Here is a 57,671-nt window from a genome sequence, read left to right as displayed (position 1 = left end):
GCTGAGTCTTGGTGTAACCAGTGCTGTTTCTGGTGTAGTTAGTACCGGAAGTAGTGGTCATGGACGCGTTGGTCTGATAGTTCGCAGCAGCACCGCTAACAACAGAAGTGGTAGCAGCAGTAGGGATCAGGAACGCGAGAGAACGGTATGCGATGCTTGTGTCACGGAAGTCTTTGTTTACATAACTTTCGTAGATACCAACTGCGAAGGTATCATCAGAAGATCTTTTACCGTAGAAGTGACCGATAACATTACCGTTAACATCTTTAAAGGTAGCGTTGGTCTGGGCAATTTTAAACTGAGAAGTAGAAGTTACATCAACGGAGTACTGATCAAGGTCAGTTTCATCTCTGTCGATGTTAACCAGAACACGACCAGCAGAGTCATCAACATACCAGTTATGAGCAGCACCTGTCAGCTCCATGTTACCATCAACACGGAACTGCATGAGACCAGCAGTTGCGTTACCTTTTTCATGGCCAGCTCTACCGGAACCAGTGTAAACAGCGGAATAACCTTTGTTCATAAGGTAAGAGTTAGAGAGGTCGGAACCACTCTTAACCATTACAGCAAAAAGCTTTTTACCAGCTGCATTTACGAAACCGGTAACCATGTTTTTATCTACATTGATAGTGGAGTTATCAAAAAGAGTGATGTAATCGGTATCATCTCTTTCAAGCTTAATGTTACCACCAGCAGCAGCCTTGTAGGTTGTTGCGTTGTAGTAAGCCCAGTCAGACTGATCTACAGTGTCAGTTCCGTTAACGAGGAAGTATCTAGCCTGAGCGTTACCGGTAGTGGATGCGGAATCGTAAGCGGAGTTGATCTGAACCTGACCGAAAACAACAACCGGGTCGTTCTTAGTAGTACCATATGCGTAGTAATCCCAAGTAGCACCGTCTGCGATATCTTTAACGGTACCGTTCTGGTAAAGCATGCTCATGGAAATACCGGAACCTGCTGCAGAAGAATCAACGTTAGATCCACCAGCAACAGCGTCAGTCATGTTGGAAGACGCGTTGGTAATACCAACCATCAGCTGGTAACCAGAAGCAGGAACAAAGTAAGTAGTTGCGTTCAAGGTAGAGTTACCTGCGCCCATGGAGACAAGACCACCGATCTGACTACCAGCAGTGGAACCAGCAGTTACATCATAGGTGAAGTAAGATGCACCTGCTGCTGCGGAACGAAGAGCAGTAGAAAAAGAGCTGAGCATGGTTTCAGCAGCACCTGTACCGTTAGTGTAAACGATGGTACCGTTCAAGTTACCACCATTATAGCTAGCGCGAGTACCGTTAACCAGCAGGAGGTCACTTTTAGCTGCTGCAGTCTGAATTTCAGACCTGAACATGTTCATTCTGCCATAAGATTTAACTGTAGCAGAATCACGAAGTCCAGAAGCATTAACACCGAAACCTGTAATGAACAGCTGAGTAGAGTTAGCTGTATCAGTGCCAGCAGCGTAGCCAGCAATGGTACCGTTGTAGTACGCAGGGAATTCAGCGGTCAGCGCGAATGCACTGGAAGCACTGAGTACGAGCAGTACTGTAAAAATACCGATAAGTTTTTTCATAATGAAAAACTCTCCATTTTTATTTGCGAACACCCGTAAACACTATGTTTACGGCATGCAGCGCATCTTTATAAAAAAGCATTACAAGAAATCACTAAGAAAAACAACCCTAAATGTCTATCAAAGGACTTCATATATTCTGACCATCGGGAATCCTTCATAGACCAACTTAAACCTGCTCTTAATTTCAGGAGCAGCTGGATCCATTAGTAGTAACCGAAATAAAAGACTGTTTTTGGCCAGATCGTCTACAAGATAGCCATAATTAAGATAACTATTATATACGAGAAAAGGACCTGCCGACTGGGGATAAACCTTACTTTCCCCTATACCCGGAGAAGCAATGGCATATCCGGAAAGAGGGAGAACATTACCATCATCAAAAGTGACGCTCCCAGACTCTTTATCCAGATTAAATGCAGACCTAACCGAAGAAATATTAGGATGAACGCCCTGTCCGTTCAATAAATTGCATGATCCATAGTATAAGATCCAATATGCCAGTCTTACATCCGCCCAACTGGTCACTATATATTGTTTGGGTGTATTCTTAAATCCATAATTTTTAAATCCAAAACTCCGTACAAGGCTCACAACATCTTCGACATTCATTTCATTCCAAGCTGTAGCGGGAACACCATTTTGTGATGCGGAAAATTTAATAAACTGATTAGCTTGCTGAAATGAAGGAGTCGTGTAAGCAAAAGCCAGAGGAAAAAGCGTTGAACCGCCATGATTACTACCATCGGCAAAAGATTTTTTACCGGTAAAATACATAGTTGCATATCCCCAGTCCCACCAGGTCCAGAAAGTGCTATCCGCAGGAGAAATTGTGGACATCGCTTTCAATGCCTGTGCATGCTCCTGATAAATAATCGGTGTAGGCATGGCCCTTTTATACTGAGGAAAAACGTTAAGCATTAACAAGACTATTAAAAAAATTGGCGCTATGGCTGCACAAGCCCTCTTCTTCTTGCCTAACGTTAAAAATCTAACCATGAGCCAATATAAAAAGTAACTCCCGCCAAGCCCAAGTACAACCCCACCAAACATGGCGAACCGACCACCCAACTTAACCGCAGCTGCGGTCATGAAGGCAAAAGGCAATAATAACAGAACATAGGGCCGCTTAGCCAATAGAAATAAAAAACCCAGCAGGGCGAAGCACGACAAATACATGTTGCCGGTCAAATCGCTTAGCAAGGCTACCAGCTTGACATTCTGGACCTCAATAACACTCTGCCCAATACTCGGATAATAGATTTGCGCCGTACTCTTTTCTACTACGTCCGAAACAGGCTTGAGATATGATTGAATTTTACTTAACAAATACCCTATCTTAACCCCTGCATCACTAAAAATCAGCACCAGCAAGATGACTAAGAGGTAAAGGTAGATACTCCCTAGGAAGCTTTGGCTTTTAATCTCTTTTTTCTCAGATATAATGATTAAAACAGCTGACAGAAGTAATCCAACCCACCCTAACATTGCTGCCAAACAAAAAGCTGTTAAGCCCTTCAACAAAACAGGTCTGCTCTCTTTATCCCCACAAAAAAGAACGAGAAAAATTGAAGCAAAAAGGACGAAGAGTCCAAACAAGAATACATCCCCATGCCACAGTCGTCCGTAGCTGACACAGCCTCCTGCAACAACAGGGATAAAATAATCCGGTATAGAAGGTTGGAACGAATCTTTTTTGCCAACACCGGGGAGCCAGCTATTTCTAATCCCTCTACTGACCCAGTAAGCCAACAAAACAGAGATCAACAACGGAAATAAAAGAGTTACCAAATCCGTGTCGTAATAGCTCAACCTTGTTCTGAAATAAAACAGAGGAATAGAAGTGGAAAATACACCGGCACACAGTCCTATCCACGGCCCGGCAACAAGCAGCCCCCAAGAAAAAGCAGCGATTGCTGTAAATCCGGCAAACACAGCAGGAAGCCAGAAAGCGATATTTCCATACTGCGCTCCAGTAACCTCACCTATTGTTTTAACAAGCCATGCCATTGGATTGTTTACCGCTCTGCCGACTCCCTTGGCACCAGCCAGCCATGCATATGCATCATGAGTTCCCAAAATGTATTCGCCATCAATCATAAATGCGGGATTATCCCATTTAGGCAAGTCAATACATCTCAGCCCAAAAGCAAAAACAAAGGACATCAATGCAAATAAAATATAAATCTTCCAGTCGGAAAACCATTCTAGCCTAGAGGATTCATCGTGAGTATTCATCACTAATACACCTATGAGTATTTGACGGAAAATTATGTAAATTAAAGCTTGGTAACCCTGACCACTTCTTCAAGGGTGGTAACCCCCTCTTTAACCAGACGAATACCGTGATCAACCATAGTTTCACGGCCCATTTCTTTGGCGTAGGCTTTAATCTGGTCTGAAGAAGCAACTTCCATGATCAGGCCGCGCATATCTTCTGTAACCGGGATCAGCTCGTAAACACCGCGACGTCCGCTGAATCCGGTGAAATTGCAGTGCTCACAACCGGCCCCGGCTGTCTGAGTTGAAGGCAGACCTTCTACTTCTTCAAAAAGCTTATAGGTATTTTCTGAAACTTCCACGGTCTGGGAGCAATGCGTGCAATTCACACGAACCAGACGCTGCCCAAGAACAAGAGAAAGGGACGAGGCCAGCAAGAACGGTTCAATGCCCATATCAAGCATTCTGGTCACTGCGGTAGCAGCATCGTTGGTATGCAAGGTGGAAAGCACAAGGTGACCGGTGAGTGATGCCTGAACAGCTGTGCTGGCGGTTTCTTGGTCTCGAATCTCACCCACAAGAATAATATCAGGATCCTGTCTAAGAAATGAACGAATGGTGGTGGCAAAAGTCATGCCCGCAGCCTTATTGACCTGCACCTGATTGATTCCGGAAAGCTGATATTCCACCGGATCTTCAACAGTGACTATATTCTTGTCATCACGAGGGAGCTCGCTTAATCCAGCATAAAGACTAGTGGTTTTACCGGAACCGGTGGGCCCGGTAACAAGTACAATGCCATGGGGCTGAGCAAGAACCTTCCTGAAAAGTTCAAGATCGGGGCCTTTAAGACCAAGATCTTCAAGGTTGAGAATATTCTTGGAACGGTCCAGAACACGCAAAACAGCCTTTTCTCCACTCATGGTAGGAATAGTTGAAACACGGACATCGACTTCTTTCTGTCCGAGCTTAAGAAAAATACGTCCATCCTGCGGCTTGCGGCTTTCAGCCACATCCATCTCACCCATAACCTTGATACGGGCGATGACCGTGGGGTGCAAACCTTTATCAAGTCGCTTGACCGCTTTCAGCACGCCATCCTGACGATAGCGGACAACGAAGCCGTTACCCTGTCCTTCAAAATGGATATCACTGGCCCCGGTGGAAATAGCCTGATGCAGGGTTTTGTTGACCAGTCTGACAATCGGAGCATCATCATGAGACCAGCCTAACAGATCCTGCCCGTCCTCACCTTCGGCATCATCAGAATCGGACTCAATAGCGCTTTCCTCTTCCCAGACAGTCAGTGCCTGTTCAAGCAGCGGAAAGAACTCTTCCTCGGATACAATTTCAGAAACAACATTTTTCCCCAGCCTCCATGCCAAAAAATCGGCCATAGGCAAAGATGATTCGTTCTGGAGAAGTACCTTAATTTGCTTATCCTGCACTTCAACTGGAATAAATTCATTCCGCTGTGGAAAGGTCAAAAAAAGGTCTACCACCTCTCGTGGAACTAAATTGAGATCGTATATATTACTCAATGGAACGCCCTATAAACCATCAGAAATGGAAGGAGTTTTAACACCGTTCTCTTTAGACCCGCTGCCTATGATGTTAAACTCTTCATCAATAAAATTGGTAATACGCTTGCGCTGCTTTCTGTACTTGTCCATCTTGGCTTTACTCAAAGCTTCAAGACCTTCAGTAGTCTGGATAATACGCGCCGAAAGGAAAACCATCAGCGTATTCTTATTCCCGCTATTGCTGGTTGTCTTGAAAAGCCAGCCCAGCAGGGGCAGATCAGAAAGATAAGGTACTCCAGCCTCAGTGCGGGTATGCTCAGCCCTGATCAATCCACCGATAACCATAGTCGAACCATCAGCCAAAAGAACAGTGGTATCGGTCTTACGGTCATTGGTAATGGGCAGCTCATTAGTGCTGGCCTCAGAGACAGTATTATAAGTCTGGTATACCTTAAGCTTGATCAAGCCATCTTCACGGTTGATTCTCGGAGTAATCTTAAGTTTAATACCTACATCTTTATATTCGTAAGTTGAAACAACCGCATCACCACTTGTAGTACTTTGCCCGGTTTTGTATGGTCTATTTTGACCGACAAAAATCTCAGCTTCGGCATTATCCAACGTCATAATCTGGGGAGCAGATATGAGATTAAAATCAGTGGCAGACTTGGTAAAATTGACTAAGGCACCAATAGTGGGAAAACTCTTACCCGCATAAGAAATGGTATCACCCAAAACACCCATGGAATAACCACCAGGGACATTCGAAGGATTAGATGCGTAAGCAGGCAACTTACTTTTTGACGTTTTGGTATACCCTAAAGTAGCGACACTCCCGCCCAAGTCAATTCCACCCTGCCATTCAACACCAAACTCCTTGGCATGATCCAAAGTAGTTTCAAGCACGAGGGCTTCAATGTAAACCTGATCCTGAGCCTGGTCCAGTTGGTCCACAAACGTATCAATCTGGGAAATTTGATCAGCCGGAGCCATGACAATAAGGGTGTTTGTAGCTTCATCTGCAGAGACCTGCACCTCCCCGGAATCTCCGGAAGAAGCAGAGTTTGCAGCCCCCCCAGAAGAACCTTTTGAGGAGGATGCTGCAGAGCCTGCCCCCTTAGAACTTCCCTCCGAGGGAATCCCTCCACCGGAGATAAGGCTTTTCAATACTTCACCGGCAACAACCGCTTCGATATTATGCAGCCTGTAAATCTTCATTTTAGAGTAAGAATCGCTGGACCGATCAAGTTTAGCGATAAGCCTTTTTATTGTATCAATCTGGTCACCGCTCCCAGACACAAGCAGACTATTCGCCCAGTCTAGAGACTCGACCACAGGAGGCGTTCCGCTCTTTCCAGAGGTAGAAAGTTTCTTATAGAATGATGTCAGCTTGGTTGCCACAGTTTTGGCACTGGTCTTTTCCAACTCAATAAATGCTGTCTCCTGCTGAGAACCTGCTCTTTTCAAAATCCCCAACAGCTTCTTCATTTTATTAACGTTATCCTGCAAATCCATAACCATTACCGCATCGGCCATGGGAACAGGAGTAACCTTCCCTATACGAGACTTCACCTGCATCAAAACTCCTTGAACCTTAGCCGGATCCATCTTGCCCTCAAGCTGAAATATTGAAGTAATAATCTCTTCGCCATTGCCTGGGGATGGAGAGGCTTTAATATCTGGAGTAAGAGTCTTAGCATCCCTAAGAGGTAAAACATAAGTAACATTATCTCTAGTAACGGCGTGGAAGCCTGCCCCACTCAAGACCTGCTGAAACACAGCCATAAGTTCCGGCTCGGTAAGGGATTGTCCCGCATAGATACTTACATATGTTCCGGGAAGGGATTCTTTGTTAAAAACAAGATTACGCCCGGTGTAGCGCCCGACAAACTTAACAAACTCGGCAAGGGAAATACTCTCAAGATTGGCATGAACACCATCACCACCTTCAGGCTGAGCCACAACAACAGAGACCATGAAAATCATGGACAAAAACAGAGCCACAACAAATCTATAAAAAATTTTCAGCATATTCAGCGCCATAAGCTCCACCGGAATTCCCGGCCAGAATCATTTTTTATCTGTATAAAATTATCCCCAGCAACCCGGACGACAATTCTTACGTTCCAACAATTAAAAAATCGCATCCCTGCAAACATCCTATACTTGCAAAGACCCGTCAAGCTTTCCCAATCGAGAGAAATCACATAAACTGATAAAACAAAAACGCATTGTAGGCAAAGTGGATAAGGGTTGCCGAAACCAAGCTACGGTATCTTTGCCAGATATACCCAAAAGCAAGCGACGGAAAAAAAGTAAGTAAAGCCCAATGCGGGGGCTGATGAATCAAATGCATACAAGCAAAAGTAAAAGAAGCCAAAAAGTTAGCCAGACTAAGCGGGCCTAACCGCCATTGATACTTCAATAGACGATCAACCCCTTCCTGCAACAGAAACCTGAAAAAGAACTCCTCAAATAAGGCCTTGAAAAATAATAGCTTCAAAGGAAGTTGAAGATCTGGTTCCGGAACATAGAGCCCTACAAATCCTAAAGAAAAGAATAAATAGAAAATAGGATCGGTGAGACTTACTGCTCCCAATTTGAACTGATACCAAATCCCTTTCAAGATTCGATTTACGAAAAAATCATAAACCATATGTTTCGCTATCTACTCAATAATTAATTAATACGGAGACTTGAAAAAGACAACACAACTGACTCACTCAAGGAATTACACCTTGTAGCAGGTTTACACCCTCTCTAAAACCCTTAAAAGCACATCTTCAGGCGTAACCTTAGTCAGGCAGCCCAGGTCGCCGCGATCACAACTTTCCCGACCGCAGGGCTCACAGTCGAGCCCGGCCACAACTTCCTCGTGATCAGGAGAAGGAAAAACCCAGCTTCCGGATGAACCGGGCATGACAATGCTCTGAGTTCCAACAGCCACGGCAAAATGCCGCGGAGCGGAACAATTCCCGATATGCAGCACTGCCCGTTCAATTAAAGCCGCCATCAACCTCAAAGAGCCGGGCTTCTCAAGCATGACACACTTATCAGCCACTCCAGATTCTTCCCTTACCTTGAGGGCAACATCTTTTTCTCCGGGACCATAAAGAAGAAAGAATTTAAATTGCGGTCGCTTTTCAGAAATCAAACGGATCAACTTCCCATAATATTCTTCAGGCCACTTACGGGTATGCCTTCTGTGAGAAGCGTCAATGGTGATTAACTGCTCGTCATCACCGACCCCCAGTGATTCCAGACAAGATTTAGCTTCAGCCCGTTCTTCATCTGAAACAAAAATTTTCGGCCGCTCAGAATTCCAATCAATACCCAGAGGCTTCAGCACTCCGGCTTTATACATTGCCGCATAACCGTCCGGGATAGATTCCGGCCAATTGGTATATAGCCAGCGGTTATACCACGGAGGCATCTCGGCAAGCTTGACCGGAGCATCACTGAAAAGCACCACCCAGCGGCAACGGGGAAGCTGCTGAAAATCGACAATCAAATCATATCCAGACCGGCCTACTTTCCAATAAAAAGATAAGGCCTTAATCGGATTACTTAATTCCTTTTTATTAATGGCCCAAATATGGCTGACAGCCGGATTGTTATCAAATACCTGTGTGCACTTATCCTCAGTCAGAACATGAATTTCAGCATGGGGATATTTTTTATGGAGCAGGGAAACAGAAGGAGTTGCCAAAACAACGTCGCCTATCTGACGCAACTGACAGACAAGTATCTTCTTTGGATTAATTGATGATATATCTTTCACTTTATAAAGCTCACAAATCTTGTTTCAAACAATCATGACAGTCGAAAGGCAGGAGAATAGAGCATACCCGACCAGCAAAGTCCAGACTTAGTAAACCCAAAATAACTACCGCAAAATAATCACGGCCAGCCTGCAAGTAAACCAGCCCGTGGCCCCGGTCAAGTTCACGACTCCAAGGAGCTAGCTCATTAATAAAAACAACTTTGACAAAAACAGCGCAGTTCAATTAAATTAAAACTAAGTACATTCCCTTATCCACAACACCAAAGAAACGGGAGAAATCATGAAAAGACTAACTTTGTGCTTCATTGTTTTACTCATCACGACCTTGGCTTTGCCCTGTAACGGATTTTCAGCAGAGACAAAAATGAAAGACACAACCCTACAGTTAAAATATTCTCCCATTGATATTGAACTGCCTCCGTGCCCGGTGAAAATCGCGGTAGTTAAATTCACGGAAAGCAAACCAATTAAAAAAATCGGGCAGAGCAAGCTTTTCAATTACTACCCCTCCGTAGACATCGGCACATGGATGGGACAAGCAGTATTCAAACAGCTCAAAGCCGAAGGCTTAAATGTTGAGTACTTTGAAACTATGGACGAAGCAGGTGATCGTTTTATCATCACCGGCATAGCTAACAAGGTATACATTAATCGCCCCGGCCAGTTTGAGATGGATTACAAGGTTCGGCTTGACGGCATGGTCACCGAAAACAACAAACTGCTTTTCGCCCAGAATTATACCTCCAAACAAAAAAAGGATATGTCCAACACTGGAGACAACGCTGGTAAACTCATGGCCGGACTGCACGACATTTTTACCCTCTTTCTCCCGCAAGCAATAAAAACGATCAACGAAAACCGATAATTATTTACACAATTAACATCACAACAAAATGTCCGGTGCATCTTTGATGTACCGGACATTTTATATACACTGAAGAAGGTATATTATTTTGCCAAGTAAGCTTGCTTAGAACATAAATTACCGCTATTAGAACCATCCCCGACCTGCATCTTATCTGACACTACTTTATCCTTAACAATCTTCTTTTGAAGGCGCCGAGCGTAATACAGTAACAAGAGCAATGAACAGCTTTATCAATAATATAGAATACTATCTTCCAGAACATACAATTGACTGCCATGAGCTGGATAGAATTAAACCACACTGGCATGTGCGCAACTCACTTCCCAAAACAGGAGTGCGCTACCTTCACCATTCTGAAAAAGACGAAACAACTTTGCAGATGGCCCATAAAGCCGCATCAAAAGTTCTGAAAGGTCTTCCCGAAGATGAACTGCCAGACACCTTGATCGTCTGTACTCAGACCCCTGACCAACTGCTACCTCATGTCTCCGCCTGCTTGCAGCATGAGCTCGGACTTCCGTCATCAACCAAATGTTTTGATGTAAGTCTCGGTTGCAGCGGATACTGCTACGGTCTCTCCATTGCTTACGGCTATATGGCAGCAGGAATTTCTGAGCGGGTACTTTTCGTCACCGTAGATAATTACTCCAAAGCCATTAACCCGGAGAATAAGACATCATTCCTTATTTTTTCTGACGGAGCAGCAGCGACAATTATCGATAAGCCCGCCGCAGCACCTACATTCCTTTTCGGAACTGACGGTAGCCGCAGTGAATCGATACGCTGCCTCAATTCCGGAATCAGCGTTGTCACCGGAAAAGAAGCCGACGCTCCCATCGCAAGACCGGACATGCAGATGGATGGATTCAAAGTCTTCCAGTTCACAGTAAAAACTATCCCCGCTGAAATCAAAAAACTTGCAGATCAAGCCGGAACCGGTATGGAAGGAATCGACCTCTTCTTTTTCCATCAAGCCAGCAATAAAGTCCTTGAATCACTCGCCGACAAGCTAGACATCCCGGAAGAGAAGATGATCATAGATCTGTACGAGGTAGGGAACACCACTTCCTCCACCATCCCCATCGCCCTTAAACGGGCAGAAGAGAACGGCAAGCTCCGCCGGGGAGACACAGTCATGCTCTTCGGCTTCGGAATCGGCCTGAGTTGGTCAGGAACTGTTATAACATACTAAAAAAGCTCCCCGAATCAATGATCCGGGGAGCTTTCCACTTCATGTCTCCGCAGAGCTAATTAAAGCTTCACTTTTCCCAGAATAAATTCTTTCACCCTTGCTACAGACTCTTCAAGACTTTCCTTATCTGTTTCCACAATCAGATCCGGATTTTCAGGGAGTTCATAGGGGGCAGAAATACCTGTGTAATTCTTAATTTTACCTTCCCGGGCAAGCTTGTAGAAGCCTTTCACGTCCCGCTGTTCGCAGAGCTCAAGCGGACAGGTGATAAATATCTCATAAAAATCAGCGTCACCGATTATTTCACGAGCCATCTCCCTATATATTTTTAAGGGAGAAATGAAAGCGCACATACATACGGTACCGTTCTCGATAAACAATTTTGCTACTTCAGCAATACGCCTGATGTTTTCCGTTCTGGCAGCCGGAGAAAAACTTAAATCACCACACAGCCCATGGCGCACATTATCTCCATCAAAAACGTAACCTCTCATACCTTCATCAAAAAGCTTTTTCTCAACTCCATGGGCAATGGTCGACTTGCCGGACCCTGAAAGTCCGGTGAACCAGAAAACTGCGGATCTGTGCCTGTTGAGCTTCTCCCTGTCCTCCCGGCAAACCTCTCCCCGAAACATCTGAATATTCTTTTCACTGCTCATGATTCTCAATCCTCCGCCTTATGCAAGTACACATTCCGCTGCGGGAAGGGGATAACTATACCCTCATCTTTAAATCGCTTATAGATATCCCGGCTGAGAGTATGGACCAGTCTGCCCCGGTCGTGAGGGCGGGCCGCCCAGCAGAGCAACTCAAACTCAAGTGCGGAATCCCCAAACCTGCGGAACCTAACCCGTGGCTCAGGCTCGGAAATGGCAAGTTCGTTGTCCTCTGCCAACTCCATAAGAATTGCTTCCACCTGATCCACATCCGAACCATAGGCTACGCCGAGCTTGATACGCACTCTGAAATGGGGATGGGGACGACTTTGATTAACGACCTTACCGTTGGTGATCACCGAGTTGGGGATGGTAATCATGATATCATCACGGGTCTGAATTTTAGTACTACGCATACCTACCGCCTTGACTTCACCACGATCTCCGCCATCAAGGACAATGTAATCACCGGCCCTGAACGGACGGTCCATAAAAATGGAAACACCACCGAAAAAATTAGCCAGCGTTTCCCGGGCAGCGAGAGCCACAGCCACACCGGCAATACCAGCCGAGGCAAAAATAGCTGTCACCGGAATACCGAAGGAACCACCAACATTGTAAAAAAGAATAAAAATTAAACCAAATGAAACCAAACGTGAAATCAATTTTATTACATCGGCATCAAGTGCCTCTTCTTTGATTTTGGAAGTAGCAATTATCCCGCGCATGATAATGTCACCAGCAATAAGAATGGCAAAACCTGCATAAATGGCAAAAACTAATTCCATCATCATGGTCACAAAGGAAAGCACGTCTCCGGTAATATTTATCTGCTCAGCTACAAAATAGCTCAAAAAAGAACAGACAAACATGGCATAGACAGGAAAAAGCAATCTCTCCATTCGCCAGCTCCAATTATGAGCCCTGTATTTCAGGGTTCGATGCCAGAGCCAAAAAATCCACATGCTAAATCCGCCCAAAGCAATAATCAGAACAAGTAATACCCATTGCCAAACAGCCTGTCCCAAATATCCTTTCTTCATCCATTCAGGCAGGTTATTTAATAATCCATCCGGGATCATCCATCCTGAAGAATAAATATACTGTTTATAAAATCCGTTATAGTCATCCCCTTTACTATTAATATAGGGAAGGTGGTCTACCTCTCTGTAAAACTCTTCCAGTCTTCTCACAGTCTCAGGTGTTATCAAAAACGAGCCCATACGAGGCCCGTCAGGACAACGCCCAATAGTAATCTCTGTATGCGGGATACGCCAAAGCTTAATTTTATGATCCTTGACCTCATATTTGTCCGGAATATCCAGTATGTCCGGCAATTCAATACGGTCCAGTATGTCCCGGAGCAGCAGTACTGATTCAATACTTACATCTGCAACCAACGTAGGGGGAACCTTGCTGAAATCAAAACATCTTTCAGCACGCTGCAAAAATTCCCTTTCCAGAAAAACATCTTCTTCAGCGGCAGTAGCTGCTTCATAAAGCTTATCTGTATAATGGATAAAACTGGAAAGAGTTGCTCTAGGACTGGATGTGTCCGGCGGTTCCAACGGAAAAATATTGGAAGCCAGCCCCTGCTGGGCCAGCAGCATTATAATTGTCAACGTGAACAAAAATCTACGCAGGCAGGATTTCATAAAAGTCCCCTTTTTCAATTTCTGCCGCACCTTAACACGATCTGAGCTGATCTTTCCATTGTTTAAATAACGAAAAAACCCGCTCCTGATTTTCAGGAACGGGTTATCTGCACTAAATTATAATCAATTCGATCAACCCAGAAAATCCACCAGAATTTTCCAGATACGCTCTGAGGCATGACCATCCCAACCGTCTATTTTCGGAGCCGGATTGCCGGTCTTTTTAAGGGCAGCCTCAGTTTCACGCAAAATATTTTCCCCGGAAATTCCGGCCAACACATTGGTACCCTGCTCAATAGTCACCGGACGTTCGGTATTTTTACGCACAGTCACGCAAGGAACACCCAGCGCGGTAGTCTCTTCCTGCAATCCGCCGCTGTCGGTAATTACCACCTGAGCGTCTTTCCATAGATACAGAGATTCCCTGAAAGAAAGGGGCGGGATGGTATGCACGTTTTCAGAAAATGAAATCCCGAACTGAGCCATCATCTTCTCGGTGCGCGGATGGATAGGGAAAAGCAAGGGCAGTTCTTCTGCAATTTTGTTCAAAGCCTCAACAATCTCTTCCAAAACCTCGCGCTTATCCACATTGGAAGGACGGTGCATAGTCATAAATCCGTAACGCCCGAACTTTTCCTTCAGTTCACGGCTCTGGTAATCAGCTACAACCTCCGGCCCCAAACGACCGACATTGTGAAAAAGGTTGTCAATCATCACATTGCCTACATGAAAAACATCATCCGCACTCTTGCCTTCACGAAGCAGGTTTTCGCGGCCATGGTCCTCGGTAGTAAAGAACAGATTGCTGATGGAATCGGTGACCATACGGTTGATTTCTTCGGGCATGTCCATATCACCACTACGCAATCCGGCCTCAACATGGGCTACCGGGATGTGCAGTTTCCTTGCAGTAACAGAGCAAGCCAGCGTGGAATTTACATCACCCACGACCACAACAAGGTCAGGCTTTTCTTCCATGCACATCTTTTCAAAAGCGATCATAATCGCTCCGGTCTGCTCAGCATGGGTGCCAGTGGATTTACCCATATTAAACTTGGGCTTGGGAATGTCCAAATCTTCAAAAAAGACCTGTGACATCTGACGGTCGTAATGTTGTCCGGTATAGACCATTTGGCATTCAACGCCCTCAAGCTCACGGGCTGCCCGAAAAATAGGTGCCACTTTCATAAGATTGGGACGTGCCCCAGCAACAAGAAATACTTTTTTCATGGAAGATGCCTCCGGCGGCTCTCCGAGGGCCAAAGAACCCTTTTGGAAAAGGGTTCTCTAGACTCTCCTAAAACTTTTAATAAGCTTCGCTCTTTTAAAACGAAGAGCGTCATATAATTAAATCATCAACAATCCTCCAAACTACCCCAAATAAAAACTATTAAAAGTTTTTGGGATTCTTAAACCCTTTTTTCAAAAAGGGTTTAAGCCGCCGGAGGCAAAATCAATTCATTCTTAACAGCGAATCCAAATTACTCAGGCCCAAATAACTTTGCCTGTAATTCATCCAGCGTGCGGCAAGTCTCGGACTGGAAAATTGGCCCATAACCAAGCCGCTGAGCCTGCTTGAGCCTTGTTTCCCCGCCTGATGCGGGCCTGATGCGTCCATTCAGGTCCACTTCGCCCCAGAAAACTGCTCCGGGCAGCAAAGGACGATCATAGAACGATGACAGCACTGCGGCAACTACGCCCAGATCAAGTCCGGGATCACGCATGGCCAAGCCGCCGCCGATCTTGGCATAAATATCGAGCTGACCCAAGTTCAAATTGAGTCGTTTTTCCAGCACGGCCAAAATCAGGTTCAGTCTGTTGGTATCAAACCCCAAAGCAGTACGGCGTGGAATGGACAAGACCGTGCGGCTGGCAAGGGCCTGCACCTCCACGGCAAAAGGCTTATGCCCGTCCATGGCCATGACCACTGCGGCCCCAGAACAGGAATCGTCCCGGTCACCAAGAAAAAGAGTTGAAGGGTCTTCCACAATCTCCATGCCTGCTTCACGCATGGAAAAAACCACAAGTTCATCACTGGGACCGAACCTGTTTTTGAGCACCCGCATAATACGCATCATGTGCTTGCGGTCACCCTCGAGATACAAAACCGTATCCACCATGTGTTCCAGTAATTTAGGTCCGGCAATCTGCCCGTCCTTGGTCACGTGCCCTACGATAACCAGCGTGGTGCTAGTCTTCTTAGCCGCTTCCACCAGCTCAGACGAAACCGCCCGCACCTGACTGACGCTGCCCGGAATACCATCCGCGCGAGGTGAAGTAAGAGTCTGCACCGAGTCGACAATCATCAAATCCGGCTTTTCCGGGGCTTCCAGAATGGACAGAGCTTCTTCTGCATTTGTAGCGGCCACCGCCAGCAACCCAGATTGCAACACGCCCAGACGATCCGCCCGGCCCCGAATCTGGGCCAATGATTCCTCGCCTGAAAAGTAAACAGCATTGTTGCCCATACGGCATTGTTCGGCCGCCAATTGCAGCAGCAAAGTAGACTTACCAATGCCCGGTTCTCCGCCCACAAGCACGGCTCCGCCCGGCACAAAGCCTTTACCCAGCACGGTATCAAGGGGCTTAAAACCGGTTGAACGGGCCTCAGTATGCTCAATAGGAATATCCGCCAGCGGTACAGCCAACGCATTGGCAGGAGCATGGCTCACCCCGCCTTTTCGACGGACCACAACCTTTTCCTGCAAAGTATTCCACTCGCCGCAGCGAGGGCACTGGCCCTGCCATTTCAAGGCCTGAGCACCGCAATTAGTACAAACAAAAACGTCTTTAGTTTTCATGGGTGGGCCTCCGGAGTCCAGAGGGGGAAACTTTTGGGAAAAGTTTCCCCCTCTGGACTCCCCCTTCCAAACTTTTTATCGGGCTTCGCTCTGTTTTCCGGTAGAAATATCTGTCGCTAAACAGAGTACTCTTCCGACAAAGTGCCCTAAATTAAATTCGTACAAAAAAAGGCGGGAGATTCAGCTAAAAGCCATATCTCCCGCCATTATTAACTTCTAATCAGCACAATCCATCCAAGCTATGCCCCAATAAAAACTATTAAAAGTTTTTGAAGAGTCCAGAGAAACTTTTTCCAAAAAGTTTCTTTGGCCCTCGGAGAGTCGCCGAAGGCATCTTATTTCTTAGGCGGATTCTTGGCGTCTACTACGTTGATGACATACTCCTTAACTGCGGGCGAGGGCTTGAAAAACACGACCATAAACGGCGTATCCATACCCGGCTTGAGCAGCGTGTTGTTGGAGAGTATGCCGACCTTGGAGCCAAGTCCGGCCTCAATTTCTTCTTTGGACTGCACTTCCAGCTGAAACAGGGAAAGGGTATTTCCGCAAAGCAGCCGTCTAGAATCGAGCACCTGCCCCTTGTCATCGAAAAGCTGTGCTTCAACTTCGATCAGCTCTTTGGGCTTACTGAAATTATTGACCACTTTACCTTCGATGATGAACAGCTGTCCGGCCTTGTCATTATTGACATAGAACTGGCGCAAATCCTTGAAGGAGAACTTACTGAACCGCTTGGAAGGCGGCTCATTGGAATCAGCAGTCCCGGCATCATCGGAAGAGATGAAGGGGATACTGAAAGGCAGACTTTCCCATACTTTGAAATACCATGCGGCCCCGGCGCCACCTCCGAAAAGAAGCAAAAGCACGAGGGTAATGATCAGCCCTTTTTTACCTTTCTTCTTGCCCTTTTTCTTGGACGGGGGAGTGTCGAGATCATCATCAAGGTCGAATCCGGCTATTTCACCATCATCAAGAGAGAGACCGTCTTCATCGAAATCCTCTTCTTCGAAGTCCTCATTCTCCTCAAAATCTTCCTCTTCAACCTCGCCGTCATCTTCCTCTATCTCTTCGTCATCATCGAAAAGATTATCTTCGGAAAGATCAGCACCGTCATCGTCATCAGCGAAAAGATCCTCATCGTCAAAGAGGTCATCACCTTCATCTGCTTCAGATGCAGGCGCGGCAGGCGCAGCGGCTTCTTCGGCTTCATCGTCTCCGCCGAAAAGCTCATCATCTATATCAAAATCATCTTCGGGTGCAGCAGCTTCCTCTGCGGCAGGCCCTGCAAGGGGATCATCATCGTCGTCAAAAAGGTCGGCCCCGAGTTCTGCATCAGCTGAATTATCGTCAGAACCGAAAAGATCATCTTCAAGGTCATCTGAATCATCCGCCGCAGGAGCTTCACCCGGTTCATCAGCACCAAGATCACCGAACGGGTCCTCATCAAGCTCATCACCCAATTCATCCGCGGCCTCATCAAAAAGGTCATCGTCAAAATCCGGTTCTGGCTCGGGTTCAGGCTCGGGCTTCGGCTCGGGCTTCGGCTTAGGTTCAGGCTTGGGTTCCGGCTTCGGTTCCGGCGCAGGCTTAGGCTGCTCCTCTTCAAGCATGGACTCAACTTCATCCTCCGGCTCGGGAGCGGGAGGAGTTACCTTAAAAATATTTCCGCATTTGGAGCATTTGACCTTAGCCCCGCCTGCCGGAATCTTACTTTCCGGTAAATTGAATTTGGTCTCGCAATTTGAACACGTAATAATCATGGACCACTATACCTGCCATTGAATAGGTTAACCGACTTGTATTTATTACAATTTTAAGAACAGAACCCCTAAAATCTAGGCATTCTCAAGTTCATACACTGCACTTAAATACCTGTATTTTTCAGCATAGTCCATTCCGTATCCCACAAGAAAGCCGTGATCGAGAATAAAACCGGGAAATTCAACTTCCAGATCGATTTCGCGACGCTCTCTTTTATCAATCAGGGAGCAGGTTTTCACGCTCAGCGGGTTACGTTTTTCAAACACATGCTTAAGAAACTCAACAGAATGCCCAGTGTCGACAATGTCTTCAATGATCAGCACATGCTTATCGGCAATGGAAACTTCAAGGTCCTTGGAGAAATTCATGTTTCCGGTACGGCTGGTTCCGGCCCCGTAGCTGGATAGACGCACGAAATCAATTTCAGGGTCAAGGCTCAAGGCGCGGGTAATGTCAGCAAAAAAGAGATAAGCTCCCTTAAGTACGCAAACGCAGACCAACGGTTCCTGACCGTAGGTTTCGGAAATATCCTTACCGAGTTTCTCAATTCTTTCAGCAATTATTTCTTTAGAAAAAACTTCTTTGAGACTATGGCCCATGACAGTTTTCCTTATTTATTTCAGTTTCATAATCATTGGAATTTCATCGCAATCCGGGAACTGGGGACAGTTAATGCAGTCGGCCCAGATCTTCTGGGGCAGCACATGTTTATCTGTCTCCACAAAGCCCAGCTTTGCAAAAAATTTCTCAATATTGGTCAAAACAAAAACGTCGCAAACACCCAGTTCACGCGCTTCCTGAATACAGGCTTCCACCATCTGTGCACCCAGATTGGACCCCTGTGCTTCAGGCACAACAACCAGAGACCGCACTTCTGCCAGACAATCCCAGCTTATGGCAAGTGCACAACAGCCGATAATTTTGCCGTCTTCAGCCTCGGCAACAAAAAAATCACGCAGATGTCCGTAGATAGAGTTCAAAGGCCGGGGCAGAACCATTGCGTCCCTTGTCCGATCCTTAATTATTGAGTGGATGTGCTTGGCATCCTCCATTGAGGCTTTTCTTATCTTTGCCATCCGCGTCTACCGATCCTTTAACATCTTATTGATATATCTTTCAAACATGGTTCCGGGATAGCTTCCTTCCTTATCGAAAACCCGCTGCCCCGAAGGATCATACAGCATGGTTCTGGGAATGGATTGAATCCTGAAGGCACCGCCCACATCTTCTGCGGCAAAATAAACCGGATAATTAAACTCCCCTTCCTTGAGCATAAATTCATCAACTAAATCGCTGCTTTCATCAACTGAAACACTGATCATCACCAGCTCGTCGTCAGAAAATTTCTTGCGCAGTTCAATGAGTTCCGGAATCTCCGCACGGCAGGGAGGACACCAAGTGGCCCAGAAATTAATCAGTACCACTTTACCTTTATTATTGGTGATAATGTCCTGAATCCCCTGAGCATTGATGGTATCAACGCCTTCAACGGTCTCAGCCTTGTTGCACCCGGCAACAAGGATCAGTGCCAAAATCACCAGCACACTTATTTTATTGAATATTTTCATATATTTCCTCAAAACAAACCCGAGATTCAGGAAGTTATAAATAGTCCACTAGCAGATTCCATGAAATAATTCAAAAATCCGCATACAGCCTTACTGCAACAGGTTTTTGGCAACCTTTACCGCAGCCACGGCATCGGTGGACCAACCGTCGGCACCGATGGATTCGCAGAAGCCTCCGGTAATTACCGCACCACCGATCATGACCTTGATGTCGAGGTTGCGTTCCTTGATCAGATTAATGGTATCTTCCATCTTGACCATAGTGGTCGTCATCAACGCGGAAAGACCGACAATCTTCGCCCCGTGTTCTTCAGCTGCATTGACAATGGCCTCAGCTGCTACGTCTTTACCGAGGTCTATTACATTGTATCCGTGGTTCTTGAGCATCAGGCAGACGATGTTTTTACCGATATCATGAATGTCCCCTTCAACGGTAGCCATGATAATAGTGGCTTTTACCTCGTTTTCCCCTGAAGCTTCGAGCAAAGGCTTAAGTTTATCAAACCCCTTCTGCAAGGTTTCAGCAGACTGCAAAAGCTGAGGCAGAAAATATTCCTTGCGCTCATAACGTTCCCCCACTTCCATGATAGCCGGAATGAGATCTTCGTTGACCATCTCAAAGGGCTTACGTCCGCCTTCAAGATCACGCTCCACAAGGGAAATGATGGAACCGCGGTCGCCTTTGACTACTGCATCAAAAAGGTTTTCCGCCCCGGATTTTTTTTCTTTCTTACCACCGCCAGCCGCACCGGACTGCCCGCCGTCACCGGAAGGAGTCCAATCGGCGTAATGCTCAATATACTGCTCGGCCTGCGGATCACGGCAGAACATGACTTCGTTTGCATAAAGTGCTTCACGCAGCCGCACCGAGTTGGGGTTGGAAATAAACGCGGCCATACCCTGTCCCTGGCAAAGAGTCAGAAAACTGGAGTTTAACAGCTCTCGGGCCGGAAGACCGAAAGAAATATTGGAAAGTCCCAGCACGGTGGGCAGATTCCATTCCTCGCGGCAATGCTTGATGAAATCAAGGCAGTGGCGGGCCGCCATAGGTTTGGAAGAAACAGTCAGAGCCAGAGCATCAACCATAATCAGTCTGCGCGGGATGCCCAGATCATCAGCCTGCTTGAGAAGTTCCGAAACAACCTCAACTTTTTCAGCACAGGTGATAGGCAACTTGCTTCCAACAATGGGCAGCAAAATAAAAGGAGCACCAAACTTCTTGCACAGAGGTCCGAGCCGCTCCATACGTCCGGGTTCCCCGCTGATGGAGTTGACCAGCGGTGAGCCGGGATATTCCCAAAGAGCCGCTTCAACCGCATCCGGGTTGGTGGAATCAATGGAAAGAGGGGCGGAATGCTGAGAGAAAATTTCTTTGACCAGAGCCGGCAGAATCTCCACTTCATCAACCATGGGAGCACCGACGTTAACGTCAAGCACAGGCGCGCCCACGGCCAGCTGCTCTTCAGCAAACTTCATGGCTTCAGTGAATTGCCCTTTCTGCAATTCCTCAATAAGCACCTTTTTTCCGGTGGGGTTGATACGCTCACCGATGATCACTCCGCGCTGCTCAAAACCGATCTTTACGGTCTGGGCGCGGGAGGTCAGCACCATCTGGCAATCTTCCTGTGGCACGGGACGCTTCCACGGGGCATCACCCACAGCATTGCGCAGGGCCCGGATGTGATCCGGCCCGGTTCCGCAACAACCGCCGATAAATTTTGCACCAACGTTTACAAACTTGGCAGACTGCTCGGCAAAAGGTTCGGGCTGGAGGCGGAATATGGTATTGCGGTTCTCGTCCAGTTCGGGCAGTCCGGCATTGGCTTCCACCAGTAAAGGAGAAGAAAGACGCGGCTGCATATTCTCCAGCACTTCCAGAATCTGCTCCGGTCCGGCGGAACAGTTGGTACCCATAAGTTCAACACCCATGTTCTGCATGGTATCGACAAAGGTGGCCGGAGAAGTCCCGGTCAGGCAGGCGGCCGGAGATTCAAAAGTCATGGACAGAGCCACGGGCAGATCGCAGACTTCACGGGTAGCGATAACCACGGCGCGAGCTTCGGCCAGATCGAAATGGGTTTCACCGAGAATCAGATCAACTCCGCCTTCCACAAGGCCCTGAATCTGTTCTTTATAAATCTCGACCATTTCCTTGAAAGTCATTTCACCAAGAGGCTGCACAAAATGCCCGGTGGGACCGACGCTACCGGCAACAAATACGTTATCCCCTGCAACGGAGCGGGCGAGAAGGGCCATTTCACGGTTAAGGCCGATTACATCCACATCCGCGCCCAGCTTGGGTCTGCTGCCGCCGAAGGTGTTGGAGGTCAGCACATTTGCCCCGGCATCAACATAATCCTTGTGCACGGATTTAATTACATCCGGGCTCTGAAGGCCGAAAAGCTCCGGTGACATGCCTGCGGGCAATCCTCTGCTCTGCAAAAAGGTCCCGTAACCACCATCAAAGAAATATATTTTCCCGTCATTGAGGGCTTTGCGAAAATCAGGCATGTCTAAGCTCCACTTTGTTATTAATTATTAATTTCAGCCAAAAAGCTGATCATCATTTTACTTTTTGATGAAATATTGTCTTATAGAATAATCCCGGACAACTGCGAGTCCGCTATAATCGGCATGAACGGCCTGCCTCTTGAATTTATTTTTTGAAAAAAGAAACAAAAACAGTTCCTGAGAACTCCAAAAGAAGGGTATAATGTGTTGAAAACGCTTCTACTTAAAAACATTGAAAAGGACAAATAAAAACTATACCCTTACAAGTTACAGATAAGAACTTATGTTTACAATAAAATATTCAAATAATTTCAGTCGAACAGGGAAATATTAACAGGACAATGCCATCTAAAAAAGAATCGGTAGAGCTTGAACCTGTTGAAAATGAAGAGGTTAAAAAACCGCCCAAGGGCGACTTCCTGCCCACGCCAAGAGCCAAGGGCGAAGTGGCAACCAAGGACCCTCTTCATTTATATCTTCAGGAAATCAGCCGCTTTCCCCTGCTGGAACCGGATGAAGAATTCCAGCTTGCCAAGCGGGTACAGGAAAACGGAGATCAGGAAGCAGCTTTCAGACTCGTCTCCTCTCATTTGAGACTGGTGGTCAAGATCGCCATGGACTTCCAGCGCCGCTGGATGCAAAATGTGCTCGACCTTATTCAAGAAGGTAACGTGGGCCTGATGAAGGCCGTAAATAAATTTGATCCTGACAAGGGCATCAAATTTTCTTACTATGCCGCCTTCTGGATCAAGGCTTACATCCTGAAATATATTATGGATAACTGGCGCATGGTCAAAATCGGCACCACCCAGACTCAGCGCAAACTTTTTTACAATCTGAATAAAGAACGCCAGAGATTACAGACTCTCGGCTTTGACCCGAGCACCTCCGAGCTTTCAAAGAAATTGAATGTCAGCGAAGAGGAAATAACTGAAATGGACCAGCGACTGGCCAAAAACGACCTCTCCCTGAACCTCAAGTTCGGTGAGGATTCCGAAGCCACACGCATGGATTTTCTACCTGATCTTGGTCCCGGAGTTGAAGAAACCCTTGCCAACAAGGAGATTTCCACATTACTGCTTGACCAACTCAGGGCAATTGTTCCAAATCTCAATGAAAAGGAACAAGTGATCCTGAACGACCGCCTTCTGTCCGACTCTCCCAGAACACTCAGGGAAATCGGTGAAGAGTTCGGGGTAACAAGGGAAAGAGTTCGCCAGATTGAAGCAAGACTGCTTAAAAAATTGAGGGAACATCTGGCTGAATCAGTTAAAGACTTTTCACAGGACTGGATACCTGAAAATGAATAAGCTGCTTACCGACCTTAAGAAAGAAGCAAAAGCAATGGCCTCGGCCTTGCCCGTGCCGGTTTTTTACCGTGATCTGGAAACCCAGATCGAGTTTGCAAGGGATATGTTTTTTGACCACCCGCTAATCATCAGATTGCAGGAAGACGTACTGCCTTTTCTTTATGATGAATACGCCCACGGGATCTACCACTCCAAAAAGGTAGCCATCGAGGCCGGAGCCATCATCCTCAAAGAAGGAGATGATATGGACGGAGACCGCGTTCGTGAGCTGGTCCTGCTGGCTCAATTCTCCGGTCTGCTCCACGACTGCTGCCGTCTGGATGAAAACCACGCTCTCCGCGGATCTGAAACATCCAGAGTGATTCTTAACAACTATCCCCTTTCCGAACGCAGCAAGGAACTCATTGCCGAGTCCATCGCCCGGCACGAAGCCTTCAAACCGGAAAAGCCCATTGAAAACGATCGGGAACTGACTCTCCTTAGCGGCGCACTCTACGATGCGGATAAATTCCGCTGGGGACCGGATAACTTCTCCACCACTCTCTGGGAAATCTGCGATTACGAAGACTGGACTGTGGAAGAAATTATCGAAAAATTTCCCAAAGGCCTTGAAATCATCAAGTCCATTGAGTCCACCTTCAGAACTGAAACCGGAAGGGAATACGGCCCGGAAATGATCTCTCAGGGCATCAACATCGGCTCTGCAATCTACGAAAAATTGGTCGAATTATCCCAAGATCCCAAATATCTCCCGCAGGAAGAACCTGAAAGGCTTGTATGATACAAACTACCGGCTCCTCACGCTGTCCGCTGAAGGCTGTTGCTGTAACCGCCCTTCTGGTCCTACTCATGTTACAGGGCTGTGCAACTAAAAACACTGCCCGACCTGAGTTCCAGCTCCCGCTAAGCCCGGAAGCGCAGTTGACATACGATTATCTGGTCTACATGGACTACCGCTCAAGGCTTGGACAGGCTATGAGCGGTTTGAAGACGCCCCAGAAAATCAATGAGGTTGCCCGGCTGCAAAAAGACGCCTTGACCGTTTTAAACCGGATCATCGCCGTAGAGCCGCAGGAAAAACTGTATCTGGATAAGTTTGCCCTTTACTGGACCTCACAGCAGATAGACGAAGCACGGGCTGTCCTTAAGGAAGCCCTTGCCAGATATCCCATGAGCCGGGACCTGACCATCAGCCTTGCCAACACCTATCTTGTGGATAACCGCAATGCGGACGCTGAGGGAGTACTCAAGGAATACCTGCTCAAAAAACCGGACGATCTGGCGGTAACCGGACATTTGGCCCGCATCTACCTTGAACAAAATAAATTTGCGCAGGCCCTTGATATCCTCAAGGTAATTCCCAAAAAGAAAAGAACCGCGCAAATTCACTACCTGCACGCCAAAGCAAGTGCCGGTCTGGGCTTGACCCGGCAGGCTATCCGCAGCCTGAACAAGGCTGTTGAAGTCAAACCTGATTTCATTGAAGCATGGGGTGAACTGGCCTACATGCACGAAATAGAAAAAGACTACGACGCCGCGGAAAAAATTTACACCAGAATGCTTGAATTTCCGGATGTGTCCAACCATATCCGGTTACGGCTCATGGAACTCTGCCTCAAACTCAACAACCCTGAACGGGCACTGAAGCTGGCCATGGAAGGACCGCGCAGCAAAGCCTTTATGCTGGAAGCAGCGCAATTATTCATCAGCGGAAAATTCTACGGACAGGCCTCCATCCTGCTGGACCTTTTCGCCCAGCAGAAAACCGTGCCTGACTCATACTACTTCTTCAAAGCATCCATTGCTTACGAGGGCGAAGACGATCCGGCCAAGGCGCTGAGTTATCTTAATAAAATATCTCCTCAAAGCGAACACTATGACCGCAGCCTGCAATTCAGGGCGCATCTGCTCATGGAGCTTAAACATGACAAGGAAGCACTTGAAGCCATCAAACAAGGGGAGAATAAATTCCCTGAAGCGGTAAATTTTTATTTGCTGGAAGCAGGTCTGCATTCAGCGGCAGGTGACAACAAATCCGCCAAGGACGCCCTGCTGCGTGGAAATGCACATGTTCCCAACCATCCGCAAATTCTCTTCCAGCTCGGCGTAATGGAAGAACAGGAAGGCAATCTGGACCAGACCCTGAAGTACATGGAACAGATCATTTCCAGCTACCCGGACCATGCCGACGCCCTCAATTTCGTGGGCTATATCCTTGCCGACCGCAACGAGCAGCTTGACCGGGCCATGGTACTCATCAGCAGGGCCAACAGACTTGAGCCGGACAACGGCTACATTCTGGACTCACTGGCCTGGGTCAACTACCGTATGGGTGATTTTGAGGAAGCATGGAAACAGATTAAAAGAGCTGTCTCCCTGAGACCCAAGCAGCCTGAACTCTGGGACCATTACGGAGACATTGCCGCCGCACTGGGCAAGAAAAAATCAGCTGCCAAGGGTTATCGCAAGGCTTTAGGCTTTAAACCGCAAAACGCTGAGCAGATCCGCAGGAAACTGGAAGAGTTATGATTTCCCGCTCCGGTAGCACGGCACTGATACTGCTGATGCTCATTTTTGCACTCGGCGGATGCGCGCCCCGTACCGCGATCAAGCTTGATCCCGACAATATTTACAATGAATTCCGCAATGAATACGGCAACTGTAATGCAACGGGCATCCGGGCCAAGGCCAGTCTCTATTATACTTCAAAAGGAAGCGGGCACCGCACCACCATGACCCTCTGGGGAGAATACGCATCCCCCCTGCGGCTGGACGTTCGCGCGGGCATCGGGGCTTACATCGCCCATATACGGGAGGACGAAAGCGGACTGACCGCCTTTTACCCGGAGCAGAAAACAGCCTATTCACATTCTTCTCCGGCCCGCGCGGTTCATTTACTGGGACTGCCCTTTCCATTCTCTCTGAAAGACCTTGCAGGACTTATCTCCGGCTGTTATCCCAACCTGATACCAGAATCATACGATACCGCAGTCCCTGTTGCTGAAAACGGGAACCTGCGTTTTACCTTTGACAACGGCCCCGTCAGCTCCATCGTGCTGACGGAACAGGGACTCCCGATGGAAATATCGGGACGGGGCGAAATTCCATGGCGCATGGAATTATCTTCTTACGAGGAAGATAATTCAGGCAAACTGCTGCCGGATAAAATCGCCGTTTACACAGAATTGGGTGACAAAGCCCTGCTGCGTATAAAATCCCGGACCTTCACAGGCAAACCGTGGCAGGCAAAAGCTCTTCAGCTCAAGCTGCCCGAGGGTTCCGAGGAAATCCGTCTCGACCAAAACGGGTACGTGAAGATTGATTAAAATGTTAAGCTTTTCATAACGGAGGGAAGTATGAGCGGGCAGGATTTTAATTCTAATGAAAAAAGTAGTGGACTTCTTGAAAACTTTAAACTAGGTCTCGATGTCTGGCTGGCGGAGATGAAAGGAATCGTTTCAAGACTGCTTGGAAATTTCGAAGTCTCACAGCTTGAAAAACGTCTCGAAAAAGAATACGCGCTTCTTGGAAAACTCACTACAGGTGATGTTGACGGTGACGCGGAACTGTGTAAAAAGCAGATCGAATTTTTCAAAGATGAAATCAGTAGGCTCCGCAAAGAGCAGGCTGCTAAGCGCGACGTAAAATATCGCGACAATGAACGTAAAATGGATATTTAACCGGTAACGGTTTCATAATAGAGTGGTGGGGTTCCCGAGTGGCCAAAGGGAACAGACTGTAAATCTGTCGGCAACGCCTTCGGAGGTTCGAATCCTCCCCCCACCACCACTTTGATTCTTCGGTTGAATCCATAAAAACAAAAAGTACAGGGTGTTACAAACACAGTGAGCACAGCCTGAAATCCATAGTTCTGCGGGAATGCTTCTCGACAGAACTGTTTTTTTGTGTGCCTGTTGCTGTTTCAAGCGTCCTGCGCGGGAGATCTGGATATGGCCGGTAAAGTTGTAATCGGTTCGGACCACGGGGGCTTCACCCTCAAGACATTTGCCATCAAACTGCTCACTGATATGGGCTACGATGTGGTAGACGCCGGACCTGAAGAAGCTGTCAGCTGCGACTATCCTGTTTACGCCGAAAAAGTAGCCGATATGGTTACCGGGGAAAACATTCCCGGAATCCTGATCTGCGGAACCGGACTCGGCATGTCCATGGCTGCAAACAAGCACAAGGGCATCCGCGCCGCCATGTGTACCAATGAGTACATGGCTAAAATGGCACGCGCACACAACAACGCCAATATCCTCTGCCTCGGTGAACGAGTGATCGGGCCTGGATTAGCGGAAGAAATCATCCGCGCCTTCATGACCTCCGAGTTTGAAGGTGATCGGCACATGCGTAGAATCAATCTTTTCGATAAATAGTAGAAATCCCGTCAGCATAATTGCAGGCGGGATTCTTTAATTTATAACATTAGACAGCATTCTCCAGGAAAGTGAGACAGTTAACCGTCAGACTTGAATGCTGAATAAAATATCATCCATTAATAGGGGACTCAAAATGAGTAACAACCAGTTGGACCAGAAAGCGGTCAACGTTGTCAAAGGTTTGATCATGGACTCCATCCGCAAGGCCAATTCCGGCCATCCCGGCGGTTCCATGTCTTCCGCAGACTTTGCCTACGTCCTGTACAAGGACTTCCTTAAATTCGACCCCAGCAATCCTGAATGGGCTGATCGCGACCGTTTCGTTATGGCTGCCGGTCACGAATCTCCGCTTCTCTACTCCATACTGCACCTCTGCGGACTGCTGACCATTGAAGATCTCAAACAGTTCCGCCAGCTGGACTCCATCACCCCCGGTCACCCCGAACACGACATGACCCCCGGCGTTGAAGCCACTTCCGGCCCTCTGGGTCAGGGTTTCTGTGTCGGTGTCGGTATGGCTACCGCTGAGGCTTTCCTCAATGCCAACACCAGCGACGACGTTGTAGACCACTACACCTACGTACTCTCCTCCGACGGCGACTTTCAGGAGCCTGTATCTCTTGGCGCTGCAACCCTCGCCGGACTCTGGGGACTCGGTAAGCTTGTTGTTTACTACGATTCCAACGACATCCAGCTCGCAGGCCCCACCAGCAAGTGCGACTGCACCGATTTCAAAAAGGTTTTCGAAGCCATGTGCTGGCACGTTGTGGAAATCGACGGTCACGACCACGATGCCATCCGCGAAGCAGTGAAAGCAGGTCAGGCTGAAACTTCCAAGCCTACCCTGATCATCGGTAAAACCGTAATGGCTAAAGGCGCAGCAACCTGCGAAGGCAGCCACTCCACTCACGGTTCCCCGCTTTCCCACGAAGAAATCGAATCCACCAAAAAATGCTTCGGTCTTCCTGAAAAAGAAACTTTCTACGTTCCCGAAGATGTTGTTGAACATTTTCAGGCCCGTTTCCCCGATCTCAAAGCACTGGCAGCTCAGTGGAAAGAAAAATCCGACGCAGCACTGGCCGCAGACGAAAAAATCGCCGCTTTCTGGGCTAATGCCAACACTCCCCGCAACGAGATCAAACTTGAGCTGCCCGAATTTGAAGCTGGTCAGTCTATTGCAACCCGTAAGGCATGGGGCGCATGCCTCGACGCCATCACCGACGCTCTACCCACTCTCGTGGGTGGTTCCGCGGACCTCGATCCCTCCAACCAGACTGCGAACTTCCGCAAAAAGGTTGGCGACTTCGCCATTGACGGCAAGACCGCACGCAACCTAGCTTTCGGTGTCCGTGAATTCCCCATGTCCGTTATCCTTAACGGTATGGCCCTGCACGGCGGCGTAATCCCCTTCGGCGCAACTTTCCTGACCTTCTCCGACTATTGCAGAAACGGCATGCGAATGTCCGCATTGCAGCACCTGCCGGTCCTCTACATCTACACTCACGATTCATTCTATGTAGGTGAAGACGGCCCCACCCACCAGCCCATTGAGCACGTATCTTCTCTGCGTCTCATCCCCAACTTGCTGGTGCTCCGCCCCGCAGATGCACGTGAAACCGCAGCCTGCCTAGAAATCGCCATGGCCCAGACCAAGCGCCCTTCCTCCCTCATGCTCACCCGTCAGGGACTGCCCGTCCTCGGCAAAGATGAGTACCCGCAGGTTGAAGAAGGCGTTAAGCGCGGTGGTTACATTGTGAAGGATTGCGAAGGCACCCCGGATATGATCGCCATTGCCGCCGGTTCCGAAGTATCCCTCGCCATTGAGGCTGCTTCCATGATCGAAGGCAAAAAGATCCGTGTGGTCTCCATGCCCTCCGTGGAACTCTTCGAAGAGCAGGATCAGCAGTACAAAGATTCCGTACTCGATCCCAATGTCCGCACCCGCGTAGCAGCAGAAGCAGGCCGCCCCGAAGGCTGGTACAAGTACGTAGGCCTCGACGGCGCAGTACTCGGCATCGACCACTTCGGCGCATCCGCACCCGCAACCCAGCTTGCAGAGAAATACGGCTTCACCGCCGCCAACCTCGCCGAGCTGATGAAGAAACAGTTCTAGTAGCTGGTTCGATACATAAAAATTGAAAATCCCTCCGGAACGGTTGTTCCGGGGGGATTTTTTGTAACAGTAAGCTTGCCCTCTTCGCCCCAGAAGAACTTGCAACAAAAGTTCAAAATTGCTAGTTACAGATAACTTTTTACATATCTAGAACATACTTATTTTCTTTTTGAAATTAAAATGCTTCAACTCGTCATTCAAGCACAAAAGAATAAAAACATCCTGAGCTAAACCTATGAATACAGAACAAAAGTTTCTTGATTTTGACATCGAAAACTACATTAAAGAAAAACACTCTAACATATCTAAGAGTGACCTTAACGCCTTCTTAATAACTCTGTTCCTCGGTTTTTGTATCCATGGCGCCGCAATGGTGAATTTTTTTATTAATGAAGATTTCCAGTTAAGCGGATACATCAACCTATTGATCTCTGGAAGGTTTTTATATGGCCCTCTCTACAATATAACTGACAGTTACCCGCTGCAATTTCTACATACATTCATATTTATTTTTTTAGCATCACTCTCAGGGACAATCATTGCTAAGCTTCTCTCTGCAAAGACAACATTCATTAAAGTTTTAATTGCTGTAATTTTTATATCCTACCCTGCTTTTGCAATAGCGATGACATATAACTTAGCCATACTTGTCTATGCTGTATCTTGCTTCACTTCTGTTTTAGCAGTATATTTCGCTAACAAAGAAGGAAAAGTAAATTTCTTTTGTGGAGCACTAATCCTCTCACTATCATTGGGTATATACCAAACCTATCTTTGCGTAAGCGCGAGTCTTTGCACCGCAATCCTCTTAAAATTTGCTATCGATAATAATCTCGGCGATAAACCTATGCTTAAGCTTTTTTTTAAAAAAGCAGTCAGATTTATCGCGTTTGGAATCAGCGCAGGTCTCATATATATAGTACTTGTAAAAACAATCACTTACTTAGACGGAACTCCTTTATCCAGCTATCAGGGTGCAGACCAGATGGGTACTCTTTCTCTTTCAATTCTTTCTTTGCAGAAAATCATCTCATGCTATTTCGGGCTGCTGAATAATTCTTTCTTTAAATTTCAGTCCTTCTTACAGCCATCTATTTGGATCATCTCTTTAATTGCATGCGCTACAGTTCTATACAAGCAAAGGTTATACAAATCCATTAAGGACATCACAGTCAATTTATCCATTATTGCTATCGTTTTTTTAACAACTCTCATTGCAGCAATAATTATTCCTATTGTTGCTCCCTTCTCAGAGATTACATATATGCAGACCTATGGGGCCGTAATAGTCTTATGCACAACCATAGCTATTGCAGCTGATGATTTTAAATTGTCAAAAAACATTACTATTTTAATATGCGTATTTATTATCATCAGCTTCACAACCAGAACAAATGCCCAGTACTACAGGGCCCATCTAATAACCCAAGCATCCACTCAAACAGTCAGCAGAATATTTTCCAGAATTGAAGAAACTCCAGGCTTTTCATGCGATAAGAAGCTGGCTATAATAGGCAACCTTCCCAACCAATACCTCAAAACTGAAACAACCCCTCCCTTCTCCAACGAAGGCAACTCCGGGTACTCAGGTAATTTCGTTGGACTAAGTAGAGCGAACCAAAGTCATAAGTTTACAACAATCCTCTCCGTTCTAGGTTACAAAATTGCACCTATTATGGACCAAAAGGACGTGCTTGAGGCATCAAGAATAGCTCTCGGAATGCCTACTTATCCTCAAAAAGGATCTATTATAACCACCGACAAGTTAATCGTGGTTAAAATGAACGAACCTCTTTTAGTTATCTCTCCTACTTCACTGGGCAAGGGCAAATATAAATTTATGTTCACACCTTTTGACCAAAGTGGAAACTTAGAAATTATCTGGCAAGTAATTGCTAGAGGATCTCAAGGAAAAACAATTCAAACCCTAACTCCAGAACTAAATATAACACTGGACAAGTCAGGCGAGACCTACTGCGTAATTGCACACTATCGCAAGAGAGGGATAAAAGAGTTTACTCACTCCAAACCGCATTGGTTTATTGCCAACTAAAACACGATCTGACCAATACTAGCTTTATATATCTAAACAGCCTTCACAAACAGGGACAACCAATCATTTAACATGCAAGAAAACACTTTTGACATCAAAACAAAAAAAATCAGTGTAGTAGTACCCGTTCTCAATGAAGAACAAAATGTCCCTCTAATATGTGATAAAATAACTGAAGTCCTTAAAAATTATAACTTTGAAATCATCTTCGTTGACGATGGGAGCACAGATAGAACTCTCTTACAATTACAGAGCTTAAGTTCAAAACACGAGAATATTAATTTCATATCCCTCTCAAGAAACTGGGGACATCAATGTGCGCTTAAGGCAGGTCTTGACCACGCAACCGGAGACTGCGTTATCTCTATGGATGGAGATTTACAACACCCACCTGAATTAATGATTACCTTCATCGACAGGTGGTCTCAAGGTGCAGATATTGTCCACTCAGTTAGAAAGGAAGATCCAAACCTTCCTTTTCTCAAAAAATTTACATCAAGCACATTCTATAAAATAATCAACAAAATTTCTAATTTGAATATCAAACCGGGAACTGCTGATTTCAGACTTTTAGATCGCAAGGTAGTAGAAGCGTGTCGAAATTTAAATGAGGATGTATATTTTTGGCGTGGAATAATTCCATGGCTGGGATTTACACAAGAATACATTGAATATGAACCTAACAGTAGGCAATACGGAAAGAGCAAATACAATTTGAAAAAAATGCTAGGCTTAGCAATTAATGGAGTAGCCTCTTTCAGCCTTATTCCACTACGGGCAGCATCATTAATTGGGTCTGGAGTTCTACTTATTGCCCTCGCGTACTTAGCATATATCATTATCCAATTCTTAATTGGAAACACTGTCCCCGGATGGTCTTCCATTATGGCTGCGATACTCATCTTGGGCGCGATACAGCTTATTTTCCTAGGTACTATTGGAGAATATGTTGGCAAAACATACTTAGGGAGCAAAAAACGCCCAACTTACTTTATCAAAGAGATGAATGCCCAACTGCTAGACAAAAATCGCCATAAGCAAATGTAATAACGACATTTACTTAATAAAACCTTGAATATAATTCAATAAAGGATAGCAATTCCAATGAGTAATATTTTACATAAATTCCCCAAGAAAAGGCCGCCTCTCTCTGATGAGCTTCAAAAGATATATCACGAGCATTACAAAGCAAATAGGGAAGGAGAGACTACAGCCTCATTCGTTGCCACAACTTTAGAGAAATGGATGCATATAAAAATAGCTGAATCGAAGGCTGAAGGGAGCATTCTTGAAATTGGGGCAGGAACACTCAATCACATCCCATACGAAAATAATTTTACATCATATGATATAGTTGAACCATATGAAGGACTCTACAAAGGAAGTCGCAACCTCAGGCATGTAAGATATATATACAACAATATTATTGATCTACCAAAGGCTCAATATGACCGTATTTTAAGCATTGCTGCATTTGAGCATATATGTGACTTACCAGATCTCGTTAACCAATGTCGCAACCTTCTTAAACCTGATGGAGTATTGCAAGTAGCCATTCCCAGTGAAGGGACTCCGCTTTGGTACTTAGCTCAATTAATAGGTACAGGTCTCGAATTTAGACTTAAATATCAACTCGACTACTTTGAACTAATCCGCCACGAGCATGTCAACACAGCAGAAGAAGTAACAGAAATTTTAAAGCTGTATTTTAATGACATTAAAATCAAAACTTTTGGTATATGCCCATACCTATCCCTCTATCAATATCTGGAATGTCGTAATATTCCATAGAACTAATGAGTAATCACAAACTTTAATCTTGTGAGGGGAGTAATGTCTTGAACACCTTCCCCCTCTCCTACCCCACAATCGCATCCGCCACAGCAACACAAACCGCCAATGCCGCATGATCGCTCTGCCCGGAGAATTTTTTGTCATCCTTGCTCAGGGTGGCGCGCCAGTCGGTTTCAGTCATGCTGCCCCGGCTTAGGTCTGCCAGCTTGAACTTCCAGCCCTCTTCTTCCATCTTCTCGGTTATCTTCAGGGCCTCGTGGATATCTTCCATGGCCCATTCGGGCATGTTGTCACCGAGCTTTTCCTTGAGCAATGCTTCCAGACTTTCATATGTATATTCAGCCATTTTATTTCCTCCAAATGGTACGGGTATTCTCAACCTGCCCAATGAACCACTGAACCGGAAACAAGTCAATTTATCCATTCCCGCACACGAAAAAACCGCCGGACCATTAAGTCCGGCGGTTTTAAATAGTTCCTGATAAAATTAAAAAAAGATACTAATTATCCAAAGCTTCCTTAGCCTTATCCTTGGCATCCTCGTATGCATCTTTGGCCTGATCGCTCATCTCATCAGCTTTGTCTTTGGCCTGTTCCATGGCCTGATCGAACTGCTTGCCGAGCTTTTCGCCAGCACCGTTGTTATCTTCGCAACCGGAAACAACAGCCATCATGGCAACCAGACAAAGAACATAAACTACTTTTTTCAACCAACTCATAAAATACCTCCAAAATTGTTCCACTCCAATAGGGGGATACGGGTTGTTAACTATAGCAAATTACCCCGACCCCAGCGGCAAAGCCCTAATGGGGAATGCAGAGGGCCCTCGGCCTTCTGCCCGCCGGAGGCGAAATCATTTCATCTCAAAAGCGCGTAGCGCATCTTAACTTCTTACTGCAACCCCAACTCAACACGCGGTCCGGTTCCTTTTCCGGTAGCAGACATTCCCTTGAGGAAAACACGTCCCGGCTCAATACCGGATTCTTCCACAAGCTTGGTGCGGACTTTCTCAGCCCTGCTCCGCGCTAAGTCCGCCAACTGAGTATCGCTGATCTTGATATGATCCCGCAAGGCTTTTTCCATATCCGGCACGGGCTGAGCCACCACTATACCTAAGAAGTTAGTCGGCCTTTCAAAGGTTGCATCCTTGTAGGCCGCTTCCAGATACTCGGGATACTCTTCCGCGCTGACCACCACTTCGTCAACTGAAGTAGGCGCATTCTCATCGCCTTCAAGATCGAGAAACTTGGGCATGGCCACCTGCCTGCGAAACTCGGCCTCTTCCATGGCCGGAATATCCTCGGGAGCGGTAAATCCGCTGATCTCAAGCTTAAGGCCCGGACGATCAGCCATGGCCTTGGCAACAGACTCAACCTTGGACAACTCCCCTTCCTTAAAACCAGCCTTACCTGGTTCAAAAGCCATCACATCCATATCCTCCCCCCCGCCCACCAGCGCGCCTATCAAGGCGAAGGGCGAAGTAACGGCCTTAACCAGCAGGTTGACGATGGCCCGGCCGATAACCTTGCCCAGCTTGAATTGGGGATCTGAAAGATCTCCCTCCACCGGAATATCAAGCCGAATATTACCACTGCTGTCCCGGAGCAAAGCCAAGCCGAGACCGATAGGGATGCTGGGGGCATCCGGGTTATCCACCTTCTCGCCCACCTCAAACTGGTAGATATCAAAAACATTATCCACGGCTACGATCTTGCCGCGCAACTTAACCCCCACATCAGAGCTGAGCATGCCGGTACTGACCGGATAAGCAATGAATTTCTCAGTGTAAGGTGAAAGCTGAGTCATATCCAGATTGGCAAGGGAAACAGTGATATCGGTATCCGCACCTTCGGATGTGGGTTGTAGGAAACCTTCAGCCACCAATGGAGATTGACGATCAAGGGTGGCATTGAATGAAATATCGGTGCGCTCTCCATGAGGCAGCTCAAGACCACGCACCGCAGAACGCATCTTGGTAATATCCAGTTCAAAGGCCGGAGAGACAGCGTAATCTTTAAAGGTAACCGTGCCGTTGCTCATGAAAATCTTGCTCACGGAAACAAAATTTTCCTTTTTCTCCGCTTCGCTAGGTGCTTTTAGTTCGGCTACTCCGTCTGCCGGGGCAACACCTTTCACCCGAGCCACTTCAGCTTTCTCCGCCGCCTGCTCGGCCTGCTCTTCAACGGCATCTTCATCCACAGGCTCGGCCCGCTTGCCGGTCAGCATGCGAGCAATATTGAAAGTGCCGTCAGCTTCGCGCTCAAGATTTGCTTGCGGAGCCAGCACGGCAATAGACCCTACTTTGACTTTAAGCGGTGCGGACCGGAAATCGATCTCACGCACAGCCAAATCATCCAGATGGAAAAACTGCTTGTTACCCTGATTGTCACGGATGAGCAGATCCTTAAGCTGAACCTTGCCTGTATATCCAGCCACAGGCTCATTTGCCGCTGAAAAATTCCAATTGCCGTGTACGTCTACATGCCCGCGGGCGATATTCATCTGCATCTGCGGGGGCAGGTAGCCGTTAAAATCGCGTAAGCGTAATTTTCGAACCAGCACACTGCCCTTGCCCGTAAGAGACTGCGGCCCGGCCTGCCCGTTAATATCGATAGAACCGCGCTTGTTAACCACGGCTGAAAGAGCCAGCTTAAGAGGTTGTTTTTCAGGAAAGGTCAGCCCGCTAACCCCGACTTTAATATTGCTGATACTGGTGACCGTCTTTTTCGTGGCTGCCCGGTCAGTAAATTCAAAGGCTGAATCAACAAGATTGAATCTGTTCAGGACCACTTGCCATGGATCACCCTCCGCATCGGCTGCTTCTGTTGATTCTTCGGATTGTTTGACTGGAATCCCAACGCCCTTGGATTTGACCTGCTTCTGGTGCTTTTTAATCTGCTTGAGCAGGTCAATACCCTTTTTATCACGCATGAGCCGGATCAGAAGTTTATTGAGATCGATAGAATCTATGACCACTGATTTTTTGTTTACGTCCACCGTACCGTTGCTCATGACAAATCCGTCCAGCCCGATCAAGGTCTTACCGCCGCCCTTGGGTTGCAGATCAAGAGAATCCACATTGACCCGGATATTATCCAACCGCACTGAACCATTCTGCGCTGCGAACTGGAAATCACTGCCCAGCCCAACCTTGCCGCGGGCAACATCAAGAGGCAGGGGATCATCAAGGTAAACGTGGTAATCGGGAATATCCAGATCTTCCACAGCAACTGAACCATTTACCGAAAGGGGGATGACAGTCATACCGCCCTGCCCGCTGAGAATTTCAGTAGAGTTGGAACCGATACGAAAATCCCATGTTCCGGCTCCGTTTTCGGCAGTGCTTACGTTACTGGCATGAACCATGATCGGCCCGATTTTCTTGTTGAATCCCTTACCAAACGCATTGTCGGTAAAATCCACCAACCCGTTATCAAGCTTGAAATCCTTAACCAACGCAGCTAATGCAGGTCGGCTTTCTGTTTCAGTTCCAGCTTTCTTGGATTTCTCTCCGGCCTCAATTGAAGGGGTAAGATAGTCAAGCAAATCCGGGCTGCCATCTTCTTTAAGGCCGACTTTTAGATAAGGATCGCTCAAACGGATGGAAGAGATCTTCACCACACGTCTAAGAATTCGTACCTCTTCAATATCCACATCCAATTTTTTAAATTTGAGCAGGGAAGGACCTTTTCTAGCTGCAAGATCGAAATTTGAAATGTTGGCCTTACCACCGATCAACACCCTCGGCAGCAGCGAATCACTGCGCTCAAAGGAAAGCACCAGATCTGAACTCAAGCTACCGCTTTTAAGCTCAGTGGTTTCGTAAATAGGCAGGTATGGCCAGTACTCAGCCAGCTGCGCATTTTTAAGAGAGAAATCGAACTCGGTCTTCAGACTTTCATTAAAAGGCAGGGAATGTCCCTTCATAGCAAAGGGAGTACCATTGATGACCATATTAAGAGTAGGCTGTACCTGTTTATCATTATCCCGGCTTAGGGAAGAGGTAAAAGGCACGAACAAATCCAGACCGGAAATTTCATGACGCACATCACGAACTTTATCATAAACTCTGCATGTTCCGTTCGTTACGTCTAAATCACGGACAATAAACGGGAAAAAAGACTTTTCTTCGTCTGCTCCCTCGGGCTGTTCTTCAACATCACCTTCCGGGATAAGATCGGAAATACTGCTCCCGCCGCGGAAAATGGATAAATCAACTTGCGGGTCCAAAATTCTGATCTGGTCCAAAATCAAGGAAAAACGGAACAGAGAAAATGAATCAAGGTTGAGATCAAATGTTTTGAACGCAAACAGATTCCCTTCCCCCTCCTTCTTGCCGATCTCTAAACCATGAATCGAAAAATTCAGGGTGTAAGGGTTCAACTCAACCTGCTCAATACGCACCGGCCTGTTCAGCAGTGAGGGCAGCTTGGAAAGGGCAACTTTCTTGATGGTGAAAGGAACAAGAAAAAAACCGACAAGCGTATAAAAAATAAGCACCCCGGCTATTATCACCCCGGCCTTACCCGGACGATTAAGCCTGCTCCATTGTTCGCGTATTTTATTTAACATAGGATTCTAGGACCTCCGATCTCTTATTAATACATCATTACGGTATGAAAAGACAGTTTCATATCAATTGTAACACACTGCAATCATGGAGTTGAACAAATGATTGGCGGCTGATACGTTAAGCTCGGAAACGGGAGGAAAAGATTTCTAATGAAAGCAGAAAGATCAATGATAAACATGACTCAGCAAGCATACCCAACCTTCAATGCATGGAAAGGGCTAATCTTATGGCTGAGCTTTTTCATTCTATTCCTTCCCGGAACAGCTCAAGCCAGCTCATTGCAACTCAAGAATATGGTGCTGGACAATCAGGCCGGTTCCATCATGGCCCGCTTCGGTATTGAACTTACCGCCGACACTCAGGTGGAAGAAGCCCTGCAAAACGGCATAAAACTCAAGCTTGAATGCAAAGCCTCGCTTTTTGAAAACAAAAGCGTCTGGCTGGACTCAAAGGTTGCAAGCAAGACATACAATAGCAAACTATACTTCGACTCCCTCTCCAATCAATTTGTGCTGGAAAAACCGGGAGGCAAGATATTCAAAAACAAAAGCTTATCCATACTCCTGCGCGAAGAATGGAAGAGCTTTGTCCTTGATCTGGGTCCATGGTCCACCCTTAAGCGTGGGGAAAGATACAATCTACGGTTAAAAGTCCGTCTTGACCGCACCGAAGTTCCCGCATGGCTGAAGAACACCCTCTTTTTCTGGTCATGGGATATAATCCCGGCCGCAACTTACCAATTAGATTTCACATACTGATTTCAGGACCACCATGACCGAGCAGAACATTAAAATAAGTGTACCCGACACCAAAGAACGAAAACGCAGACAGCGAGAATACTATCTAGCCTTCTTCTGTCTGCTGATTTTTGTGGGGCTTGGTTTTGTGCAGCTTAAGTACATCGGGGTCAACTCTTACCTTTTCGTAGGATTATTCAACCTGAACTTCATCCTGCTGCTCATTGTTCTGTTCATCGTGGTCCGCAACGGGGTCAAACTGCTCCTTGAGCGAAGGCGTAGGGTTCTCGGCTCCAAACTGCGAACGCGTATGGTCCTCTCTTTCATGACTCTTTCATTGGTGCCTACCCTGCTCATGTTCTTCATGGCTATGCAATTTGTGCAGGTTTCCGTGGATTACTGGTTCAAAAATCAGGTTGAGGAATCCATGGTCCAATCCCTTGAACTGGGAAGAGCCTTTTATGCTTCGGCGCAGGAAGGTCTTGAGCGGCGCGGAGACAATATTCTTGAGACCATCAAGGAGAACCGCTATGCATGGGGCGGTAAATCCATGAAACAATTCCTCGGTAAAAAACTGGGGGAATATGACCTCGGTCTGCTCGGGGTTATCCGGCCCGACCGCAAGAAGATCAACTGGTATTCACAAGGATCATGGGACAAAGCCTGGTCAGAGATCAACGCCAAGGTAGACTGGGAGGACATGAAAAAGAATCCGCGATTCTGGTCCACCATTCATCCCATGCCCGGTAACGACATGGTCATCGGTATTCTCCCGGTTGACGACGGTAAAACCGGATTCCTGATCATCGGGGAAAACATCGGACAGGGGCTGCTTTACAAGCTTGATCAGGTTGTACGCGGCCTTGATGAATACAAGCAGCTCAAAACCCTCAAATATCCGCTCAAGATGAGTCTTTATCTGACCCTTGGCGTTACTACCCTGCTGATCATTCTCGGTTCCATCTGGTTCGGATTCCGACTTTCCAAAGAACTTTCCGCACCTATTCAGGCCTTGGCCGCAGGTTCGCAGCGCATTGCCAGAGGCGACCTGACCGTACGTCTTGAAGATCGCTCCGACGATGAACTGGGCTTCATGGTCCAGTCCTTCAACCGCATGGCTGAAGACCTTGAAGACAGCCAGAAAAGCCTAAAAACCGCCAACGAAAGACTGGCCCAGCAGAATCAGGAACTGGAACGCAGAGGCCGCTACATGGAAGCGGTGCTCAACAACATTACTGCCGGGGTCATTTCCCTTAACGAAGAAGGGAAGATCAGCACCGTCAACTCAGCCATTGAAGAAATGCTGGGCATTGAAGCCCGCTTTGTACACGGCAGAGATCCGTTGGCCCTGCTCCCAGAAGGGGATCTGGCCTCGCTAATTGCCGAAGCACGCTCCCACATGGCCACCAGCCCATTCTCCCAGTGGCAGAGACAGCTTTCCCTCACAGTGGAAGGAAGGCACAGAAAATTTCTGGTCAACGTAGTGGCCCTCAAAGCTGGAGAATCAAGTACCGGTATCGTGGCAGTGTTTGAAGATATTACCGAGCTGGAAAAAATGCAGCGCATTGCGGCATGGCGTGAAGTGGCCAGACGCATCGCCCACGAAATCAAGAATCCCCTCACTCCTATCAAACTTTCAGCCCAGCGGTTGCAACGCAAGTTCGGCTCCGAAATAGAAGATAATGTTTTCAGGGAAAGTACGGATCTGATCATCTCCCAAGTGGAACACCTGCAACAGATGGTTCAGGAATTTTCCGCCTATGCCAAACTGCCTGAAGTGCGGCTCAAGCCGGACAACATCACCCCCCTGCTTGAAGAAGTGGTCAGCCTCTACCGCAACAGCCACAGCAATATTGAATGGTCCCTAAGCTTTGATGGTGAACTGCCGCAATTGGAACTGGACCGTGAAGCTATGCGCCGCACCCTGATCAATCTGCTCACCAATGCTGCGGAAGCATTGGATGAATGCGAATCCCCTACTGTCACCATTACCGCCATGCATGATGCCACCCTTGGCTGGCTGAGAGTCGAGGTACAGGACAACGGCCCCGGACTTTCTGCCGACGAGCGCTCCAGAATGTTTGAACCATATTTCTCCAGCAAAAAAAGCGGAACCGGACTTGGCCTGACCATTGTCAAATCAATCGTAACCGACCATCGCGGCTTCATCAGGGTCAAACCGGCCGACCCCCACGGAACGACTTTCGTGCTGGAGCTTCCCACCTGATATATTCTTCCTTATGCTTGCCTGATACTTATGATATCGTTTAGTGTAGTACCGTATCTCAAAATAATCATTCACTCTTGTGACCAATAACAAATGGAATTCACATGATTTCTTACTCTGAAAAAAATGCAGGTCAAAATGCCCCGCCCCGCATTATGATTGTGGAGGATGAAGCAATCGTTTCTTTGGATATACAGGGACGACTTAAGGCACTCGGCTACCATGTGGCCGCAGTGGCTACATCCGGAGAGCAGGCCGTGCAGATTATCGGGAAAGATCATCCGGATCTAATCCTCATGGATATTATGCTGGAAGGGGACATGGATGGTATAGATACTGCGGCTGTAATCAACAAAGAATACCATATTCCCATCATTTACCTTACTGCCTATGCTGACAATGACACCCTGAAAAGAGCCAAGATAACCGAGCCATTCGGCTACATCATCAAACCCTTTGAGGATCGGGAACTGAACCTGACTATTGAAATGGCCCTCTACAAACACCGTGCGGAAAGCACTCTTAACGAAAACCGACGTTGGCTGAAGACTACCTTTGACAGCATTGATGATGCGGTCATCACCACCGACAGCAATGGCCGCATCAAATCTATGAATAAAGCGGCATGTTCACTCATGGACAACGAGATAGACAGCTTTTTCGGCCGAAATTTTCAGGAAACAATAGATATTCTGGAAATTGAGACAATGAAATCCATTGAGTTTTTTTCTGAAAACGATTCAATTCACGGTGACGCCGTCCTCCGAGGACCGCAGGGAATAATCCCGGTATCAGTAAATGTTTCCGGTATTGAAGAAAAAAACGAAATCGTGGGCAAGGTAGTTGTACTGCGTGATATTTCAGAGCTGAAAAAAAGTGAAGATGCCCTAAAGGAAAGTCTGGCTCAACTGAGGCGAACTTTTGATGAGACAGTTGCTTCCCTGACCGCCATGTCTGAAAAACGCGACCCTTACACCTCCGGGCACCAGCAGCGAGTGGCGGAGCTGGCCTGCCGCATCGCTGTAAAAATGAAGCTTTCCGCCGAGGAAATCAACAGTATCAGGATCGCCGGAATCCTGCACGATGTGGGTAAAATATCCATCCCGGCTGAAATTTTGTCCAAACCGACCCGCTTGACCGATCTGGAAATGAATCTGATGAAAACCCATAGTGAAGCCGGTTACGAGATTCTTAAGGGCATTTCCTTCCCATGGCCGGTGGCCAAGATAGTACTCCAGCATCATGAACGTATAGACGGAACCGGCTATCCTAATGGATTAAGCGGTGACAGCATCCTACGGGAAGCCCGGATTATTTCTGTAGCTGACGTGGTGGAAGCCATGAGTTCCCACCGCCCTTACCGTGCGGCACTGGGATTGCCCAAGGCCATGGCAGAAATTGCACGCGGACGAGGAACATCGTATGATCCCGAAGTTGTTGACGCCTGCACCCAACTGATCGAAGAAGATAATTTTTCCTTTGAAACATAAACGGAAGCACTGATGAGCAAAAATATACTGATTGTTGATGATGAAGACGGCATCAGGTACTCCCTGCGCGGAATCCTTGAAGACGAAGGGTTTACAGTCAGCGATGCCGAATCCGGCGAAATAGCTTTGAAACATCTTGCCGAAGAACAGCCGGACCTTGTCTTTCTGGATATCTGGCTTCCGGGCATGGATGGTCTAAAGGTCCTCGACCATATAAAAAAAGAATGGGACTGGCTGCCCGTGGTCATGATCTCCGGCCACGGCAGCATTGAAACCGCTGTTTCTGCCATCAAAAAGGGAGCTTTCGACTTCATTGAAAAGCCGCTCTCTCTTGAAAAGGTGGTCATCACTGCTGAAAAAGCCGTGGAATTTTCCCGGTTACAATCAGAAAACAAGGCCCTGCGCACCCGAATCGCCACTGAACAGCCCGCCAAACTAACCGGACAATCCGAATCCATTGATTCCATGCGCGAAGTAATCGGGCAAGTCGCCCCCACCGACGCATGGGTGCTCATTACCGGGGAAAACGGGACCGGCAAAGAAATCGTAGCCCGCTCCATCCACTCCCAGAGTCAGCGTTCAGACAACCCTCTTGTGGCGGTAAACTGCGCAGCCATTCCCGAGGAACTGATTGAATCGGAACTATTCGGTCATGAAAAAGGAGCATTCACCGGGGCGGAAAAAGCGCAGGAAGGCAAATTTGAATTAGCCGACAACGGGACTCTCTTCCTTGATGAAATAGGCGACATGAGCTTGAAAACACAGGCTAAGATACTGCGTATATTGCAGGAACAGAGATTTGAGCGAGTCGGCGGCAGGAAAACCATTAATGTGGATGTGCGCGTAATCGCCGCTACAAACAAAGACCTTTTTCAGGAAATCAAAAACGGCAACTTCCGTGAGGATCTTTATTACCGTCTGAAGGTTTTCCCGCTGGAAGTGCCGCCCCTGCGTGACCGGGCAAAGGACATCCCCTTACTGATCAATGAGTTCCTCTCCAGCCTTAACCGCCAGCACGGCTTTAAACCACTGGTCTTTACCGACTCAGCCCTCAAAGTGCTGACCCAGTATTCATGGCCCGGAAATGTCAGGGAATTGAAAAATTTTGTGGAAAGAATGCTGATCATGTTCGGCGGCAAGGAAGTGGGGCCGGACAAACTACCCCCGGAAATCGCCAACGGTCCGCGCACTGAAAAAGCGGACACTGATCAGGAACAACTGCCATTGCCTCTTCCCGAAGGCGAAGTTGATTTCAAAAAGGCTCGTGCGGACTTTGAAGCCCAGTTCCTTGAAGCAAAACTCCGTGAGTACAAAGGTAGCGTTTCAAAGCTGGCTGAAGCCGTGGGACTGGAAAGAAGCTCCCTTTACCGTAAACTCAAAGCTTACGAAATTCAGGTGGACTGATTTGGCTCTTCGCCATTGGCAATTTTTACTTCGTCACACTTATATAGCGCGAGATTGCCCTAAATTAACACTAAAAAATATGACCTAGGGCCCCAACCAGCGCACAACTCCGGTATCGGTATCATAAACAGCACCCATAACCTGAGCCTTACCGGACCGAACCTTTTCAAGAATAGCCGGACATTGGCCCAGAATGTCACGCATGACCTGACGGACATTGGTCTCCGCCACTTTATCCGCCAACTCTCCGCCCTTGAGCGAAGGATAGAGTACCCGAGTCATTTTAATGGCCGGTTCGAGCTTACCCATGAGCTGCACCAGGTGCCCCTTTAATTCCACCTTATCAATGGCAGCCTTGATCAAGGTTGAACGGGTGTGCCCCATGACCACCAGCAGCGGAGTTTCAAGGGCCAGCATGGAATATTCCACCGAAGCCAGAGTATCGGACCCAGCCACATTCCCCGCAAGACGCACAGTGAAAAGATCACCTAGCCCACGATCAAAAATCAGCACCGGGTCCACCCGCGAGTCAGAAGCTGCAACCACGGTAGCAAACGGATTCTGCCCTCTCAAAGCCAAAATTTTACGCTGATGGGAGGTTTGGTTAGGATAGACGCTGCTCCCTTTTACAAAGCGCAGGTTCCCTTCCATGAGCAATACCAATGACTGGTCGGCCCCCCTCTGTTGCTGGTCTGAGCCGGAAGCGAAAGTTCCGTTGTTAGCCAGAGCGTCGGCACATTGGGAATTCAACAGGAATGCAATTATGAAAAATAAAAATAATTTCCTCAATTAGAGACTCCGCCGGTTGCGATTGGTTGAATTCAATAAAGGGACCATACATACCCTGACCATGTTTATGCAAGAGGCGGCGGGAAAATTACTTTTATAGGAGCATGTAAAGTTTTTCTTCCCCATACCGATCAGATAGGCAAGACATCAATCGGGAGGGTGTCAGGAACTGCCTGCATAGGCGCAAGTTCCTTAAAACCATGTCCGGTCCTTCACCCGGGTAAGGCCTTCGCAAGAACGCCCAACCTCGCTGAACGGCCCGACATGGTTTTTATTTTTTGGAGCGTGTGAGAAAAAACACCCCACTCAAACTGAACAGGGTGGTCCAGATACGGAACATAAGAAATAAAGAGGCCCCGGCAGTAACGACGCCACTTGAAGCCAAACGAAGCAGAGTTTCAAAGGCCGCCTCATTAACTCCCAGCCCTGCGGCTGGAGCAGGAATTATCCCGGCCAGAAAAGCAAGGGGAGCGGAAACGAATATTTCATTAAAATCAGGAAGCTGTGGAAGATTCTGAATCTGTGAAAACAAATAAAGAACATAAATGAATGAAAGATGCTGTACCATGGTCAAGGTTGCAATCTTTAATAGCGAAGATGCTGAATTCCGGTAAATAAGTATAGCCGAGACCACTTCACCCAGTTTCTCACCCAGTTTTGAGCCCTTAAAAAATTTCCTGTAAATAAATCCTGTTTCCATAAACTCAGGGGCAATAAGGGGACCGCAAAGGGAAAAGACAGAAGCATAAAACAATACCGGACCTACTTCTGCGGACAAATATCCATTTCCAGAAAACCAAACGATTGCGGACAGAGCAGGAAAAATAAGTCCTGCAAGAAGGCCAAACCTGCGCCCCTTAGCCAAAGCCAAAAAGCCAAGAAAGACCCCCAGCCAAAGCAAACAGAATGCAGCCAGTACCGGTGGCGCCAGATGCCGCAGTTCAGGAGATTGCTCCACCAGAGACCAATTTAAAGCCAGCCCCAAACCGCCAAGTAAAAACAACCCCATAATCCCGACAATGCGGTCCACAATGATGGCTGCGCCAACCTTGGTGCCCTGCCCGGTAATACGGGTGGTATAAAAAAAACGGGCCACGTCACCGCTGGCCGACCCCAGTACGCATTGGGTGAAAAAATACATAACCGCGGAAATTCTGAAACTGTCCCACATAGAAACGGAAAGCCCTGCGCCCTTAAGCAACTCCACATAACGAGGGACAGAAAGGAACATCCCTGCAGCAATCACGAAACAGACCATAATCAGTGTTGGGATCTGGACAGCTTCCACCAATAAGTATTCCGGGCGAATGCCCCCTGATTTTACCAGCCAGAAAAGAAGTCCCCCGGCAAGGAGGACTTTAAATACGTTACCGACAAGAGCCTTGCGGCGGCTTGCAGCGGGGTCAGGATAATTCAAATTTACTCCGTTTAGTCATCCAGTTTGGTGCAGTCCAGCCGCATTTCCACAAGGTCCTCTTCGTAGTTCTCGCTGATCTCAAACCCGAACTTGCGGGAAAGCCCCTGCATGGCCTTGTTTTCAAAAAGGGTCTGCCCCACCAGCCAATGGGTGCCCCGCTCTTTTGTATAGCTGATTATCTTGTGAAAAAGCATGGACCCCAGCCCGGATCCCTTGAGATCGGAACGGATCACAATGGCGAACTCAGCTTCGGAATTATCCGGCTTCGTGGAAGTACGCACAACGCCGAGAGTTTCCGGCTTGCCGTTTTCACCCATGGCTGTGGCGATAAAAGCCATCTCACGGTCATAGTTTATCTGGGTAAAGCGAGACATATCCTTGTGATCGAAATCCCTGCGCACAACGCCGAAAAAGCGCATGCGCATATCTTCATCCGAAACCTGCTCCAAAAATTTATAATGAGCCGGCTCATCTTCAGGCCGGATAGGGCGCAGGGTGACCTGCCTGCTGTCCCGGAGTACCACACACTCCTCCAGCTCACGGGGATAGGGCCGGATAGCCAGCTGCGGACAATCCTCCCGGCATTCAGCCACCAGAATCTTGGCACCAAGTGCTAACACTCCAGTATCATCCCCGTAAAGGGGATTGATATCCAAATGCACAATCTGGGGAATGTCAATAAACAACTGCGAAACCTGAATCAGGGTCAAACAAAGATCTTCAATATCCGCAGGTGGCTGGGTTGGCGTGCCGGAAAGTAACCTTGAAATTCGGGTTCTGCTGATGAGTTCACGGGCAAGACTCATATTCAGAGGAACCATGGCCACGGCCTGATCCCGGACAACCTCGCGGGTCATGCCCCCGTGACCGAAATGGATAATCGGTCCGAAAGTGGAATCCGCGGCGGCAGAAATAAAAAGTTCGTGCGCTCCCAGCCTGCGGCCCATTTTCTGGACCGTGAAGCCTTCGATATAAGCATCCGGTCGCTGACGATTGACGCGGGTGAGCATTGTTGCTGCTGCTTCCCATACCTTTTCCGGGCTTTCAAGATCAAGAACAACTCCGCCCACATCATAAGGCTGATTTATCTGCGGAGACCGAATCTTAAGGGCCACCGGACAACCTATCTCGTCAGCGGCAATAACTGCTTCACGAGCGGAAAGAGCTACCTTTGTTTCAACCACGGGCAGACCGTAAGCCGCTAGAACCTTGCGCGCTTCCGGTTCGTTGAGTTCCTCCCGCCCCTCGGAAAGAGCCTTGTGCACTGTCTCACGCGCAGTGGTGGTGTCCGGGAAAAAATCCGTAGGCAAGGAGTCCGGTGTTTCTGTGAGCAATTCCTGGTTACGCTGATACTCAGCCATGTACATAAAGGCACGCACAGCCTGATCCGCACTTTCATAAGTAGGAATGTTATGAACAGAAAAAATTTTCCTCGATTTGCGGGACATATCCGACCCCAGCCATGAGGTCAGCACCATACGCCGGACCTTCTTAAGTCCCTTGGCAAGTATTTCCGCTACTTCGGCACTAGCTACCCCGGCAAAAGGCACATGGACCACCAACACGGCATCCACGCCTTTGTCCTTGATCAACACCTTTAGGGCATCAAGATATTTCTGACCGGGAGTATCAAATTTAATGGTGACCGGGTTGCCCCCGCTCCATTCCCTGTCAAATATGACATTCAACTTTTCAACAGTTTCATCAGAAAGCTTGGCAAGTTTCCCGCCCCTGCGGATCAAGCCATCGGCAGCGGTAAGCCCGGCACTGGTCCCGTTGACGATGATAGCCAGCCTGTCACCACGCACGGGCTGACGCAAACTGGCAAGGGTTTGAGCTGCGTCAAACATACCGTCAATGGTCTGCACCCGCAGCATACCGGCCCTGCGGAAGGCCACATCATAGACCTCTTCTGCACGGGCGACCATGGCATTATCCAGACGAGCCAGTTCCTGAGTAACGTGCTGCAAAGCCTGGCCCGGACGAATAGCCAGAACCGGCTTGTTACGTGAAGCAGCTCGGGCCGCGGACATGAAGTCACGTGCATCGTTGATGGATTCGACATAAAGCAAAATAGACCGGGTCTGGGCGTCGGAACCGAGGTAATCAAGCACGTCCCCGAAAGTAAGGTCGATACGGCTACCCAGCGAAACCACATGGGAGAATCCGATATCATTGGTAGCCGCCCAATCCAAAACCGTGGGGATAAAGCTATCTGACTGGGAAACAAAAGCGATCTTGCCCGCTTTGGCTGGCAATGGCGCAAGGCTGGCATTGAGATTCATAGTCGGAACAATGAAGCCGAGACTCTTGGGACCAAGTATGCGCATATGCGGGGAATTGGCCGCCCGCAAAAGTTCCGCCCGCAACCTAACCCTTTCTTTCTTGGGAATGGCACTGAATCCTGAACCGATCAGAGCACAAGCCTTAACCCCGATCGCGCTCAGCCTTTCCAGAAGCGGAGGGCATTCATGAAGTGGCAAACAAATCACCGCAAGGTCCGGGACCTTGGGCAGGTCAGCCACATCCTTATAGGTCAGAACCCCGGAAATAGCCTCGGCAGCAGTACTGACCGGCATCACAGGACCGAGAAATCCCCCGCCCATCAAGTTGCGCATGAGGATATTGCCCGCATTTGCAGGGTCATTGGTTGCGCCGATTACGGCAACTGATCCGGGCTGAAAAAGATATTCCAGATTGATAACACTCATGAAGGCCTCTTGTTAGGGTTCCGCCGCTTAGCCGTCAACAACCTCATACATACCTGTTGATCAAGCTCCATATCAAGCATAAAGCGGTCAACACGGAGCTAAATATGGAATTGCCGCTTATGGTTATGGTCCACAGCCCTGTTCAACCCGGCTGAAACAGCGTATATGATCAATATAAGTGCACACAAACCAGCATAAATTTTCATGAGCCGGAGCCGGAAATATGAGTGACAATAGAATTGAAAACCTGATGAGCGAAGAACGCACATTTGATCCCCCGCAGAATATGCCGCAAGAAATATTAGACAAGGCCAACCTTACAGCGCAAACATATGAACAGGCCTGCCGCATGGCGGACAAAGACCCGGAAGGCTTCTGGGCTGAAAGGGCACGCGAGCTGCTGAGCTGGAAACGGGACTTCAACACCGCCCTTGAATCTGACCCAAAAAACAATGAATACAAATGGTTTGCAGGCGGAAGACTCAACGCTTCCGAAAACTGCCTTGACCGCCATCTGGAAAACGGCAAGCGCAACAAAGCCGCCCTGATCTGGCAGGGAGAGCCGGAGGAAGAAGTCCGGGTTTTCACCTATCATATGCTGCATCGCAAGGTCTGCCGCTTTGCCAACGTGCTCAGGAAAATGGGTGTTTCCAAGGGTGACCGGGTAGCCATCTACCTGCCCATGGTCCCGGAACTGGTCATCTCCATGCTGGCCTGCGCCCGCATCGGCGCGGTACACTCAGTTATTTTCGCCGGATTTTCCGCAGTAAGCCTGCAAAACCGCATCATTGACTGCGACGCAAAAATTCTCATTGCCGCAGACGGAGTGCTGCGCGGAGGCAAAAAAATCCCCCTGAAGCGCAATGTGGACGAAGCCCTTTTCGAGTGCCCCTCGGTTGAGCAGGTCATCATGGTCAAACGCACCGGGGATGAAATTGATTTCATCGAAGGCCGCGATACCTGGTGGCAAGAAGAAGTCTCAGCCTCTGACATTGATGACTACTGCAAGCCGGAATCCATGCGTTCCACAGATCCGCTGTTCATCCTGCACACCTCCGGCAGTACCGGAAAACCCAAAGGGATAGTACACAGTACCGGCGGGTACATGACCATAACCGCCCACACGACCCAATGGGTTTTTGATCTCAAAGATGACGATGTTCACTGGTGCACCGCCGACATCGGCTGGATCACCGGACACAGTTATACTGTATACGGACCATTGGCCCTTGGTGCCACCACCCTGCTTTTTGAAGGAGTACCCACCTACCCCCGCCCGGACCGTTACTGGAAAATCATCAACCGCTACGGGGTGAACATATTTTACACCACTCCCACAGCCATCCGTGCACTCATGCGCGAAGGTTCGCAGTGGACGGAAAAATACAATCTTTCCACCCTGCGCATCCTCGGTTCCGTAGGCGAGCCCATCAACCCGGAAGTCTGGGTCTGGTTCCACGAACATGTGGGCAAAGGAAAACTCCCCTTGCTGGATACATGGTGGCAGACCGAAACCGGAGGAATCCTTGTTTCACCCCTGCCCTATGTGGACAAACTAAAGCCCGGATCAACCGGAAAACCTCTTCCCGGCATCAAAACAGCCATCGTACGCAGTGACGGCAGCAAAGCATCCCCCAATGAAGGCGGACACCTGCTGATAACAGAGCCGTGGCCGGGCATGCTGACCAGCATCCATAATGACGAGGAGCGCTACCGGAGGACCTATTTTGAACGTTTTCCGGGCAGCTACGAAACCGGAGACGGTGCAAGGATTGACGAGGACGGATTTCACTGGATCATGGGCCGTCTTGATGATGTTATCAATGTTTCCGGGCACCGCTTAGGCACAACCGAGATTGAATCGGCACTCATCGCCCACCCCGATGTGACCGAAGCCGCAGTGGTAGGTATTCCCCACGAAATCAAGGGACAGTCGGTCTACGCCTATGTGACCCTGCGTAGTGGCCTTGATGAAGATGATGAAATGCGCACAGCACTGCGCCAATGGATCAGCGAAAAAATCGGCCCCATTGCCGTGCCTGAAGCAATCCAGTTTTCCGAAGGGCTGCCCAAAACCCGCTCAGGAAAAATCATGCGCCGCATCCTGCGCCGTATTGCAGTAGGTGAAAACGACCTAGGCGATACCACCACCCTCTCAGATGCCTCAGTAATCAACGATCTCATCGAAGGTCAGAAAATCCTTTTCGAGTAAGCCAAACCACACAGGGATTGCCGGAATACCCGGCAATCCCTGCAATAAGATTTACCCTTTCATATTACTATGATATATTTGTTCCCGTAGAGCCAGACTTTCACAACTCTGTCCGGGGAGACAAATGTTCAAGTCCATGAAAGCAATCCTGCTTTTCTTTGCAGCCGGGCTGGTCATAGCAACCACCGCCGGACTGACTTACTTTGCCCAGCGCACGGTAACGGATTCAGTCATGGAATCAGAATTTGCACATGCTCAAGCCATTGTTGACGCCGTCTATCAGGAGTTAGACACCCAGTATCAAAGTATTATTTTTTTTGAAAAATCCGCCATATCCGTCCGCAAACAACATCTTAAAAATATAGTAGGAATGTCCATTGATCTTATCCGACTTAATTACGAAAAATATACACATGGAATCTTGTCAGAAGCCGAAGCCAAAAAACTCAGCATCGAACAATTAAAAAGCATGCGCTATGATGGCGGGACAGGGTATATCTGGATAAATGACGACACCGTTCCAATCCCCCGCATGGTCATGCACCCGACAATACCTGCTCTGGATGGAAAAATACTCGATGATCCCCGCTTCGAGGGGGTACGAAACAGCGAAGAAAACATCTTCGCTGCCTTTCGCGATATCTGCAATAAATTCGGATCAGGATATACTGAATACCTATGGCCTAAACCCACAGAGCAAGGACTGACCAAAGAACAGCCCAAACTATCCTACGTACAAATTTTCAAAGAATGGGGCTGGGTCGTCGGCTCTGGCGTCTACATTGATGATATTGAAAAAGAAGTAAGTATAAGAATTCAGGCCGTACTTAAAGAGCTAAAAAGCAGTTTTCAAAATATTAAGGTCGGTAAAAACGGCTACATTTTTTTGTTTTCAGGAAAACCGGAACTAATAATCCATCCAAACTACGAAAACATCCCCATAGCTGAACTTCTGAACGTTGAAACAGGTAATCCCATTTTCCTTGAACTCATGGAAGCAGCTCACACCAACGGAATTTTTGAATATCTCTGGGATAAACCACCGCGTAACAAAGGAGAGTTCACCTTCCGCAAAAGAGCCTATATCAAATATTTTGAGCCTCTGGACTGGTACATATGCTCCTCCGCATACATGGATGATCTGGAAAAACCGGGGCTGATGCTCCGAAAAAAAATAACCATGCTCTCCATCGGAGTGCTGGCTCTGGCTCTGCTCTTTGCTGCAATCCTATCCAGCAAGATAGCCCAGCCGCTCATAAAACTGACCGCAGCCGCCCGGGCCATCCGCGAAGGAGGCATCTCGGCCTCAGAAATACCACAGGAAGGCCCCACAGAAATCAAGGAATTGGGCACGGTCATCAGTCAGATGCTGGAATCCATAAAATCCGGCATGCAGGAAAAAGAAAAACTTCTGACAGCTCTTGAAGACGGAAACAGACAGCTCTCGGCAAGTAATTACCAGCTTGAAATAAAAATCAAAGAACACGCACGGGTGGAAAAAGAACTTATCAGACTGCGCAACCATCAGAGAAATATTATCGACTCCATGCCTTCCGTACTCGTAGGAGTGGATAAGGGCGGAGCAATCAGCCTCTGGAACAAAGGAGCAGCCAAGGCCAGCGGATTAAACTTTGAATCCGTAATCGGCAAGCAGCTTTCTGCTGTGTTCCCTCAATTGGACAAAGAAATAGCAAAGGTCAAAAAACAGATCATTAACGGAAAAACAGAACAGAAAATTCGCATTCCACGAGCGGTAAATAATGAAACCCGCTACGAAAACATCACTATCTACCCCCTGATCAGCGAAGGATTTGACGGGGCTGTTATTCGCCTTGATGATGTGACCGAAAATGTGCGCATAGAAGAAATGATGGTCCAGACCGAAAAAATGATGTCCGTGGGTGGGCTGGCCGCAGGTATGGCTCATGAGATCAACAACCCGTTGGGAGGTATACTTCAAGGTACACAGAACATTGAACGCAGGCTGATGCCCGGTCTATCTAAAAATGAACAGGTAGCCCGGCAGATGGATATTCCTCTTGAAACTATCAACAAATACATAGAAGAACGCGGCATCTTCAAAATCATTTCCGGAGTCCGAGAATCCGCAACCCGGGCAGCTGGCATAATTGCCAACATGCTCAACTTCAGTCGCAAGGCCGACGTTCACCGCACCACATGCAGGCTGAATGAACTTACCGACAGTGCAGTGGCCCTTGCGGAGCAGGATTATGATCTCAAGAAAAAATTTGATTTCAGGAAAATTGAAATCATCAAGGACTACGAAGAAAATCTACCATTTGTGATCTGCGCGCCCACAGAAATCGAACAAGTCATGCTCAACCTGCTGGGCAACGCCGCCCACGCCATGAATGACAGCAATTGCGAAAAACCACGGATAGAAATCAAGATATGGCAGGAAGGGGATTATGTGGCGACCTCTGTTTCAGACAACGGCCCGGGCATGGATGAAACTCTGCGCAAAAGGGTCTTTGAGCCTTTCTTTACCACCAAGCCCAAAGGGGTTGGAACCGGATTGGGTCTTTCAGTCTCCTACTTTATCATCACTGAAAACCACAACGGTAACTTTACCATAGAATCAACACCTGGGGCCGGGGCCAAATTCATCTTCAGACTGCCCACCTCCTCCCTGCGCTGATTCAGGATCAAAATCAACCGCGACCGTAGTCCCTCTCTCCTTTACGGACTCCATACTGATTGATCCGCCATGAACCTTTGCGATCAGGCTGGCGGAATAAGTTCCCAGCCCGGTTCCACTGCTCTTGCCTGCGGTGGAATACTTCTCAAAAAAATTATCCCTAACCGCATCCGGCACCTCTCCGAAATTATGAACAGAAATAAGCGGATACTCTGCCTGATCAAGATTAACCGTAACCGGGCTTCCTGTCGGGCTGGCCTCAAAGCTGTTTTTAAGCAGGTTGGCAAGCATGGAAAAAAGCAATAATTCCTCACCCTGCACATAAAATGAATCATCGCTCGCGGCTTCATTCCCATCAATGAACACCTTAAGTGCTGAGTCGCGACCTTCAATAATATTCTGAAGATCTGCTGCTATGCGTTTGATCAGCGGCAAAACGTCCACCCGCTCAGGAAGTAACCGATAAGATCCGGTCTCCATGCGGTAAATATCATAGGATCTGTTAACCAATCCCAACATGCGGTATCCAGCATCCTGAATATTCTTGATCAAATCGATTTTATCAGGATCGGTTTCACCGACCAGAAGCAGATGAGGCAGGTTGATTACCGCGTTAAGGGGGGTCTTCAAATCGTGGCGGGTGATGCGCTCCACATCCACACGCAACAGCTCGCCTCGCTCATGGTTGAGAACATCAATGAGGGTGGAGGCTACGGAACTACAGAAATATTCCAAAAAATCCGTACCCATGTCAGGCTGAAAGCGATCTTCCGAAGGATCATGAATCGAGATAAGTCCGATCAACCTGCCGGGAGTATATTTGTCCATCAAGCCGAAAGCAAAACAGGAACCGCCAAGTTCCGGTCCAACTTCCGGATCTCCAAAAAAAACATCCGGGCGCATCATCCGCGAAATGGGTCCGAGAAAAACCCGGTTGGGGCCATCATTCAAAGTCGCGTCAATATAGCGCATGCAACCCTTAAGATAAAAGGTAGGAATCTCGGGGCAATGCATGTCCTTGCAAAGTTCCCGATCCAGAACAACCGCAATACGGCCCAAGCCCAGCTCGTCCGCAATTCCCCTCAGCATATCAGGAAGATCAGCCAACGAACTAAGATTATTCACATATTGCAAGGCCTTGCAAAATTTACCGAAAAGCTGCAAATCCGCATTATAAACACTGAAAGCTTCCTTGAGTTTATCCTCAAGCATAGCAATCCGCTCATCTTTCTCGGCAAGATCATGACGCGCCCCAAGGTTTGCATCTTCCTGTGAAAGAAAACCGTCACGGGTATAGGCGTAATTCTCATACATATTCTGGGCAATGAAATCAGCCTGCTCCTCGTCTCCTTCTTTAATGAGCCGTTTCAGGAGATCAAGCTGTTCGCCGAAGTTCTTCAATGTAGGCAGATTATCCATGTATATTCCTATGCTTGTTTGAATATTTAAAGCTGTTATATCAATTCAATGCACAGAATGCCAGTAGTCCTGCCAATTCGCCGAGCACCACTGATGCGCCGAGAAAATCCCCGTTGGCCCCGTTCACCCTTTTAGCCAGCCGGAACAGAAAGAAAATGAAACATGCACCAAAAACATAAGCCAACAATTGCACTGTCGGACTGACCGTAAAAGCCCCCACCAGCAGCGTAGTCAACGTAGCAACGCCAATGGAAAATCCGTCCGCCCCGCGCATGGACAAGCTGCCCTGCCCCGGCCTTGCCAGCGGCTTACCGACCATACTCATCACAGCATTGCCCAGCCTGCCGAGAACAAAAATCCAAACCACGGCTCCAAAAGCCCCGGCCTCATACACATAGTAAAAGCAAACCGCCTGTCCCAGCACTGCCAGCACCAGAGCCAACACCCCGAACACACCGGAGCAGCTATCTTTGATAATTTTCCAGAATCGCTGCGGATCAGGATAAGGTCCGGCCCCGTCAGCAATATCTGCAAAGCCGTCAAAGTGCAGTCCACGAGTCAGATAAACCGACGCAGCCACGGTCAGCCATGCCTGAATCCAGAATTTTCCGGCAAACAGTCCCAGCCAAAAAGGAAGCACGATCAACGCGCCCAGCACCAGACCGCTAAGCGGCATCCACTTCACAGTACGGCCGATATCTTCAGCCTCAATTTCCATGACCGGACCGATCCGGGTCATGAAGCCAAGGGTAATTAAAATATCACTAATTATATTCAAGATGCCTCCGGCGGCCCTTCGGGGACCAGAGAACCTTTTTGGAAAAAGGTTCTCTGGACTCTCCCAAAACTTTTATTAAGGCTTCGCCGCTTTTAATCAGAAAAATCATTTTGATTTCGACTTGATCGCCTGCCTTATTCAAACCTGCCTAGTATCATTAATTTTCACTTTTTTCTCAACCCGGACCTGATTTAGCTAACTCAGGTCCGCCCTGCTCGATACCTTTAAAGTGAATAGGAAAAGAATTGCTTTGAATCATAGGGGTTCAGGGCAGACTTCCACAACTTTAACATAGGTAGCAAATAATGAACTTTTCTGATTATCGAATGGAACTAAGACCTCGAAAAGAACTGACAACTGGTCTCGTGCTTTACGGAGAAAATGAACCTGCCGAGATGCAGATCGACAATCTCTGGAAAATTGTTGATCGCAGAACAGGTGAAGAACTGGCAGATCCCAAAGGGGATTTTTCTGAGTTCTCAACTGGTGACCGTATGTATCCTTCCATGATGAAGCCGGAAGTCAAACGTAGATGGGACCAGAAAAATTATGAGTGGGAAGAAACCAAACCCATGCATGCCAAGCTAAGGCGCATGGTCCATGCTCAGTTCATGCAAGAAAACCCCAATCTGCCTGTGGTGCAGGGGTTGCCACCTACGGAAACGAAGTCCAAACCGAGTTCAAGAAGCATGTAAATGGTCATGAGGCCAGACTTAAACCCCAAGCATTCCAATCAAGAAAACCCCAGACCGGAACAGGGGACACAATCCGCGATGAGATGCAGCGTGACAACGTGGACATCAATGAAATCGCAGATGAGGCACTCCGGTTCCTGACACCTGAGACTGAAGAAACCTACGCAGTTATTGCCGTGAATCGGGATGAGAGTCTCAGAATCGAAGACAAGGTGTTGGTATCCGCTGAATCGAGCCATGTTCTGGAATACCGCTATGATGACGAAGGTCGGCTTCAGGCAGCGAGGTACTGCGGAGAGCCTGTTGAAGTGTATCGGTATAACAAGTTGGGGCAACGGGTGTTCTCTCAGGTCGCAGGTGGGGATAAGCTGGAGTACAGGTACAACGATCTTGGACAATTGGTGCGCGCTGGCGACACGACATATGTTTATGATCAGGACGGTGATTTGGTTGAAAAGAAATCTCCCAAAGGCGTAAACAGATACGAATATCTGAAAACCGGACAGCTCTGCGAAGTCCATCTTCCTGATGGAACCGCCATTGAATACCGCTTTGATGAGCATGGCTTCAGGACTGAAAAATACATCAACGGTCAACTGGTTCAACGCTACCAGTGGAAAGATTTGACCACCATTGCCGCAGTGGAAGATGCCGAAGGAATCAGCAAATTTCACTACAATGAACATGGCCGCGCAATGGGAATGATCCGTAATGGTCAGGTATTCCTCTTTGCAACCGATCAGTTAGGGAGTGTTTTTACTGTTGCCGATCCATCAGGAAATAGCGTACAGG

43 protein-coding genes and 1 tRNA gene (1 of these 44 running past the window's edge) are annotated in these 57,671 nt (G+C 47.8%); 21 read left to right on the top strand and 23 right to left on the bottom strand.

Going from position 1 to position 57,671, the window contains the following annotated elements:
* The 6 genes from D0S45_05515 to D0S45_05490 form a co-directional block, all read right to left on the bottom strand.
* Positions 1 to 1,573 carry the 5' portion of a hypothetical protein gene (locus D0S45_05515; GenBank protein ID TIH18016.1) on the bottom strand. It extends 524 nt beyond the left edge of the window, so only the first 1,573 of its 2,097 coding nucleotides appear in the window; it begins with the start codon at positions 1,571 to 1,573; its stop codon lies beyond the left edge, outside the window.
* 120 nt (positions 1,574 to 1,693) lie between these two features.
* The gene (locus D0S45_05510; protein TIH18015.1) at positions 1,694 to 3,811 is read right to left on the bottom strand and encodes a hypothetical protein; all 2,118 of its coding nucleotides are present in this window, start codon (positions 3,809 to 3,811) and stop codon (positions 1,694 to 1,696) included.
* A 41-nt stretch (positions 3,812 to 3,852) separates the two neighbouring features.
* Positions 3,853 to 5,334, bottom strand: coding sequence for a type II/IV secretion system protein (locus D0S45_05505; GenBank protein TIH18014.1), 1,482 nt, complete (start codon positions 5,332 to 5,334; stop codon positions 3,853 to 3,855).
* 9 nt (positions 5,335 to 5,343) lie between these two features.
* Positions 5,344 to 7,359 carry a type II secretion system protein GspD gene (gene gspD, locus D0S45_05500; GenBank protein TIH18013.1) on the bottom strand — a complete coding sequence of 672 codons (2,016 nt, stop codon included), beginning with the start codon at positions 7,357 to 7,359 and terminating at the stop codon, positions 5,344 to 5,346.
* 160 nt (positions 7,360 to 7,519) lie between these two features.
* Positions 7,520 to 7,984, bottom strand: a complete 465-nt coding sequence (locus tag D0S45_05495) for a JDVT-CTERM system CAAX-type protease (protein ID TIH18012.1) — start codon at positions 7,982 to 7,984, stop codon at positions 7,520 to 7,522.
* 81 nt (positions 7,985 to 8,065) lie between these two features.
* Positions 8,066 to 9,097, bottom strand: coding sequence for a glycosyltransferase family 9 protein (locus D0S45_05490; protein ID TIH18011.1), 1,032 nt, complete (start codon positions 9,095 to 9,097; stop codon positions 8,066 to 8,068).
* Between the two features lie 283 nt (positions 9,098 to 9,380).
* Between D0S45_05490 and D0S45_05485 the strand changes: the two genes are divergently transcribed.
* Together D0S45_05485 and D0S45_05480 are read left to right on the top strand one after the other, a co-directional pair.
* The gene (locus tag D0S45_05485; GenBank protein TIH18010.1) at positions 9,381 to 9,965 is read left to right on the top strand and encodes a hypothetical protein; all 585 of its coding nucleotides are present in this window, start codon (positions 9,381 to 9,383) and stop codon (positions 9,963 to 9,965) included.
* 220 nt (positions 9,966 to 10,185) lie between these two features.
* Entirely contained in the window at positions 10,186 to 11,160 is a 975-nt protein-coding gene (locus D0S45_05480) for a ketoacyl-ACP synthase III (protein ID TIH18009.1), read from the top strand.
* Positions 11,161 to 11,219: 59 nt separating this feature from the next.
* On the opposite strand, the gene cysC is transcribed toward D0S45_05480, so the two are convergent.
* From cysC to D0S45_05435, 9 genes are all read right to left on the bottom strand, one after another.
* Positions 11,220 to 11,819: an adenylyl-sulfate kinase gene (cysC, locus tag D0S45_05475; protein ID TIH18008.1), complete on the bottom strand. Its 600-nt coding sequence runs from the start codon at positions 11,817 to 11,819 to the stop codon at positions 11,220 to 11,222.
* Between the two features lie 5 nt (positions 11,820 to 11,824).
* A complete protein-coding gene (locus tag D0S45_05470) occupies positions 11,825 to 13,471 on the bottom strand; it encodes a mechanosensitive ion channel family protein (GenBank protein TIH18007.1) in 1,647 nt (548 codons plus the stop codon).
* Between the two features lie 132 nt (positions 13,472 to 13,603).
* A complete protein-coding gene (locus tag D0S45_05465) occupies positions 13,604 to 14,701 on the bottom strand; it encodes a UDP-N-acetylglucosamine 2-epimerase (non-hydrolyzing) (protein TIH18006.1) in 1,098 nt (365 codons plus the stop codon).
* 251 nt (positions 14,702 to 14,952) lie between these two features.
* Positions 14,953 to 16,272 (bottom strand): DNA repair protein RadA, encoded by a 1,320-nt coding sequence (radA, locus tag D0S45_05460; GenBank protein ID TIH18005.1) that lies wholly within the window; start codon positions 16,270 to 16,272, stop codon positions 14,953 to 14,955.
* Positions 16,273 to 16,607: 335 nt separating this feature from the next.
* Entirely contained in the window at positions 16,608 to 18,032 is a 1,425-nt protein-coding gene (locus tag D0S45_05455; GenBank protein TIH18004.1) for a DUF3426 domain-containing protein, read from the bottom strand.
* 75 nt (positions 18,033 to 18,107) lie between these two features.
* On the bottom strand, positions 18,108 to 18,632 hold the full coding sequence (hpt, locus tag D0S45_05450) for a hypoxanthine phosphoribosyltransferase (GenBank protein TIH18003.1): 525 nt from the start codon (positions 18,630 to 18,632) through the stop codon (positions 18,108 to 18,110).
* Positions 18,633 to 18,647: 15 nt separating this feature from the next.
* Positions 18,648 to 19,109: an N-acetyltransferase gene (locus D0S45_05445; GenBank protein TIH18002.1), complete on the bottom strand. Its 462-nt coding sequence runs from the start codon at positions 19,107 to 19,109 to the stop codon at positions 18,648 to 18,650.
* A gap of 6 nt (positions 19,110 to 19,115) precedes the next feature.
* Positions 19,116 to 19,601 carry a TlpA family protein disulfide reductase gene (locus D0S45_05440; protein ID TIH18001.1) on the bottom strand — a complete coding sequence of 162 codons (486 nt, stop codon included), beginning with the start codon at positions 19,599 to 19,601 and terminating at the stop codon, positions 19,116 to 19,118.
* A gap of 90 nt (positions 19,602 to 19,691) precedes the next feature.
* A complete protein-coding gene (locus tag D0S45_05435; GenBank protein TIH18000.1) occupies positions 19,692 to 22,112 on the bottom strand; it encodes a methionine synthase in 2,421 nt (806 codons plus the stop codon).
* Between the two features lie 341 nt (positions 22,113 to 22,453).
* Here D0S45_05435 and D0S45_05430 point away from each other — a divergent pair, with 341 nt between their 5' ends.
* The 11 genes from D0S45_05430 to D0S45_05380 all read left to right on the top strand — a co-directional run bounded on the left by D0S45_05430 (position 22,454) and on the right by D0S45_05380 (position 33,764).
* Positions 22,454 to 23,422 carry a sigma-70 family RNA polymerase sigma factor gene (locus D0S45_05430; GenBank protein ID TIH17999.1) on the top strand — a complete coding sequence of 323 codons (969 nt, stop codon included), beginning with the start codon at positions 22,454 to 22,456 and terminating at the stop codon, positions 23,420 to 23,422.
* Positions 23,415 to 24,203: an HD domain-containing protein gene (locus tag D0S45_05425; protein ID TIH17998.1), complete on the top strand. Its 789-nt coding sequence runs from the start codon at positions 23,415 to 23,417 to the stop codon at positions 24,201 to 24,203. The genes D0S45_05430 and D0S45_05425 overlap by 8 nt, the downstream gene beginning before the upstream one ends.
* A complete protein-coding gene (locus D0S45_05420; protein ID TIH17997.1) occupies positions 24,200 to 25,951 on the top strand; it encodes a hypothetical protein in 1,752 nt (583 codons plus the stop codon). The genes D0S45_05425 and D0S45_05420 overlap by 4 nt, the downstream gene beginning before the upstream one ends.
* The gene (locus tag D0S45_05415; GenBank protein TIH17996.1) at positions 25,948 to 26,748 is read left to right on the top strand and encodes a hypothetical protein; all 801 of its coding nucleotides are present in this window, start codon (positions 25,948 to 25,950) and stop codon (positions 26,746 to 26,748) included. Before D0S45_05420 ends, D0S45_05415 begins: the two co-directional genes overlap by 4 nt.
* Positions 26,749 to 26,778: 30 nt before the next feature.
* The gene (locus tag D0S45_05410; GenBank protein ID TIH17995.1) at positions 26,779 to 27,102 is read left to right on the top strand and encodes a hypothetical protein; all 324 of its coding nucleotides are present in this window, start codon (positions 26,779 to 26,781) and stop codon (positions 27,100 to 27,102) included.
* A gap of 24 nt (positions 27,103 to 27,126) precedes the next feature.
* A tRNA-Tyr gene (locus tag D0S45_05405) sits at positions 27,127 to 27,211 on the top strand.
* A 161-nt stretch (positions 27,212 to 27,372) separates the two neighbouring features.
* Positions 27,373 to 27,804 carry a ribose 5-phosphate isomerase B gene (rpiB, locus tag D0S45_05400; protein TIH17994.1) on the top strand — a complete coding sequence of 144 codons (432 nt, stop codon included), beginning with the start codon at positions 27,373 to 27,375 and terminating at the stop codon, positions 27,802 to 27,804.
* A gap of 136 nt (positions 27,805 to 27,940) precedes the next feature.
* Positions 27,941 to 29,920 (top strand): transketolase, encoded by a 1,980-nt coding sequence (gene tkt / locus D0S45_05395; protein ID TIH17993.1) that lies wholly within the window; start codon positions 27,941 to 27,943, stop codon positions 29,918 to 29,920.
* Between the two features lie 235 nt (positions 29,921 to 30,155).
* Entirely contained in the window at positions 30,156 to 31,973 is a 1,818-nt protein-coding gene (locus tag D0S45_05390; protein ID TIH17992.1) for a hypothetical protein, read from the top strand.
* 72 nt (positions 31,974 to 32,045) lie between these two features.
* The gene (locus D0S45_05385; GenBank protein TIH17991.1) at positions 32,046 to 33,020 is read left to right on the top strand and encodes a glycosyltransferase; all 975 of its coding nucleotides are present in this window, start codon (positions 32,046 to 32,048) and stop codon (positions 33,018 to 33,020) included.
* A 57-nt stretch (positions 33,021 to 33,077) separates the two neighbouring features.
* On the top strand, positions 33,078 to 33,764 hold the full coding sequence (locus D0S45_05380) for a class I SAM-dependent methyltransferase (protein ID TIH17990.1): 687 nt from the start codon (positions 33,078 to 33,080) through the stop codon (positions 33,762 to 33,764).
* A gap of 67 nt (positions 33,765 to 33,831) precedes the next feature.
* Here the strand turns inward: D0S45_05380 and D0S45_05375 are convergent, their stop codons facing one another.
* The 3 genes from D0S45_05375 to D0S45_05365 all read right to left on the bottom strand — a co-directional run bounded on the left by D0S45_05375 (position 33,832) and on the right by D0S45_05365 (position 38,340).
* Positions 33,832 to 34,113 (bottom strand): hypothetical protein, encoded by a 282-nt coding sequence (locus D0S45_05375; GenBank protein TIH17989.1) that lies wholly within the window; start codon positions 34,111 to 34,113, stop codon positions 33,832 to 33,834.
* Positions 34,114 to 34,267: 154 nt separating this feature from the next.
* Positions 34,268 to 34,486 carry a YtxH domain-containing protein gene (locus D0S45_05370; GenBank protein TIH17988.1) on the bottom strand — a complete coding sequence of 73 codons (219 nt, stop codon included), beginning with the start codon at positions 34,484 to 34,486 and terminating at the stop codon, positions 34,268 to 34,270.
* Between the two features lie 173 nt (positions 34,487 to 34,659).
* Positions 34,660 to 38,340, bottom strand: a complete 3,681-nt coding sequence (locus D0S45_05365; GenBank protein TIH17987.1) for a DUF748 domain-containing protein — start codon at positions 38,338 to 38,340, stop codon at positions 34,660 to 34,662.
* Positions 38,341 to 38,490: 150 nt separating this feature from the next.
* Here D0S45_05365 and D0S45_05360 point away from each other — a divergent pair, with 150 nt between their 5' ends.
* From D0S45_05360 to D0S45_05345, 4 genes are all read left to right on the top strand, one after another.
* Positions 38,491 to 39,099 carry a DUF4390 domain-containing protein gene (locus D0S45_05360; GenBank protein TIH17986.1) on the top strand — a complete coding sequence of 203 codons (609 nt, stop codon included), beginning with the start codon at positions 38,491 to 38,493 and terminating at the stop codon, positions 39,097 to 39,099.
* A 13-nt stretch (positions 39,100 to 39,112) separates the two neighbouring features.
* Positions 39,113 to 41,305 (top strand): HAMP domain-containing protein, encoded by a 2,193-nt coding sequence (locus D0S45_05355; protein ID TIH17985.1) that lies wholly within the window; start codon positions 39,113 to 39,115, stop codon positions 41,303 to 41,305.
* 104 nt (positions 41,306 to 41,409) lie between these two features.
* Positions 41,410 to 42,795, top strand: a complete 1,386-nt coding sequence (locus D0S45_05350) for an HD domain-containing protein (protein ID TIH17984.1) — start codon at positions 41,410 to 41,412, stop codon at positions 42,793 to 42,795.
* 12 nt (positions 42,796 to 42,807) lie between these two features.
* On the top strand, positions 42,808 to 44,199 hold the full coding sequence (locus tag D0S45_05345; protein TIH17983.1) for a sigma-54-dependent Fis family transcriptional regulator: 1,392 nt from the start codon (positions 42,808 to 42,810) through the stop codon (positions 44,197 to 44,199).
* Between the two features lie 84 nt (positions 44,200 to 44,283).
* Here D0S45_05345 and D0S45_05340 read toward each other — a convergent pair whose 3' ends face one another.
* The 3 genes from D0S45_05340 to D0S45_05330 all read right to left on the bottom strand — a co-directional run bounded on the left by D0S45_05340 (position 44,284) and on the right by D0S45_05330 (position 49,116).
* Positions 44,284 to 44,988: a carbonic anhydrase gene (locus D0S45_05340; GenBank protein ID TIH17982.1), complete on the bottom strand. Its 705-nt coding sequence runs from the start codon at positions 44,986 to 44,988 to the stop codon at positions 44,284 to 44,286.
* 271 nt (positions 44,989 to 45,259) lie between these two features.
* On the bottom strand, positions 45,260 to 46,405 hold the full coding sequence (locus D0S45_05335; GenBank protein ID TIH17981.1) for a UPF0104 family protein: 1,146 nt from the start codon (positions 46,403 to 46,405) through the stop codon (positions 45,260 to 45,262).
* Positions 46,406 to 46,416: 11 nt separating this feature from the next.
* Positions 46,417 to 49,116 carry a GNAT family N-acetyltransferase gene (locus D0S45_05330; GenBank protein ID TIH17980.1) on the bottom strand — a complete coding sequence of 900 codons (2,700 nt, stop codon included), beginning with the start codon at positions 49,114 to 49,116 and terminating at the stop codon, positions 46,417 to 46,419.
* Positions 49,117 to 49,339: 223 nt separating this feature from the next.
* Here D0S45_05330 and acs point away from each other — a divergent pair, with 223 nt between their 5' ends.
* Positions 49,340 to 51,328, top strand: a complete 1,989-nt coding sequence (acs, locus tag D0S45_05325) for an acetate--CoA ligase (protein TIH17979.1) — start codon at positions 49,340 to 49,342, stop codon at positions 51,326 to 51,328.
* A 124-nt stretch (positions 51,329 to 51,452) separates the two neighbouring features.
* Complete coding sequence (locus D0S45_05320) at positions 51,453 to 53,987, top strand: HAMP domain-containing protein (protein ID TIH17978.1); 2,535 nt, start codon at positions 51,453 to 51,455, stop codon at positions 53,985 to 53,987.
* Here the strand turns inward: D0S45_05320 and D0S45_05315 are convergent.
* Together D0S45_05315 and D0S45_05310 are read right to left on the bottom strand one after the other, a co-directional pair.
* Positions 53,928 to 55,406: a sensor histidine kinase gene (locus D0S45_05315; GenBank protein TIH17977.1), complete on the bottom strand. Its 1,479-nt coding sequence runs from the start codon at positions 55,404 to 55,406 to the stop codon at positions 53,928 to 53,930. The genes D0S45_05320 and D0S45_05315 overlap by 60 nt on opposite strands.
* A 40-nt stretch (positions 55,407 to 55,446) precedes the next feature.
* Positions 55,447 to 56,145 (bottom strand): adenosylcobinamide-GDP ribazoletransferase, encoded by a 699-nt coding sequence (locus tag D0S45_05310; GenBank protein ID TIH18177.1) that lies wholly within the window; start codon positions 56,143 to 56,145, stop codon positions 55,447 to 55,449.
* A 404-nt stretch (positions 56,146 to 56,549) separates the two neighbouring features.
* On the opposite strand from D0S45_05310, the gene D0S45_05305 reads away from it, so the two are divergent.
* Together D0S45_05305 and D0S45_05300 are read left to right on the top strand one after the other, a co-directional pair.
* Positions 56,550 to 56,879 (top strand): hypothetical protein, encoded by a 330-nt coding sequence (locus D0S45_05305; GenBank protein TIH17976.1) that lies wholly within the window; start codon positions 56,550 to 56,552, stop codon positions 56,877 to 56,879.
* Positions 56,880 to 56,962: 83 nt separating this feature from the next.
* Positions 56,963 to 57,671, top strand: a 709-nt coding sequence (locus D0S45_05300) for an RHS repeat protein (GenBank protein ID TIH17975.1), incomplete at its 3' end; no start/stop codon positions are given.

Origin of the sequence: Marinifilum sp. JC120 (genome assembly GCA_004923195.1) — a bacterium.
Classification (GTDB): domain Bacteria; phylum Desulfobacterota; class Desulfovibrionia; order Desulfovibrionales; family Desulfovibrionaceae; genus Maridesulfovibrio.
Note: the sequence above shows the minus strand (reverse complement) of the source record. Positions and strands in the feature narration are given on the sequence as shown.

Bases quoted from the DNA above. Each gene is read 5' to 3' on its own strand.
- D0S45_05510 (TIH18015.1), bottom strand. From the start codon at position 3,811: ATGAATACTCACGATGAATCCTCTAGGCTAGAATGGTTTTCCGACTGG.
- gspD (TIH18013.1), bottom strand. From the start codon at position 7,359: ATGGCGCTGAATATGCTGAAAATTTTTTATAGATTTGTTGTGGCTCTG.
- D0S45_05485 (TIH18010.1), top strand. From the start codon at position 9,381: ATGAAAAGACTAACTTTGTGCTTCATTGTTTTACTCATCACGACCTTG.
- D0S45_05480 (TIH18009.1), top strand. From the start codon at position 10,186: ATGAACAGCTTTATCAATAATATAGAATACTATCTTCCAGAACATACA.
- cysC (TIH18008.1), bottom strand. From the start codon at position 11,819: ATGAGCAGTGAAAAGAATATTCAGATGTTTCGGGGAGAGGTTTGCCGG.
- D0S45_05470 (TIH18007.1), bottom strand. From the start codon at position 13,471: ATGAAATCCTGCCTGCGTAGATTTTTGTTCACGTTGACAATTATAATG.
- D0S45_05465 (TIH18006.1), bottom strand. From the start codon at position 14,701: ATGAAAAAAGTATTTCTTGTTGCTGGGGCACGTCCCAATCTTATGAAA.
- radA (TIH18005.1), bottom strand. From the start codon at position 16,272: ATGAAAACTAAAGACGTTTTTGTTTGTACTAATTGCGGTGCTCAGGCC.
- D0S45_05455 (TIH18004.1), bottom strand. From the start codon at position 18,032: ATGATTATTACGTGTTCAAATTGCGAGACCAAATTCAATTTACCGGAA.
- hpt (TIH18003.1), bottom strand. From the start codon at position 18,632: ATGGGCCATAGTCTCAAAGAAGTTTTTTCTAAAGAAATAATTGCTGAA.
- D0S45_05445 (TIH18002.1), bottom strand. From the start codon at position 19,109: ATGGCAAAGATAAGAAAAGCCTCAATGGAGGATGCCAAGCACATCCAC.
- D0S45_05440 (TIH18001.1), bottom strand. From the start codon at position 19,601: ATGAAAATATTCAATAAAATAAGTGTGCTGGTGATTTTGGCACTGATC.
- D0S45_05435 (TIH18000.1), bottom strand. From the start codon at position 22,112: ATGCCTGATTTTCGCAAAGCCCTCAATGACGGGAAAATATATTTCTTT.
- D0S45_05430 (TIH17999.1), top strand. From the start codon at position 22,454: ATGCCATCTAAAAAAGAATCGGTAGAGCTTGAACCTGTTGAAAATGAA.
- D0S45_05425 (TIH17998.1), top strand. From the start codon at position 23,415: ATGAATAAGCTGCTTACCGACCTTAAGAAAGAAGCAAAAGCAATGGCC.
- D0S45_05420 (TIH17997.1), top strand. From the start codon at position 24,200: ATGATACAAACTACCGGCTCCTCACGCTGTCCGCTGAAGGCTGTTGCT.
- D0S45_05415 (TIH17996.1), top strand. From the start codon at position 25,948: ATGATTTCCCGCTCCGGTAGCACGGCACTGATACTGCTGATGCTCATT.
- D0S45_05410 (TIH17995.1), top strand. From the start codon at position 26,779: ATGAGCGGGCAGGATTTTAATTCTAATGAAAAAAGTAGTGGACTTCTT.
- rpiB (TIH17994.1), top strand. From the start codon at position 27,373: ATGGCCGGTAAAGTTGTAATCGGTTCGGACCACGGGGGCTTCACCCTC.
- tkt (TIH17993.1), top strand. From the start codon at position 27,941: ATGAGTAACAACCAGTTGGACCAGAAAGCGGTCAACGTTGTCAAAGGT.
- D0S45_05390 (TIH17992.1), top strand. From the start codon at position 30,156: ATGAATACAGAACAAAAGTTTCTTGATTTTGACATCGAAAACTACATT.
- D0S45_05385 (TIH17991.1), top strand. From the start codon at position 32,046: ATGCAAGAAAACACTTTTGACATCAAAACAAAAAAAATCAGTGTAGTA.
- D0S45_05380 (TIH17990.1), top strand. From the start codon at position 33,078: ATGAGTAATATTTTACATAAATTCCCCAAGAAAAGGCCGCCTCTCTCT.
- D0S45_05375 (TIH17989.1), bottom strand. From the start codon at position 34,113: ATGGCTGAATATACATATGAAAGTCTGGAAGCATTGCTCAAGGAAAAG.
- D0S45_05370 (TIH17988.1), bottom strand. From the start codon at position 34,486: ATGAGTTGGTTGAAAAAAGTAGTTTATGTTCTTTGTCTGGTTGCCATG.
- D0S45_05365 (TIH17987.1), bottom strand. From the start codon at position 38,340: ATGTTAAATAAAATACGCGAACAATGGAGCAGGCTTAATCGTCCGGGT.
- D0S45_05360 (TIH17986.1), top strand. From the start codon at position 38,491: ATGAAAGCAGAAAGATCAATGATAAACATGACTCAGCAAGCATACCCA.
- D0S45_05355 (TIH17985.1), top strand. From the start codon at position 39,113: ATGACCGAGCAGAACATTAAAATAAGTGTACCCGACACCAAAGAACGA.
- D0S45_05350 (TIH17984.1), top strand. From the start codon at position 41,410: ATGATTTCTTACTCTGAAAAAAATGCAGGTCAAAATGCCCCGCCCCGC.
- D0S45_05345 (TIH17983.1), top strand. From the start codon at position 42,808: ATGAGCAAAAATATACTGATTGTTGATGATGAAGACGGCATCAGGTAC.
- D0S45_05330 (TIH17980.1), bottom strand. From the start codon at position 49,116: ATGAGTGTTATCAATCTGGAATATCTTTTTCAGCCCGGATCAGTTGCC.
- acs (TIH17979.1), top strand. From the start codon at position 49,340: ATGAGTGACAATAGAATTGAAAACCTGATGAGCGAAGAACGCACATTT.
- D0S45_05320 (TIH17978.1), top strand. From the start codon at position 51,453: ATGTTCAAGTCCATGAAAGCAATCCTGCTTTTCTTTGCAGCCGGGCTG.
- D0S45_05315 (TIH17977.1), bottom strand. From the start codon at position 55,406: ATGGATAATCTGCCTACATTGAAGAACTTCGGCGAACAGCTTGATCTC.
- D0S45_05310 (TIH18177.1), bottom strand. From the start codon at position 56,145: ATGACCCGGATCGGTCCGGTCATGGAAATTGAGGCTGAAGATATCGGC.